The sequence below is a fragment of the Micromonospora sp. NPDC050495 genome, from assembly GCF_040655175.1.
GTDB lineage: Bacteria > Actinomycetota > Actinomycetes > Mycobacteriales > Micromonosporaceae > Micromonospora.
In genome coordinates this window covers 1-54512 of record NZ_JBFAJK010000041.1, presented here as the reverse complement: position 1 = coordinate 54512, position 54512 = coordinate 1, and the positions used below count along the sequence as shown (strand labels likewise).

The 54512-nt window shown below is 72.9% G+C and carries 42 protein-coding genes; 22 read left to right on the top strand and 20 right to left on the bottom strand.

Features of this window, described 5'->3' with window-relative positions; all coding sequences use genetic code 11:
• Positions 1–223: 223 nt before the first annotated feature.
• From AB0I11_RS27830 to AB0I11_RS27815, 4 genes are all read left to right on the top strand, one after another.
• Positions 224–1225 (top strand): NAD-dependent epimerase/dehydratase family protein, encoded by a 1002-nt coding sequence (locus tag AB0I11_RS27830; RefSeq protein ID WP_357326838.1) that lies wholly within the window; start codon positions 224–226, stop codon positions 1223–1225.
• A gap of 215 nt (positions 1226–1440) precedes the next feature.
• Entirely contained in the window at positions 1441–2214 is a 774-nt protein-coding gene (locus AB0I11_RS27825; RefSeq protein WP_357326835.1) for a DNRLRE domain-containing protein, read from the top strand.
• Positions 2215–2428: 214 nt separating this feature from the next.
• The gene (locus AB0I11_RS27820) at positions 2429–9376 is read left to right on the top strand and encodes a polymorphic toxin-type HINT domain-containing protein (RefSeq protein ID WP_357326790.1); all 6948 of its coding nucleotides are present in this window, start codon (positions 2429–2431) and stop codon (positions 9374–9376) included.
• 11 nt (positions 9377–9387) lie between these two features.
• On the top strand, positions 9388–9639 hold the full coding sequence (locus AB0I11_RS27815) for a hypothetical protein (protein ID WP_357326787.1): 252 nt from the start codon (positions 9388–9390) through the stop codon (positions 9637–9639).
• Between the two features lie 120 nt (positions 9640–9759).
• Here AB0I11_RS27815 and AB0I11_RS27810 read toward each other — a convergent pair whose 3' ends face one another.
• Positions 9760–10749 (bottom strand): nitroreductase, encoded by a 990-nt coding sequence (locus tag AB0I11_RS27810; RefSeq protein WP_357326784.1) that lies wholly within the window; start codon positions 10747–10749, stop codon positions 9760–9762.
• Positions 10750–10934: 185 nt separating this feature from the next.
• Here AB0I11_RS27810 and AB0I11_RS27805 point away from each other — a divergent pair, with 185 nt between their 5' ends.
• On the top strand, positions 10935–11573 hold the full coding sequence (locus AB0I11_RS27805) for a response regulator transcription factor (RefSeq protein WP_046565573.1): 639 nt from the start codon (positions 10935–10937) through the stop codon (positions 11571–11573).
• 13 nt (positions 11574–11586) lie between these two features.
• Here AB0I11_RS27805 and AB0I11_RS27800 read toward each other — a convergent pair whose 3' ends face one another.
• Together AB0I11_RS27800 and AB0I11_RS27795 are read right to left on the bottom strand one after the other, a co-directional pair.
• Entirely contained in the window at positions 11587–13257 is a 1671-nt protein-coding gene (locus AB0I11_RS27800; protein ID WP_357326842.1) for a GAF domain-containing sensor histidine kinase, read from the bottom strand.
• A 93-nt stretch (positions 13258–13350) separates the two neighbouring features.
• Positions 13351–14361 carry a nitroreductase gene (locus AB0I11_RS27795; RefSeq protein ID WP_357326781.1) on the bottom strand — a complete coding sequence of 337 codons (1011 nt, stop codon included), beginning with the start codon at positions 14359–14361 and terminating at the stop codon, positions 13351–13353.
• A gap of 187 nt (positions 14362–14548) precedes the next feature.
• On the opposite strand from AB0I11_RS27795, the gene AB0I11_RS27790 reads away from it, so the two are divergent.
• Positions 14549–16933, top strand: a complete 2385-nt coding sequence (locus AB0I11_RS27790) for a heavy metal translocating P-type ATPase (RefSeq protein WP_357326778.1) — start codon at positions 14549–14551, stop codon at positions 16931–16933.
• 26 nt (positions 16934–16959) lie between these two features.
• On the opposite strand, the gene AB0I11_RS27785 is transcribed toward AB0I11_RS27790, so the two are convergent.
• From AB0I11_RS27785 to AB0I11_RS27770, 4 genes are all read right to left on the bottom strand, one after another.
• A complete protein-coding gene (locus AB0I11_RS27785) occupies positions 16960–17826 on the bottom strand; it encodes a universal stress protein (RefSeq protein ID WP_357326776.1) in 867 nt (288 codons plus the stop codon).
• On the bottom strand, positions 17823–20225 hold the full coding sequence (locus AB0I11_RS27780) for a phosphoketolase family protein (RefSeq protein WP_357326773.1): 2403 nt from the start codon (positions 20223–20225) through the stop codon (positions 17823–17825). The genes AB0I11_RS27785 and AB0I11_RS27780 overlap by 4 nt, the downstream gene beginning before the upstream one ends.
• Before the next feature lie 126 nt (positions 20226–20351).
• Positions 20352–21182, bottom strand: a complete 831-nt coding sequence (locus AB0I11_RS27775; protein WP_357326770.1) for a universal stress protein — start codon at positions 21180–21182, stop codon at positions 20352–20354.
• A 153-nt stretch (positions 21183–21335) separates the two neighbouring features.
• On the bottom strand, positions 21336–22136 hold the full coding sequence (locus AB0I11_RS27770) for a PP2C family serine/threonine-protein phosphatase (protein ID WP_357326767.1): 801 nt from the start codon (positions 22134–22136) through the stop codon (positions 21336–21338).
• A 101-nt stretch (positions 22137–22237) separates the two neighbouring features.
• On the opposite strand from AB0I11_RS27770, the gene AB0I11_RS27765 reads away from it, so the two are divergent.
• From AB0I11_RS27765 to AB0I11_RS27740, 6 genes are all read left to right on the top strand, one after another.
• Positions 22238–22471 carry a helix-turn-helix domain-containing protein gene (locus AB0I11_RS27765; protein ID WP_357326764.1) on the top strand — a complete coding sequence of 78 codons (234 nt, stop codon included), beginning with the start codon at positions 22238–22240 and terminating at the stop codon, positions 22469–22471.
• The gene (locus AB0I11_RS27760) at positions 22468–23019 is read left to right on the top strand and encodes a Clp protease N-terminal domain-containing protein (protein WP_357326761.1); all 552 of its coding nucleotides are present in this window, start codon (positions 22468–22470) and stop codon (positions 23017–23019) included. The genes AB0I11_RS27765 and AB0I11_RS27760 overlap by 4 nt, the downstream gene beginning before the upstream one ends.
• Before the next feature lie 101 nt (positions 23020–23120).
• A complete protein-coding gene (locus AB0I11_RS27755) occupies positions 23121–24125 on the top strand; it encodes a diacylglycerol kinase family protein (protein ID WP_357326758.1) in 1005 nt (334 codons plus the stop codon).
• A complete protein-coding gene (locus tag AB0I11_RS27750) occupies positions 24118–25119 on the top strand; it encodes a YihY/virulence factor BrkB family protein (RefSeq protein ID WP_357326755.1) in 1002 nt (333 codons plus the stop codon). The genes AB0I11_RS27755 and AB0I11_RS27750 overlap by 8 nt, the downstream gene beginning before the upstream one ends.
• Positions 25120–25198: 79 nt before the next feature.
• Positions 25199–26689 (top strand): phosphatase PAP2 family protein, encoded by a 1491-nt coding sequence (locus tag AB0I11_RS27745; RefSeq protein WP_357326752.1) that lies wholly within the window; start codon positions 25199–25201, stop codon positions 26687–26689.
• Positions 26690–26699: 10 nt separating this feature from the next.
• Positions 26700–27503, top strand: coding sequence for an endonuclease/exonuclease/phosphatase family protein (locus AB0I11_RS27740; RefSeq protein ID WP_357326749.1), 804 nt, complete (start codon positions 26700–26702; stop codon positions 27501–27503).
• A gap of 9 nt (positions 27504–27512) precedes the next feature.
• Here the strand turns inward: AB0I11_RS27740 and AB0I11_RS27735 are convergent, their stop codons facing one another.
• The 3 genes from AB0I11_RS27735 to AB0I11_RS27725 all read right to left on the bottom strand — a co-directional run bounded on the left by AB0I11_RS27735 (position 27513) and on the right by AB0I11_RS27725 (position 29910).
• Entirely contained in the window at positions 27513–27917 is a 405-nt protein-coding gene (locus AB0I11_RS27735; RefSeq protein ID WP_357326746.1) for a hypothetical protein, read from the bottom strand.
• A 164-nt stretch (positions 27918–28081) separates the two neighbouring features.
• On the bottom strand, positions 28082–28951 hold the full coding sequence (locus AB0I11_RS27730; protein ID WP_357326743.1) for an alpha/beta fold hydrolase: 870 nt from the start codon (positions 28949–28951) through the stop codon (positions 28082–28084).
• Positions 28948–29910, bottom strand: a complete 963-nt coding sequence (locus AB0I11_RS27725) for a TIGR03557 family F420-dependent LLM class oxidoreductase (protein WP_357326739.1) — start codon at positions 29908–29910, stop codon at positions 28948–28950. The genes AB0I11_RS27730 and AB0I11_RS27725 overlap by 4 nt, the downstream gene beginning before the upstream one ends.
• A 230-nt stretch (positions 29911–30140) precedes the next feature.
• Here AB0I11_RS27725 and AB0I11_RS27720 point away from each other — a divergent pair, with 230 nt between their 5' ends.
• Positions 30141–32210 (top strand): NACHT domain-containing protein, encoded by a 2070-nt coding sequence (locus AB0I11_RS27720; protein WP_357326736.1) that lies wholly within the window; start codon positions 30141–30143, stop codon positions 32208–32210.
• A 313-nt stretch (positions 32211–32523) separates the two neighbouring features.
• Positions 32524–33927: a cellulase family glycosylhydrolase gene (locus AB0I11_RS27715; protein ID WP_357326733.1), complete on the top strand. Its 1404-nt coding sequence runs from the start codon at positions 32524–32526 to the stop codon at positions 33925–33927.
• 95 nt (positions 33928–34022) lie between these two features.
• Here AB0I11_RS27715 and AB0I11_RS27710 read toward each other — a convergent pair whose 3' ends face one another.
• Entirely contained in the window at positions 34023–35030 is a 1008-nt protein-coding gene (locus tag AB0I11_RS27710) for a polysaccharide deacetylase family protein (RefSeq protein ID WP_357326730.1), read from the bottom strand.
• 409 nt (positions 35031–35439) lie between these two features.
• Here AB0I11_RS27710 and AB0I11_RS27705 point away from each other — a divergent pair, with 409 nt between their 5' ends.
• Entirely contained in the window at positions 35440–36084 is a 645-nt protein-coding gene (locus AB0I11_RS27705; RefSeq protein ID WP_357326727.1) for an RNA polymerase sigma factor, read from the top strand.
• Positions 36081–37028: a CU044_5270 family protein gene (locus AB0I11_RS27700; RefSeq protein WP_357326724.1), complete on the top strand. Its 948-nt coding sequence runs from the start codon at positions 36081–36083 to the stop codon at positions 37026–37028. Before AB0I11_RS27705 ends, AB0I11_RS27700 begins: the two co-directional genes overlap by 4 nt.
• A gap of 66 nt (positions 37029–37094) precedes the next feature.
• Here the strand turns inward: AB0I11_RS27700 and AB0I11_RS27695 are convergent, their stop codons facing one another.
• From AB0I11_RS27695 to AB0I11_RS27680, 4 genes are read right to left on the bottom strand one after another with little or no spacing between them, the layout of a single operon-like run.
• Positions 37095–39335, bottom strand: a complete 2241-nt coding sequence (locus AB0I11_RS27695; RefSeq protein ID WP_357326721.1) for an alpha-galactosidase — start codon at positions 39333–39335, stop codon at positions 37095–37097.
• On the bottom strand, positions 39332–40240 hold the full coding sequence (locus tag AB0I11_RS27690) for a carbohydrate ABC transporter permease (RefSeq protein WP_357326718.1): 909 nt from the start codon (positions 40238–40240) through the stop codon (positions 39332–39334). Before AB0I11_RS27690 ends, AB0I11_RS27695 begins: the two co-directional genes overlap by 4 nt.
• Positions 40237–41193: a sugar ABC transporter permease gene (locus tag AB0I11_RS27685; RefSeq protein WP_357326715.1), complete on the bottom strand. Its 957-nt coding sequence runs from the start codon at positions 41191–41193 to the stop codon at positions 40237–40239. Before AB0I11_RS27685 ends, AB0I11_RS27690 begins: the two co-directional genes overlap by 4 nt.
• 24 nt (positions 41194–41217) lie before the next feature.
• Positions 41218–42549, bottom strand: coding sequence for an ABC transporter substrate-binding protein (locus AB0I11_RS27680; RefSeq protein ID WP_357326712.1), 1332 nt, complete (start codon positions 42547–42549; stop codon positions 41218–41220).
• A gap of 280 nt (positions 42550–42829) precedes the next feature.
• Here AB0I11_RS27680 and AB0I11_RS27675 point away from each other — a divergent pair, with 280 nt between their 5' ends.
• Complete coding sequence (locus AB0I11_RS27675) at positions 42830–44896, top strand: beta-galactosidase (RefSeq protein ID WP_357326709.1); 2067 nt, start codon at positions 42830–42832, stop codon at positions 44894–44896.
• A gap of 27 nt (positions 44897–44923) precedes the next feature.
• Positions 44924–45700 (top strand): DeoR/GlpR family DNA-binding transcription regulator, encoded by a 777-nt coding sequence (locus AB0I11_RS27670; RefSeq protein ID WP_357326705.1) that lies wholly within the window; start codon positions 44924–44926, stop codon positions 45698–45700.
• A gap of 31 nt (positions 45701–45731) precedes the next feature.
• On the opposite strand, the gene AB0I11_RS27665 is transcribed toward AB0I11_RS27670, so the two are convergent.
• Positions 45732–46082 (bottom strand): hypothetical protein, encoded by a 351-nt coding sequence (locus AB0I11_RS27665; RefSeq protein WP_357326702.1) that lies wholly within the window; start codon positions 46080–46082, stop codon positions 45732–45734.
• Complete coding sequence (locus tag AB0I11_RS27660) at positions 46079–46333, bottom strand: DivIVA domain-containing protein (protein WP_357326699.1); 255 nt, start codon at positions 46331–46333, stop codon at positions 46079–46081. Before AB0I11_RS27660 ends, AB0I11_RS27665 begins: the two co-directional genes overlap by 4 nt.
• A 273-nt stretch (positions 46334–46606) precedes the next feature.
• Here AB0I11_RS27660 and AB0I11_RS27655 point away from each other — a divergent pair, with 273 nt between their 5' ends.
• The 3 genes from AB0I11_RS27655 (at position 46607) to AB0I11_RS27645 (ending at position 49441) form a co-directional block, all read left to right on the top strand.
• Positions 46607–47824: a helix-turn-helix domain-containing protein gene (locus tag AB0I11_RS27655; protein ID WP_357326696.1), complete on the top strand. Its 1218-nt coding sequence runs from the start codon at positions 46607–46609 to the stop codon at positions 47822–47824.
• A gap of 9 nt (positions 47825–47833) precedes the next feature.
• On the top strand, positions 47834–48370 hold the full coding sequence (locus tag AB0I11_RS27650) for a GNAT family N-acetyltransferase (protein ID WP_357326693.1): 537 nt from the start codon (positions 47834–47836) through the stop codon (positions 48368–48370).
• Positions 48371–48487: 117 nt separating this feature from the next.
• Complete coding sequence (locus tag AB0I11_RS27645; RefSeq protein WP_357326690.1) at positions 48488–49441, top strand: sporulation protein; 954 nt, start codon at positions 48488–48490, stop codon at positions 49439–49441.
• Positions 49442–49504: 63 nt separating this feature from the next.
• Here AB0I11_RS27645 and AB0I11_RS27640 read toward each other — a convergent pair whose 3' ends face one another.
• Positions 49505–49882 (bottom strand): hypothetical protein, encoded by a 378-nt coding sequence (locus tag AB0I11_RS27640; RefSeq protein ID WP_046565523.1) that lies wholly within the window; start codon positions 49880–49882, stop codon positions 49505–49507.
• A 315-nt stretch (positions 49883–50197) separates the two neighbouring features.
• Between AB0I11_RS27640 and AB0I11_RS27635 the strand changes: the two genes are divergently transcribed.
• The gene (locus tag AB0I11_RS27635; RefSeq protein WP_357326686.1) at positions 50198–50620 is read left to right on the top strand and encodes a hypothetical protein; all 423 of its coding nucleotides are present in this window, start codon (positions 50198–50200) and stop codon (positions 50618–50620) included.
• A 106-nt stretch (positions 50621–50726) separates the two neighbouring features.
• Here AB0I11_RS27635 and AB0I11_RS27630 read toward each other — a convergent pair whose 3' ends face one another.
• Both AB0I11_RS27630 and AB0I11_RS27625 read right to left on the bottom strand, forming a co-directional pair.
• On the bottom strand, positions 50727–53033 hold the full coding sequence (locus AB0I11_RS27630; protein ID WP_357326684.1) for an AAA family ATPase: 2307 nt from the start codon (positions 53031–53033) through the stop codon (positions 50727–50729).
• Between the two features lie 194 nt (positions 53034–53227).
• A complete protein-coding gene (locus tag AB0I11_RS27625; protein WP_357326681.1) occupies positions 53228–54355 on the bottom strand; it encodes a sigma-E factor regulatory protein RseB domain-containing protein in 1128 nt (375 codons plus the stop codon).
• Positions 54356–54512 lie beyond the last annotated feature (157 nt).

Sequence of the window (54512 nt, the reverse complement as noted above, 5' to 3'; positions counted from 1 at the left end):
GGCCCCGGGGTGGGGCGATCTTCCTCGGCCGTTCACCCGTGTTCAACGACCCCCGGCCGCCAGCCATTCCGGCCGGGGGATGTCGCGGGTCACCGTCGGACCGGACAATCCGCCCAAGGTGGTCGCGGCCGGGTCAGGCCGGCCCGGACGTTCTGCCAGCGGCAGATCCGCTCACCGTGAACATCCCGCATCGGCCGGGCCGGGCGGGCGCAGGCTGGTACGCATGAGACTGCTGGTGCTGGGTGGGACGGGCTTCGTCGGCGGGGCCGTGGTACGCGAGGCGGTACGCCGCGGCTGGTCGGTGACGGTGTTCAACCGTGGGTTGCACGGGGACGTCCCGGCGGGCGTACACCGGTTGCGCGGTGACCGGACCGCGCCGGGCGGCCTCGCCGCGCTCGCCGGCGGCGCGTGGGACCTGGTGGTGGACACCTGGGACGGGGCGCCCCGGGCGGTGCGGGACGCCGCCCGGGCGCTGGCGGGGGCGGTTCCCCACTACGGCTACATCTCCAGCGGGTCCGTGTACGCGCCGCCGGTGCCCGCGGGCGTGGGGGAGGAGGCGCCCACGGTGCCGGCCGCCGCCGACGCGGACGACGGGGACTACGCACAGAACAAGGCGGGCGGGGAGCGGGCCGCGGTGGAGGTCTTCGGCGACCGGGCGTTGCTGGTGCGGGCCGGGCTGATCCTGGGCCCGGGGGAGGACATCGGTCGGCTGCCCTGGTGGTTGCGGCGGATCGCCCGAGGCGGGGAGGTGCTGGCCCCCGGCCCGCGGGACCTGCCGGTGCAGTACGTCGACGTGCGGGACCTGGCGGGCTGGGTGCTGGACCGGGGCGTCGCGGGCACCGGCGGGGCGTACAACGTGGTCAGCCGGACCGGGCACACCACGATGGGGGAACTGCTCGACGCGGCCGTGGCGGTCACCGGCGCGGACGCGGCGCTGCGCTGGACCGACCCAGAGGTGATCCTGGCCGCCGGGGTGGAGCCGTGGAACGACCTGCCGATCTGGATCCCGCCGGGCCACGAGTACCGCTGGTTGCAGGAGCGTGGCGTCGACCGGGCGTACGCGGCGGGGCTGGTCTGCCGGCCGGTGACCGAGACGGTCGCGGACACCTGGCGCTGGTTGGCCGCGGTGGGGCAGGTGCCGGCCCGGGCCGGACGCCCGCCGCGCGCCCCGGTCGGCCTGGCGCCGGAGCGGGAGGCGGCCCTGCTCGCCCGGGTCGGGAGCTGACCGGCGCACCCGCCGGTACTCTCCTATGTGGAGAATGGTCACGCCGCGTGTTTCGGTGATCCATTTGCGCGGCTGGTGTCCGTTTCCTCCTCACGGGTCGTGATGAATATAGACACACGTTCGCCGCAGGCCATACAGTTCGCGCGACTGGTGCACATCTTTCAATCACGGGGGTTGAGATGGTTCCTGGGCGCTCGATGCTGCCTGTCCTCTCGTTGAATCGTTTCCGGATCGCCGCCGCCGGTGCCGCGGCCGCGGTCCTGGGTGGCCTGTTGGGGGCGCCGTCGCCGGTCCTGGCGGCGGCGCCTGCCGCGTCTCCGGCCGCCGCGGCGGTCGCGCCGGACGCCGCCTCCGCCGCCGCCCAGGCGAAGCGGTCGGGCCACCGGGTCGAGGTGGCCTCGGCGCGTACCGAGTGGACCCAGGTGTTCGCGAACCCGACGGGCGGGTTCACCGCCGAGTCGATCGTCCGGTCCCGCTGGGCGTACGCGACGAACAACAACAGCACCAACAGCGACACCAGCGCGGCGCGGGTCGGCAAGGACCCGAGCACCGGCACGCTCTACCGGTCGTACTTCGAGTTTTCCCTGACCGGTCTGCAGGGCGCGCAGATCCAGTCGGCGTACGTGCAGCTGAAGCTGGACCACTCCTGGTCCTGCACCAACACCCCGACCTACCTGTACCAGTCCGGCCCCATCACGAGCACGCCGCGTACGCCGTGGGCGCCGGCCCTCACCAGCCTCCGCGCGACCGCCCAGTCGCACGCGAACGAGAGCGGCGGCTGTTCCGGCTCGCCGCAGCCGGACATGGTCGTCAACTTCGCCGGCACCGGGGTCACCGGTCTCGTCCAGAGCTACGCCGCCGCCGGCCTGGCCAACGTCACGGTCGGGCTCTGTGCGTGCAGCGCCGCCGACGGCACCGGGGAGTCCACCACGGACCGGTGGAAGAAGTGGTACCCGGACAGCGCCCGGCTGGTCGTCGAATACCTCTGATCCCGGCACACGTGCGGGTCGGGGCGGGGATGGTCCGGCCGGTCGGTTGACCGACCCGGCAGCGCCACCCCGGCCCGCTCACCGCAGGTCGCGCCACCTAGTACGCGCTCACCCACGATGCCACGCCGGCCCACCCGGGCCGGCGAGCGGTACGGCTGTGTCAGACCATCTCCTGCCCGAAAGGGCTCCCTTCGGTCACCCCTGTGGAGGCATGGTGCCACCCATTTCTCGCTCCCCCCACGGAACCGCACGAAAGCCGGCCAGCCGGACCCGGGCCCGTACGCTGATCTCCGCGATCGTCAGCGGCGCCCTGGTCGCGTCGGCGCTGACCGCGCCCGCTCAGGCGGCGGTGAAGCCCAAGCCGCACCTGGCGGCGCAGCAGGAGAAGGTCGACTCCGACGGCGCGCCGGCGAAGGGCCGGGCCTGGCCGACGAAGCAGGTGCGCAGCGCGCAGCTGGCGGCGCCGGTGTGGCCGAAGCCGGGCAAGGCGTCGGTGGCCCTGCCGGCCGCGGTGTCGGGTCAGCGGCGGGCCGCCGCGCCGGCGGTGAAGGCCGGCGACCTGCCGGTGTCGGTGGGCCGCGGCGCGGGCCCGGCGGGTGCCCGCACCCAGGCCGTGTCGGTCGAGGTCCTGGACCGGGCGGGCGCGCCGCAGCAGTGGCGGGACGGGCTGCTGCTGCGGGTCGCCGGGGACACGCCGGCCGGGGCCGCGAAGACGGCGGCGGGCCCGGGCGCGGCCACGCTCTCGGTGGACTACCGGAGCTTCAAGTACGCGTACGGCGGCAACTGGTCCTCCCGACTGAAGCTGTGGCAGGTGCCGGAGTGCGAGTTGAGCACGCCGGGCAGGTCCGGTTGTGCGGCCATGCCGCTGGAGTCCCGCAATGACGGCGGGGCGGTCACCGCCGAGGTGCCGCTGCCCGCGGCCGGCACCGCCGCCGCCTCGACGCTGGTCGCCCTCGCCGCCGGCTCGTCCGGCACGGAAGGTGACTTCGCCGCGACCCCGCTGTCGATCAGCTCCACCTGGTCGGCGGGCACCTCCACGGGTGGCTTCTCGTGGTCGTACCCGATGCGCGTGCCGCCGTCGATCGGTGGCCCGGCGCCGAGCCTGGGCCTGGCCTACTCCTCGGACGCCGTCGACGGCCAGTCGGACGCCTCGAACAGCCAGCCGTCGTGGATCGGCGAGGGCTTCGACTTCTGGCCGGGTTACATCGAGCGCAGCTACGTCGGCTGCTCGGACGACATGAAGGACGGCAACAACAGCACCAACCGCACGGGTGACCAGTGCTGGCGGTCCGACAACGCCACCATGTCCCTGAATGGCCGGGGCACCGAGCTGGTCTACCAGGACGGCAAGGGCTGGCACGGGCGCAGCGAGGACGGCTCCAAGATCGAGAAGCTGGCCGGCGCGACCAACGGTGACGACAACGGCGAGTACTGGAAGGTCACCACGACCGACGGCACCCAGTACTTCTTCGGGCTGCACAACCTGCCGGGCCAGAGCAGCGTCACCGACTCGGCGTGGACGGTGCCGGTGGCCGGCAACCAGTCCGGCGAGCCCTGCCACGCCACCAGCTTCGGTTCGTCCTTCTGCGACCAGGCGTGGCGCTGGAACCTGGACTACGTGGTGGACGTCCGGGGCAACACCATGTCGTACTGGTACACCCCGGAGACCAACTACTACGCCCGCAACGCCACCTCCACCAGCAAGGCCCGGTACGACCGGGGCGGCGTGCTGAAGCGGATCGACTACGGCACCTGGGACCGCAAGCGCGCCGACGGCAGCGTCGACCGGTCCGTCTCGCCGACCGCCCAGGTCGTCTTCACCACCGCGGACCGGTGCGCCGCGGACTGTTCCACTCACGACGCGGCGCACTGGAAGGACGTGCCGTGGGACCAGGAGTGCACCTCCACCGCGGCGAACTGCGGGGAGAACTACGCGCCGACGTTCTGGTCGACGAAGCGGCTGTCGAAGATCACCACGCAGGTGTGGGACACCACGAAGACCACCGCGGCGTGGCAGCCGGTGGAGTCGTGGACGTTGAACCACACCTGGCCGGCGGTCGGTGACGGCAGCGACCACGCCGGGATGTGGCTGACCTCGATCGTCCGCGCCGGCCTCGTCGGCGGCACCGACACCATGCCGCCCGTCACCTTCGAGCCCGTCTCCATGCCGAACCGGGTGTTGACCAAGAACAACACCACCAACAACCGCATGCGGATGGGCAACATCGTCACCGAGACCGGTGCCAAGATCCAGGTGACGTACAGCCGGCCCGACTGCACCGCCAGCAGCCTGCCGGCCACCACCTACGGCAACACCCGCCGCTGCTACCCGGTGATCAGCCCGGACCCGTACGACTACGACGGGCCGGAGATCACCGAGTGGTGGCACAAGTACGTGGTCACCCAGGTCTCCGAGTCCGACCTGATGGTCGTCGTCGGCGGCACCGACCACGGCCAGCCGGTCCAGAACACCTTCTACACCTACGTCGGCGCTGCGGCCTGGCACTACGCCGACGACAACGGGCTGATCAAGCCCCGGCGCAAGACCTGGAACCAGTTCCGCGGCTACGCCCAGGTCGAGATCCGCAAGGGCGACGCGCCGTCGCAGACGCTGACCCGGACCACGTTCCTGCGCGGCATGCACGGCGACAAGGCCTCCAACACCGCCGGGGACACCCGCAGCGTCACCGTGGCGGCGTCGCTGGGCAGCGAGACGGTGTACGACGAGGACCAGTTCGCGGGGATGGTGCGCGAGCAGGTCGTCTACAACGGCGACGACACCAAGCCGGTGTCGAAGACGGTGAACGTGCCGTGGCGGTCGCCGGCGTTGGCCAGCCGCACCGTCAACGGTGACACGGTGACCGCGCGGTGGACCAACACCCGGGTCAGCTACGCGGGCACGGCACTCGGGGTCGACGGGGCTTCGGGCTGGCGGGTGACCAGCACCGAGTCGACCTTCGACGACACCTACGGCACCACCGTCTCGGCGCAGGACAACGGCGACATCAGCAAGACCGGCGACGAGAAGTGCTACACGTACGCGTACAACCGCAACACCGGCAAGAACCTCACCCAGCTCGTCAAGCGGACCACGGCGGTCGCGCTGAAGTGCGGGGTGACGCCGAGCACCACCGACGACATCCTGACCGACGAGCAGAAGTTCTACGACGGGGCCACCAGCGTCGACACGGCACCCGGCTACGGCGCGGTGACCCGGGTCGACCAGCTCAAGGACTGGTCGGCGGCCGGCGGCACCGTCTGGCAGACCACCAGCAAGGCGACCTTCGACGCGTTCGGCCGCCCGGCCACCACCACGGACGCCCGCGGCAACACCGTCACCACCAGCTACCTCCCGGCCACCGGTCAGGTCACCCGGGTGACCACCAGCACGCCGGATCCGAACGGTGGCACCAACCCCTGGACCACCACCCTGAACCAGCTGCCGTACTGGGGTTCGCCGAGCCGGACCACCGACTACAACGGCAGGGTCGCGGACATGGAGTACGACCCCTCGGGCCGGCTCGCCCGCGCCTGGGAGGTCGGCTGGTCGAAGGACGATCACCCGACCAGCCCGTCGGTGCGGCACAGCTACGTGTTCGCCGCGAACCGGGACGCCTACCCGTACGTGAAGACCACCGCGCTGCACGCCGGTGGCGGCTACCGGGACACCTACCAGATCTACGACGCCTTCCTCCGCCCGCGCCAGACCCAGTCTCCCGCCGTCGGCGAGGGCCGGGTGATCACGGACACCCAGTACGACAAGGCCGGCCGGGCCGTCACCGCCTACCAGGCGCACCTCGAGCCGGGTACGCCGGCGGGCGGGCTCTGGTGGGAGCCGGAGTGGTCCGTACCGGCGCTGACCAGGACGGTCTACGACGACGCCTCGCGGGCCACCGACGAGATCTACTACGGCACCGACGGCGTCACCAACCTGGTGGAGAAGTGGCGCACCACCACCCGGTACCTGGGCGACTCGACCACGGTGACGCCCCCGGAGGGCGGCACGGTCACCACCACCCGGACCGACGCCCAGGGGCGCACCGTCGAGCTGCGCCAGCGGGTCGACCCCACCCAGGTCAAGCCCGACCTGAGCACCACGTACACCTACAACCGCAAGGGCCAGCTGGCGAAGGTCGTCGACACGCTCGGCAACGAGTGGGTCAACACCTACGACGTCAAGGGCCGCCAGATCACGGCCAAGGACCCGGACAAGGGCAAGACCACCACCGATTACAACGACTACGACGAGCCGACCAAATCCACCGACGCCAACGGCAAGGTGCTGGTCAACCAGTACGACTCGATCGGGCGCCGGACCGCCCTCTACGAGGGTTCCGTCTCCGACGCGAACAAGCGGGCGGAGTGGAAGTACGACAAGCTCTACACCGGCCAGACGGTGCGGGGGCAGCTCACCCAGAGCACCCGCTACGAGGCCACCGGCGGCACCAGGTACGGGTACACCTACCGGGTCACCGGCTTCAACACCCGATACCAGCCGACCGGCACGCAGTACGTCATCCCGACGGTGGAGGGCAGCAAGCTCGCCGGTACGTGGGACTACGGCTTCGGCTACTCGCCCTACACCGGTGATCCGAGCAGCGTCACCTACCCGGCCGGCGGCGGCCTCACCACCGAGACCGTCACCACCGAGTACGACGGCACCACCGGCCTGCCCACCGCACTCGGCACCAACCTGATCAACGTCGGGGCGTACGTCACCGGCCAGCGGTACACCGAGTACGGCGAGCCGACGATCACCACCCGGAAGACCAACGGTGGGATGTACGTCGAGGACTCCACGTACTACGACCTCACCACGCGCCGGGTCAAGCAGTACAAGGTGCGGCCGGAGACGGCGGCCGGCACGGTGCAGGACACCGCGTACGAGTACTTCGACATCGGCAACGTCAAGTGGATCAAGGACACGCCGCAGGTCGGCTCGGCCGACACCCAGTGCTTCGGCTACGACGACCTGCGCCGGTTGACCCGGGCGTGGACGCCGAAGGCGGGCGTGGACTGCGCCACCGCGCCGTCGGTGGCCAACTTGGGCGGCCCGGCACCCTACTGGCACGACTGGACCATCGACGACGTCGGCAACCGCAAGACCGAGACGGCGCACACCACCCTCGGCGACACGGTGCGCAGCTACGCGACGCCGACCAGCGGCCAGAACGTGGTGCGCCCGCACGCCGTCACCGCCGTCACCAGCCAGGCCCCGGGACAGTCGGCGGTCACCACCAAGTACGCCTACGACAACGCCGGCAACACGACCTGCCGGCCGACCGGCGCCGCCGCCAACGACTGCGGCACCGGCGCCAACTCGCAGACCCTCACCTGGAACAGCGAGGGCCGGCTGTCGACGGTGACGGCCGGCGGCCAGAACGTCGAGACCAACATCTACGACACCGGCGGCACCCGGCTGATCCGGCGGGACGCCACCGGAACCACCCTCTACCTGCCCGGCCAGGAGATCCGCGCCGACAAGAACTCGGTGGTCACCGGCACCCGCTACTACAGCTTCGCCGGCGAGACCGTCGCCACCCGGAACCCGAGCGCGCTGACCTGGCTCTACTCCGACCACCAGGGCACCCAGCAGATCGGGGTGGACGCGAACAGCCAGCAGGTGAGCGTCCGGCGGCAGACCCCGTACGGCGATCCCCGCGGCAGCCAGCCGCAGTGGAGCAACCAGAAGGGCTTCGTCGGCGGTGACAAGGACCCCACCGGCCTGACCCACATCGGGGCGCGTGAGTACGACTCCGGCCTGGGCCGGTTCATCTCGGTGGACCCGGTCCAGGACCTCGCCGATCCGCAGCAATGGAACGCCTACGCCTACAGCAACAACAGCCCGGTCACCTTCGCCGATCCCAGTGGCCTCCGGGCCTGCTCCGACGACGCCTGCGGGCCGGGGGCGGACTACGAGGACATGTACGGCAACTACGTCGAGGTCAAGGGCGACAACGACGGTTGTGGCGGCAAGTGCGGCGACGACGACTGGGCGCAGGCCCGGGCCGCCCACGAAGCGGGCGGCGGCAACGGCGGCGGCGGTGGCGGTGGCAAGGGCGGTGGCAAGGGCGGCAAGACCGGCCCGAGCGACGAGGACATCAAGCGCGCCCAGGAGGTCAAGAAGCAGAACGCCATCTCGATCATCATCAAGGCCGGCGGGCAGCTTCTCCTCGACCTCTTCGGCATCAACGACATCCTCGACTGCATCCACGGCGACCTGATGGCCTGCGCCTGGACCCTCGTCGGCATGTTGCCGTGGGGCAAGGCGCTCCAGATGGCCAAGAAGATCAAGCCGATCGCCAGCACGCTCGCCCGCACCGGACGCGCGCTGATGAAGTGGGCCGACGACGTCAAGTGGGCGGACGACGTGATCCGCCAGGCCAACAACTTCATCGGGGGCGCCGCGAAGAGCTGCCACAGCTTCGCGCCCGGCACCAGAGTGGTCATGGCCGACGGCAGCCAGAAGCCGATCGAGAAGGTGCGGGAAGGCGACGAGGTCGTCGCCACCGATCCCGAGACAGGCAAGACCGAGTCCCGACCGGTCACCGACACGCACACCAATGACGACTCGGACCTGACCGATCTGACCGTTGTCGCGGAGAACGGCAGCGAGACGGTTCTGAAGACCACCCAGCACCACCCGTTCTGGAACGACGACCGGAACCAGTGGGTGGATGCCGCCGACCTCCACAAGGGGGAGCGGCTGCGGACGCTGGACGGTTCGCGGGTGGTCGTCAAGGCCGTTCACTCGTACCTCGGCCTCAAGGTCATGCATGACCTGACCGTCGACGTCGTTCACGCGTACTACGTGCTGGCGGACACGTTCCCGCTGCTGGTACACAACGTCAACGCCGCCTGCCCGGTGCACGGCCCGACGGCGATTCCCGGTCAGCCGGGCGCCCGGTGCACCTGCGAGTTCCCCGGCACCGACGGAACCGCGGAGGAGGCGATCAACCGGCGGGTCGCGCACACCACCGAGGTGGACCACCAGCGCCAGGTACGCGATTCCGTCGCGAATGGCGTCAAGAACGTGGTCGACTCGTCGAAAACCGGCCAGGGTGACCCGGTGCTCGGGGCAGTCGTGGTGGTCGCGGGAGGAATGGCCAAGTGGAAGACTCGAAAGGCGGCACGTGACGCCGCGGAACGGCTGGCGGACTAGGAGGCGAAACGGTGAATGGCCTGATCTGGCTGTTGGCGGGCGTCGGCTCGGCCGTCCTGCTCGCGGTGGTTGCGCTGATCCTGGTCCGCAGGGCTGCCGCCCGGCGACGAGACGCGGCGGCCGAGGGCCGGCTGGCCATCAAGCAACTGGCCGGCGCGAAGGACAAGCGCGACCGGGGGACGATCCGTGGCACCGGCAGCGAGGGCGATCGCAACATGCCCTACCAGGCGGCGTACGGGTCCGACACCACCATGGGTGCGTGATCCCGTGACCAGCTGAGGTCGTCGCGGTGACAGCGGGCGGTGGGGCTCCGGCGGTGCCGGCAGCGCCACCGCCCGCCGTGCCCCGCCGCCGGTGCGCACCGATCTGGTCCGCTGCCCGCGTCACCGGCCCGCGGTCGAGGGCGTGGCCACCGGCAGGTCGACCACCTCGTCCACCGATCGGCGCGGGGTGGCCACCCCCGGCTGGCCGTACCCGATCCGCATGACCATCTGCGGCGTGCCGAACCGGCCCAGGGACAGCCGCAGCGCCTCCCGGGCGCCCGGCACCTCGATCGGCTGGGAGATCATCGACGCAGCCAGTCCCGCGTCGGTGGCGGTGAGCAGCACCCGCTGCAACGCCTGCCCCGCGACGACCTGGTCGGTGGCCGTGTTCCCGGCCGAGCCGAGCACCGCCACCAGCGGCTCCGGCTCGAAGTCGCGCCCGGGCGGCCGGTTCCGCCCGCCGTACCCGCGTTGCGGCAGCAGGTCCTGCGGTTCGCTCTGCGGGCCGCCGGCCGCCGCCGGCACCCCGTCGGGGGAGGGCTCGGAGCGGATCCAGGTGGACCGCTCGGTCACGTACGCCGGGTCGCGTTCCAGGACGCGGTGCGCGCTGCGGGCGATCTCGCCGAGCGCGTTGACCGCGGTGGTGCCGATCAGCAGCTCCAGCCAGCACTGCTCGGCCCGGGCCGCCTCGCCGAGCCGCCAGCGGGCGTCGGCGGGCACCGGGTCGGGCCAGAACGGGGCGCGGTTGCTGAACCGGCGGTCGATGGCCGCGTACAGGCTCTGCTCGGCCGGGGTGGGGCGGCGCGGGACGTCCGGGACGAGCCGGGCCACCACGTCGGGGTCGGCGGGGTACGGGCGCAGCCGGACGGTGGCCGGGGTGCCCGCGACGGCGAGCGACAGCCGCAGGTTGAACAGCGCCGCCCCGCAGGCGATCCGGGCGCCCCAGCCGCTGGGGTCGGTGGCGGGCAGCCGGCGCTGCGGGTCGACGCGGACCTCGATCCCGCCGTCGCGCAGCCGGAACCGCCACGGTTGGGTGTTGTGCAGGGACGGCGCACGTACCGCGTCGTGTACGGCCGCCGTCAGTTGCTCGGCGCTGTAACCGGTGGTCATGGTGGGCTCCTTCCGCGCGGACCGTGCTGTCCCCGGTCGGTCCACCCCAACGGTGCGTCAGCCGGGTGCGCCGCGCGCAGGGCCGGAGGTCCCTGGTCAGCGGGCCGGCGTGCCCGTCGCCGGGCGCGTCGCGATCGGGACCTTCGGCCCGTGCACGACCGCTGACCAGCGGGTAGAAAGGACGGATGATCCGGGTGTTCCTGCTCGACGACCATGAGGTCGTCCGTCGTGGCCTTGCCGACCTGCTCACCAGCAGCGGCGACATCGAGGTGGTCGGCGAGTCCGGCTCCGCCCAGGAGGCGGCCCGCCGGATTCCGGCGCTCCGGCCCGACGTGGCGATCCTGGACGCGCGGCTGCCCGACGGCAACGGCATCGACGTGTGCCGCGACATCCGCGCCGTGGATTCCTCGATCAAGGGTCTGATCCTCACCTCGTACGAGGACGACGAGGCGCTCTTCGCCGCGATCATGGCGGGCGCGGCCGGCTACGTGCTCAAGCAGATCCGCGGCACCGACCTGGTGGACGCGGTCCGCCGGGTGGCGGCCGGCCAGTCGCTGCTCGACCCGGCGATCACCACCCGGGTGCTGGAGCGCATCCGCAGCGGCGTCGAGCAGCCGCGCGAGCTGAAGAGCCTCACCGAGCAGGAGCGGCGGATCCTGGAGTACGTGGCGGAGGGCCTGACCAACCGGGAGATCGCCGGCAAGATGTTCCTGGCCGAGAAGACGGTGAAGAACTACGTCTCCAGCGTGCTGGCGAAGCTGGGCCTGGAGCGGCGGACCCAGGCGGCGGTGCTGGCCACCCGGCTGCTCGGCAAGAGCCACTGAGGCCCCGGCCGGGTCAGTCCCGCAGCGGCACGCTCCAGCGCACCTCGGTGCCGTGCGGTTCGACCCGGCCGAGCCGGAAGTCGCCGCCGAGCCGGTCGGCCCGCTCGCGCAGGTTCACCAGGCCGCTGCGGGCCGCCTCCGGGTCACAACCCACCCCGTCGTCGGTGACGGTCACCGTCACCCAGCCGGCGTCGACCTCCACCCGGACCGCGACCCGGCCGGCCTGGGCGTGGCGTACGGCGTTGGAGAGCGCCTCGCGGAGCACGGCGGTGAGGTCCGGGCGCAGCGCGTCCGGGACGGCGCTGTCGATCGGGCCGACGAGTTCCAGCTGGGGCCGGTAGCCCAGCAGCTCGGCGGCCGCCTCGATCGCCTCCCGGATCTCGGTACGCAGCGCGGCGCTCATCGGCGTGCGCAGCTCGAAGATGGTGCGCCGGATGTCGCGGATGGTGGCGTCCAGGTCGTCGACCGCCTGGTTGATCCGCTTGCTGATCTCCGGGCGCGCGTTCATCGCCCCGCTCTGCAGTTGCAGGCCGGTGGCGAAGAGCCGCTGGATCACCACGTCGTGCAGGTCGCGGGCGATCCGCTCGCGGTCCTCCAGGACCACCAGCAGCTCCCGTTCCTCCTGGCCGCGGGCCCGTTCCATGGCCAGCGCGGCCTGGCCGGCGAAGCTGTTCAGCAGCGCCATGTCGTCCTCGCCGGCCGGGTTCCGGTCGGGCTGGTGGGCGATCACCAGCACGCCGTGCAGGGTGTCCGCCGCGGCGAGCGGGGAGACCACGGCCGGGCCGGCGACCACCGGCGCGGGCCAGGGCGCGGCGGCGGCCAGGTTCTCCAGCAGCTCGAGGCGGCGCTCGGTGACCGAGCCGGCGAAGGTGGTCTCGCTGGCCGGCAGCACCGCCCCCACCAGGTGCCGGCTGGCCTCGTCGGCGCCGTCGACCACCTCGACGGTGAACTGGCCCTCGTCGTCGTCGTAGAGCAGCACCAGGGCGAGCTCGGCCTCGGCCACCTCCCGGGCCCGCCGGGCCACCAGGGTCAGCGCGTCGGTGCGGCGCACCTCGCCGAGCAGCACCGAGGTGATCTCGGCGGTGGCGGCCAGCCAACGCTCCCGCCGGTGCGCGAGGGCGTAGAGGCGGGCGTTCTCGATGGCCACGCCGGCCGCCGCCGCGAGGGCGACCACGATCTCCTCGTCGTCCTCGGTGAACTCGGCCGCGCCCTGCTTCTCGGCCAGGTAGAGGTTGCCGAAGACGTGCTCGCGGATGCGTACCGGCACGCCGAGGAAGCTGTGCATCGGCGGGTGGTTGGGCGGGAACCCGTACGACTTCGGATGCTGCGTGATGTCGGGCATGCGCAGCGGGTGCGGGTCGTCGATGAGCAGGCCGAGCACGCCCCGGCCGTGCGGCAGGTCGCCGATCTTGGCGTGCAACTCGTCGCTGATGCCGTGGATGATGAAGTCGTGCAGCAGCCGGTCGGGGCCGATCACCCCGAGCGCGCCGTACTTCGCGCCGACCAGCTCGCACGCCGACTGCACGATCCGCTGCAGGGTGCTGCGCAGGTCGAGGTCGGAGCCGATGCCCACCACGGCGTCGAGCAGGGCACGCAGCCGCTCACGGCTGGTGACCACCTCGCCCACCCGGTCGAGCATCTCCTGGAGCAACTCGTCGAGGCGTACCCGGGACAGCGGGGTCAGGCCCAGGGACGGGGTCGCGGGCTCGTGGCGGGGATTGGGTGTGGCGGACACCGGGCGATGGTATCGCCCGGTGTCCGCGCGGGACGAGTCCCGCTAGCCGAGCTGGCCGCGCACCGCCGAGGTGTCGACGGTCTGCGCCACGTCCAGCCGCGGGGTGTGCGCGGGGCCCGCGTGCGTCGGGTCGGCGAGGCCGAGCCGCATGGAGATGTACGGGAAGCCCAGCCCGGACAGCATCCGCCGGAGCGTCTGGCGGGTGCCGTCGACCTCCACCACGCCGCTGAGCGGGACCAGCGAGGCGCCGAGCCGGGTGGCGGCGAGCCAGGCCGCGGAGAGCCCTTCGCCGGCGCGCAGCCAGCTGTCCGGTTCGTCCTCGGTGCCCCAGAGGATCCCGTACACGGCGACCCGGTCGTGTCCGGGACCGACCGGCAGGCTGCCGGGGTGGCCGAAGTCGCGTGTCGGAACGGTGGTCTGCGGCGCCTCCGCCGGCAGCACCTCCGGGGGCAGGCCGGTGCCGGCGCCGCCCTGGTTGATCCAGTACGCCAGCTCCTCGCGCAGCTCAGGACTGTCGGCCTCGACCGCGGCCGCCTGCTGCGCGGCGCCGGCGAGCTCGATCTTCTGGCTGTCGTCGAGGATCTGGAGGTTCACTCCCTCCGCGGTGGCCGCCCGGTCGATCTCGTTCAGGGCGGCGTCGGAGATCGGCTCGTCGCTGACCGGCCGCCGGTCGGTGTGCCGCACCCGGATGCACTGCACCAGCCGCATGGCCTCCGGGTCGGCCCCGGTGTGCTTCAGGCCGGTCAGCCGGGCCAGCAGGTCCGGCTGGGCGGGGTCGGGCAGCCGCTCCACCACCGGCGTCCAGCCCTCGGCGGCCAGCGCCACCCGGGCGTGGTGCAGCGCGGCGCCGCAGCTCACGAAGAGCAGCCGACCCTCCGGGTCCAGGACGCTGAGGTGGCGCTCCCGGACCAGCCGCAGCTCCAGCGCGTCGGGCAGCACCGTCCAGTGCCACGGCTGGGTGTTGTGCACCGAGGGGGCGTGGCCGGCCATCCCGGCGGCTTCCGCGAGCGCGGTGGTCAGCGGGCGGTCCCCGGCCGGCTTCTCGTGGCTCATCGTCACGACCTTTCCTGTTTTCCCCATCGTGCCCCACGCCGGGGCCGACCGGGCGGCTTGCCGCTCCATCCTCGGGTATCGCCGGGCGGCTCGCACGCTCCGCCGCCCGTGCGTCCGGGCCCCTCGGTTCCCGGAATTACCCGGGTTCGACCTACCCGCCGCACGCCGCCGCTGAGACGATTCCCACGTGGGAGCGGAACCGCGGGAGTGCGTGCCCGAACACCCGGTGCGGCAGCGCCGGGTGCGGCGGCTGTTTCGGCGCGGCGGGTCCGACGGCCGGCCGGGTGCGCTCGAATGGCTGCCGCTGGTCCTGCTGACCCTCGCCGTGCTGGCGGGCGCCGCGCTCTGGTTCGCCGGGGCGCGCGGGGCGGCCCAGCTGGTCTGGGCGGCGGTGACCCTGGTCGCCCTGGTGCCGGCGGTCTGGACCACGCTGCGCCAGCTCTGGCGGCGCCAGTTCGGGGTGGACGTGATCGCCGTGCTGGCGCTGGTCGGCGCGCTCCTGGTCCGGGAGTACCTCGCCGGCGCGGTGATCGCGGTGATGGTGGCGACCGGGCAGGGGCTGGAGGGCTACGCGCAACGGCGGGCCACCCGGGACCTGCGGGCACTGCTGGAACGCGCCCCCAGGCAGGCCCGCCGGCGGACCCCCGACGGCCGGATCGAGGTGGTGCCGCTGGACCGGGTCGCGGTGGGCGACCGGCTGGTGGTCGGCCCGGGCGACGTGGTGCCGGTGGACGGGACCGTCGAGGCCGCCGCCACGCTGGACGAGTCCGTGGTGACCGGCGAGTCGCAGCTGGTCAGCCGGGCCGCCGGCGAGCAGGTGGCCAGCGGGGTGGTCAACGCGGGCGCCGGCTTCGGGCTGCGCGCCGGGAGGAGCGCCGCGGAGAGCACGTACGCCGGGATCGTCCGGCTGGCCGAGGAGGCCACCGCCCGCAAGGCCCCGATGGTCCGCCTCGCCGACCGGTACGCCGCCGCGTTCGTGCCGTTCACCCTGCTGCTGGCCGGGCTGGCCTGGCTGCTCTCCGGCGAGTTCGCCCGGGCGGTGGCGGTGCTCGTGGTGGCCACCCCGTGCCCGCTGCTGCTGGCCACCCCGATCGCCATCGTGTCCGGGCTGTCCCGGGTGGCCCGCCGGGGCGTGCTGGTCCGCGACGGCGGCTCGCTGGAGCTGCTCGGCCGCGCCCGGACCCTGCTGCTGGACAAGACCGGCACGCTCACCGCGGGCCGCCCGCGGGCCGCGGAGACGGTGGTCGCCCCGGGTGGCGACCGGGACGAGCTGCTGCGGCTGGCCGCCTCCGTCGAGCAGCTCTCCCCGCACGTGCTGGCCGCCGCGCTGGTCCGGCAGGCCCGCGAGCAGGGGCTGGCGCTGACCGAGCCGACCGAGGTGACCGAGGAACCGGGGCGCGGGGTCACCGGCCGGGTCGACGGGCGGCTGGTCCGGGTCGGCCAGCTGGCCGGCGAGCCGCCGGACTGGGCGCACCGGATTCGCGAGCGGGCCGAGCTGGCCGGCCGGTCCACGGTCTGGGTCAGCGACGGGCAGGGGCCGCTCGGCGCGATCCTGCTGGAGGACCCGGTCCGGCCGGACGCCCGGCGCACCGTGCGGCGGCTGCGCGAGGCCGGGCTCGACCGGCTGATCATGGTGACCGGTGACCGGCGGCGCACCGCCGAGCAGGTGGCCGGGATCGTCGGGGTGGACGACGTGATCGCCCAGTGCTCGCCAGAGGAGAAGGTCGCCCGGGTGCGGGCGGAGTCCGGCCGGGCGGTGACCGTGATGGTCGGTGACGGGGTCAACGACGCCCCGGCGCTGGCCGCCGCGCACGTCGGGGTGGCCATGGGCGCCACCGGCGCGACCGCCTCCGCTGACGTGGCCGACGCGGTGCTCACCGTGGACCGGCTGGACCGGCTCGCCGACGCCGTGGAGATCGCCCGGTACGCCCGCCGGATCGCCGTGCAGAGCGCCGCCGTCGGGATGGGGCTGGCCGTGGTGGCCATGCTGGTGGCCGCCGCCGGGAAGCTGCCCCCGGTCGCCGGCGCGTTCCTCCAGGAGGGCATCGACGTGCTGGTGATCCTCAACGCGCTGCGCGCCCTCGGCGGGGGCCTGCGCCGCCGGGACGTCCCGCCGCAGACCCGCGCTCTCCTCGACCGGTACGCGGGCGAGCACGGCGGGGTGCGGGACGTGCTGGACCGGTTGCGCGACACCGCCGACCTGGTGGCGACGAATCCGGAGGCGGCGGAGTGCGTGCCGGCGCTGCGGGACGTGCACCGTCGGCTGGTCGAGCAGGTGCTGCCGCACGAGGCGGCCGAGGACCGGCAGCTCTACCCGGCCCTGGCCGGCCCGCTGGGCAGCGCGGAGGCCACCTCGACGATGAGCCGGGCGCACGTGGAGATCAGCCGGCTGGTGGACCGGATCGGCGGCCACCTGGCCCAGCACCCGGACGACCGGCTGCGCCGCGACGAGGTCCCCGACCTGCTCGCCGCCCTGTACGGGCTGGACGCCGTGCTGCGCCTGCACCTGGCGCAGGAGGAGGAGGACTTCTTCTCGCTCAGCCCTGGGGACGGCCAGCCGGACACCCGCTGACCGCCCCCGCCGACCGGGCCGGCGGCTCAGCGTTCGCGGACGACCGCGACCGGGCACCGGGCGTGGTGGATGAGCTGCTGGCTGACCGAGCCGAGCAGCATGCCGCGCAGGCCGCCCCGGCCCCGGGTGCCGACCACCGCGAGTTGCGCCTCCCGGCTCGCCTCGACCAGCAGCGCGGCCGGGTTTCCCGGGGTCACCTGGATCTCCACCGCGAGGCCGGGGAAGGTCTCCCGCCACTGGGTCAGCTCCGTCTCCACGGCGGCCCGTTCGGTGGCGGTGACCTCCGCCGGGTCGAAGTCCGGCGGCACCCAGCGCTCGCCGGGCGGCTCCCAGACCCGCAGCACCCGCAGCGGCGCCTCCCGCTGCGCGGCCCGCTCGACGGCGAAGCCGAGCGCCTGCGTCGACGACGGGGAGCCGTCCACGCCCACCAGCACCGGCCCGGCGGCGGCCGGCGTGCCCTCCCGGACCACGATCACCGGGCAGTGCGCGTGGGCCGAGACGGCGACCGCGGTGGAGCCGACGACGAGACCGCCGAAGCCGCCGTGGCCGCGGCTGCCGAGGACCAGCATCCCGGCCTCGGCGGACCGCTCCTGCAACACCAGGGCGGGCGGGCCGTCGAACACCTCGCCGTGCACGGTGAGGCCGGGCCGCTTGGCGGCGGCGTCCGCCGCCGCCGTGCGGACCAGTTCCTCGACCGCGTGCCGCGCGTTCTCGTCCGGCCAGATCCCGGGTGCCACCCCGGGGCCGATCCACCCGGCCACGGTCAGCCACTCGAAGACGTACGCCAGGCGCACCGGCCGGCCCGACCGGCCCGCCTCGTCCAGCGCCCAGGTGAGGGCGACCGCGGCGTCGGCGGAGCCGTCGTAGCCGACCAGGATCTCGTCGCTGCTCACTGCCCGCTCCGCAGCGCGGGGTCGTTCTCGCGGATCCAGCGCCACTCGGCGACCTGCGGGTCGTCCTCGCCGTACCGGCGGGTGTAGTCGCGGGCGGACTGCCGGGCGTCGACCATCTCCTGGCGGAGGTGGGCGGCGCGGGAACGCAGCCCGGGCACCCGGTCGATGACGTCGATGACCAGGTGGAAGCGGTCCAGGTCGTTGAGCATCACCATGTCGAACGGGGTGGTGGTGGTGCCCTCCTCCTTGTAGCCGCGCACGTGCAGGTTGTCGTGGTTGGCGCGGCGGTAGGTGAGCCGGTGGATCAGCCACGGGTAGCCGTGGTAGGCGAAGATGACCGGCCGGTCGCGGGTGAAGATGGTGTCGAACTCGCTGTCCGGCAGCCCGTGCGGGTGCTCCGACGGCGGCTGCAGGCGCATCAGGTCGACCACGTTGACCAGCCGGACCTTCAGGTCGGGCAGGTGCTGGCGCAGCAGGTCGGCCGCGGCGAGGGTCTCCAGGGTCGGCACGTCCCCGGCGCAGGCGAGCACCACGTCCGGCTCGTCGCCGTCGTCGCTGCTGGCCCAGTCCCAGATGCCGAGGCCCCGGCGGGTGTGCTGGATGGCCTCCTCCATGGTGAGCCAGTTCGGCGCGGGCTGCTTACCGGCCACCACCACGTTGATGTAGTGCCGGCTGCGCAGGCAGTGATCCATGGTGGAGAGCAGCGTGTTGGCGTCCGGCGGCAGGTAGACCCGGACCACCTCGGCCTTCTTGTTCACCACGTGGTCGATGAAGCCGGGATCCTGGTGCGAGAAGCCGTTGTGGTCCTGCCGCCAGACGTGGCTGGAGAGCAGGTAGTTCAGCGAGGCCACCGGCTCCCGCCAGGGGATGTGCCGGGTGACCTTGAGCCACTTGGCGTGCTGGTTGACCATCGAGTCGACGATGTGGATGAACGCCTCGTAGCTGGTGAAGACGCCGTGCCGGCCGGTCAGCAGGTAGCCCTCCAGCCAGCCCTGGCACAGGTGCTCGGAGAGCACCTCCATCACCCGGCCGTCGGGGGAGAGGTGGTCGTCGCCCGGGACCTCGCTGCCGACGAACGCCCGGTCGGTCACCTCGAAGGCGGCGCCGAGCCGGTTCGAGGCGACCTCGTCCGGGCCGAAGAGGCGGAAGGTCTGCGGGTTGCGGACGATCACGTCGCGGATCCAGGGGCCGAGGGCACCGGTGGCGCCGGCCATCGGCTGGCCCGGCTCCTTCACGTCGACCGCGTAGTCGCGGAAGTCCGGCAGTTCCAGGTCGCGCAGCAGCCGCCCGCCGTTGGCCACCGGGTTGGCGCTCATCCGCCGGTCACCCCGCGGCGGCAGGGCGGTCAGCTCGGCGACCGGCGCGCCGGTGGCGTCGAACAGCTCCTCCGGCCGGTAGCTGCGCAACCAGCGCTCCAGCTCGGCCAGGTGCGCCGGGTTGTCGCGTACCGCGGCGATCGGCACCTGGTGGGCGCGGAAGGTCCCCTCGACCTGCGTGCCGTCGACCTCCTTCGGGCCGGTCCAGCCCTTCGGCGTCCGCAGGATGATCATCGGCCAGCGGGGACGGGTCACCTCGCCGCCGGAGCGGGCCCGGCGCTGGATCTCGGCGATCTCCTCGACCGCCCGGTCCAGGGTCGCGGCGAGCGTCTGGTGCACGGTGGCCGGGTCGTCGCCGGCCACCACGTACGGCTGGTAGCCGTAGCCGCGCATCAGCTCCAGCAGGTCGTCGGCGGGGATGCGGTCGAGCACCGTCGGGTTGGCGATCTTGTAGCCGTTGAGGTGCAGGATGGGCAGCACCGCACCGTCGCGGGCCGGGTTGAGGAAGACATTGGACAGCCAACTGCCCGCCAGCGGTCCGGTCTCCGCCTCGCCGTCGCCGATCACGCAGGCCACCAGGAGGTCCGGGTTGTCGAACGCGGCCCCGTACGCGTGGCTCAGCGCGTACCCCAGCTCGCCGCCCTCGTGGATCGAACCCGGCACCTCCGGGGCCACGTGGCTGGGGATGCCGCCGGGGAAGGAGAACTGGCGGAACAGCCGCTGCATGCCGGTCTCGTCCCGGGCGATGTGGTGGTACAGCTCGCTGTACGTGCCCTCCAGCCAGGTGTTGGCGACCAGGGCGGGGCCGCCGTGGCCCGGCCCGGTGACGAAGATGGCGGAGAGGTCCCGGTCGACGATGACCCGGTTGAGGTGCGCGTAGATCAGGTTGAGCCCGGGGCTGGTGCCCCAGTGCCCGAGCAGGCGGGGCTTGATGTGCTCGGGCTTGAGCGGCTCGCGGAGCAGCGGGTTGTCGAGCAGGTAGATCTGCCCGACGGTCAGGTAGTTCGCCGCCCGCCAGTAGGCGTCAAGCCGCCGCAGCTGCTCTTCGGTCAGGGGGCCGTGCAGGTCGAGAGCGGTGTCCATGCTGCATTAGCCTCTCGCGACTCGGGGTCATCTGCCACCCGGACGGTCGATTTTCACCCGGGCACCCTCAGCCTGGTCCCCGGGCGGTGGGTGGATCAGGGCCATTGGTCCCGGGACCGGCGGCTGTCATGCCCCCTCCGCGGGGGCCACGTCGAGTCCACGGACGACGATCAGCGGGGCCGGCGAGTGGTAGAGCAGGGACTGGCTCACCGCGCCCAGCATGCCGCGCAGCGGCTCGTCGCCCCGGGCGGCGACCACGACGACCTGGGCGGAGCGGGAGTGTTCGATCAGGACCGCGTCGGGATCGCCGCGGATGGTGTGGCACTCGACCGCCACGGTGGGGTACCGGGCGGTGTACCGGGCCACCGCCGCCTCGAGCAGTTCGTCGCCGCCGTCGTGCTGGCCCGGCTCGACGACCCGGATGGCGAGCAGCCGGGCGCCGCGGCTCCGCGCGCAGTCGAAGGCGTAGCCGAGGGTGGCCGGGGAGCTGTCCGAGCCGTCGAAGCCGACCAGCACCGGCCCCTGCGGTGGCGGTTCGGCCCGGGCGACCAGCACCGGGCAACCGGCCCGGGCGGCGACCTGCACGGCCAGCACGTCGCTGGGTACGCACCCCACGCAGTCGGCGATCCCGCCGTCGCCCAGGGCGACCAGTGACGCGGAGTCGGAGGCCCGGACCAGCGCCTCGAGCGGGGAGCCCTCGACGATCTCGCCGCTGACCGGCACCGCCGGCGCGACCTCGGCGACCACGTGCTCGGCCCGCTCCAGCAGCTCCTCCGCCGCGTCCCGGGGGCCGCTGACGGAGAACGTGTCCAGGGCCGCCGCCCAGTTGAAGGCGTGCAGCAGGTGCACGGCCCGGTCGTGCGCGGCCGCCTCCGTGGCGGCGGTCCGGACCACCTGGAGATCCTGGTCCGACCGGCCGACGCCGACCACCACCGCGCCGTGGGTGGGTGTGGCCATCCCGCCTCACCTCCCGACGGTGCCCCTCCTCACCCACGGTAATCGGACGGGTGGCCCGGCCGGAGCGGGTCAGCGGAACTGGGCCGGGCCTCGGGGCGGGCCGCCGCGCCGGCTGCGGTCTCCCGCCGGGCGGGCCGTACCGGCGGACGGCGGTCAGCGGGGGCCGGGCACGGCGGGGTGGACGCGCACCACCACGGCGGTGGCGTTGTCGTCGCCGCCCTCGTCGAGGGTGGCGCTGAGCAGGGCGGTGGTGGTGCGCGCCGGGTCGCGCCGGGCGGCCAGCAGGTCGCGCAGCCGGTGGTAGCCGAGCTGGTCGCTGACCCCGTCGGTGCAGAGCAGCCAGGTGTCGCCGGTACGCAGCGGCACGGCGAGCACGTCCGGTTCCGGCTTGTCGGGGTGGCCGACGTAGCGCAGCAGCTGGTAGCGGGCCCGGGCGGCCTCCGGGGAGGTGGCCGGCCACCAGCCGTGCACCACCCCCAGCCAGGCCATGGTGTGGTCCACCGTGATCAGCTCGAGCAGCCCGTCACGCAGCCGGTACGCCCGCGAGTCGCCGAGCTGGACGAGCCAGCCCTGACCGCCGTCGGGTTCGACGACCAGGGCGGTGAGCGTGCAGCCGGTCAGTCCGCTCAGGGCGGCGCCGGCCTGGCGTACCCGGAGCTGGGTCTGTGCCGTCGCGGCGTGCAGCTGCGCCGCCCCGACGTCCGGCCAGTCGGCGTGGATGCGCTCGACCAGGGTGGTGATCGCGGTCCGGCCGGCGACCCGGCTGCCCTCGCCGTCGCCCATCCCGTCGGCGACCGCGACCAGCGGCAGCTCGGGGTCGAGGTGCAGCACGTCGAAGTTCTCCGGGTAGCGGTTGCCGATGACGCTGCCGCCGGCGACTTCCAGGGTGAGCCGCCCGGCGCTCAGCCGATGCGCGGCTTCGACGGGTCGGTCCAGGTCACGGCGGCGGAACACCAGCGGACGGTAACACCGGTCAGCGGCCGGGTCGGCGCGTCGGCCCGCGTGTCGTGTCAACTGAGGTTGACGAAACGCGCTCGTCAACTTATATTGACAGTATGAGTGAGACGACGATCGCGGCCGCCGGCGGCACCGATCCCCGCGACGGCCTGCGCGCGGTGCGCGCCCTGCGCCAGCTGCTCGACCGGCTCGAGATGGTCCAGGTCGACAACGCCCGCTGCCAGGGCTGGTCGTGGCAGCAGATCGCCGAGGCCCTGGAGGTCAGCCGGCACTCCGTCCGCGGCCGGCACGCCGGTCGACCCGCGGTCCCCGGCACCTGGGAGGAACGATGATCGAACGATTCACCGACCGCGCCCGCGCGGCGGTCCGGCGGGCGGGGCAGGACGCCCGCGCCGCCAGCCGGGAACCCGCCGGCACCGCACACCTGCTGCTCGCGCTCCTCGCCGACCAGGACCCCGTCCTGGAGCTGCTGGAGGCGGCCGGCATCCGGCCCGACGAGCTGCGGGCCGCCGCGGCCCGGCACACCGCCCGCGGCGCCGCCGGCCTCACCGAGGCGGACGCGGCGGCGCTGCGCACCATCGGCATCGACCTCGCCGCCGTGCTCGCCCGGGTGGAGGAGTCCTTCGGTTCCGGCGCGCTGGGTGCGGCCCCACCCGCCCGGCGCGGCGGACCGGAGTTCTCACCCGCCGCGAAGCGGGCGCTCACCCTCGCCCGGCGCGAGGCCGCCCGGCTCGGTCACCGGCGGATCGACACCGGGCATCTCCTGCTCGGCCTGCTCCGCGAGGGCACCGGCCCGGCCGCGCTGGCCCTCACCGAGGCCGGCGCGGACCTCGCCGGGCTGCGCGGGCAGGTGGCGGCGACCCACCGGCCGGCGGCCTGAGCCCCTGCCCGGTCGCCGCGGTCGACAAACCTGTTTGCAATCCATGCGACGTCGGGGCCCGTCGGGTCGCCCCGGCACCGCGGTTGCTGCACACTTGCGCCGTGAACGGTGAGGAGAAACGCCCGGTGACCGCCGACAACCCCGCGCCGCGCTCGGCCGTGGTCGTCAACCCCACCAAGGTGACCGATCTGGACGAGTTCCGCCGGATCGTGGACGGCGCCCTCGACGCCGCCGGCTGGCCCGCCCCGACCTGGTACGAGACCACCGCCGAGGACCCCGGCCGGGGCCAGACCGAGGAGGCGGTCCGGGCCGGCGCCGAGGTGGTCTTCGCCTGCGGCGGGGACGGCACCGTGATGGCCTGCGTGACCGCGCTGGCCGGCACCGAGGTGGCGCTCGCCGTACTGCCCCAGGGCACCGGCAACCTGCTCGCCGCCAACCTCGGCCTCTCCAACGAGCTGGCCGCCGGGCTCGAGATCGCCGTCGAGCGCGGGATGCGGCGGCTGGACGTGGGCGCGGTCGACGACCGGTGCTTCGCCGTCATGGCCGGCATGGGCTTCGACGCCCAGATGCTCGACTCCACCTCCGAGACCACGAAACGGCGGTTCGGCTGGCCGGCGTACCTGGTGGGGGCGGCCAAACACCTGCGGGACCGGCCGATGCGGGTCTCCATCCGGATCGACGACGGGCCACCGCTGCGCCGCCGGGCCCGCTCGGTCCTGATCGCCAACGTCGGCCGCCTCCAGGGCGGCGTACGCCTGCTCACCGACGCCGAGCCCGACGACGGCTGGCTCGACGTGGCGGTGCTGACCCCCCGGCGGCTGCGGCACTGGGCGGCGATGGGCTGGGCGGTGCTGCGGCGGCGCGGCAGCGTGCCCCGGATGGAGGTGTTCCGGGGCCGGCGGGTGGCGATCACCAGCAACCGGGCCCAGCCCCGCCAGCTCGACGGCGACCTGATCGAGCCGGGCCGGTCGCTGACCGCCGAGATCCGGCCGGAGTCGCTCTGGCTCTGCGTACCGCGGCCCGAGCAGCATCCCGACCTGTCCGTGGACGCCGACGCCGCGGCCGAGCGGGGCGAGCGGCTGGTCGAGGAGGCCCGCCGTGAGTAGCACCAAGCTGGTCCCCGAGACCCGGCTGATGGCCCGGGAGGAGCTCTCCGCCGACGACGCCTGGCACACCCTGCGCCGCCACGGCGGCTGGTGCCTGCTCCGGGACGCCTTCATCCGGTTCCGCTACGGCGACGGGTTCAGCCACGCCCGCGCGTTCGCGCTCCAGCTCTGCCTGGCCGTGGTGCCCTTCCTCATCGCGCTCACCGGCCTGATCAGCGACCTCGGCGCGGACGAGGGCGGCAAGGTGGTCGCCGACACCGTGCTGGCGATCACCCCCGGCCAGAGCGAATCGGTGGTCCAGGAGCTGCTGGCCGACGGCGACCGCACCGAGCGGGCCGGCGAGCTGGCGCTGACCCTCGGCCTGCTCACCGGCCTGGTCGCGCTGACCACCACCATGGCCCAGATCGAGCGGGGCGCGAACCGGATCTACGGCGTCGAGCGGGACCGGCCGGCCCTGGCCAAGTACGTTCGCGCCGCCGCGCTCGCGCTGCTCGCCGGCGTGCCCGCGCTGACCGGCTTCCTGATCCTGGTCGGTGGCGGGGCGGTGGGGGATTCGGTGCAGCGGCACTACGAGTGGGGCCAGTTCGCCAACGCCGCCTGGGACGTGATCCGCTGGCCGCTCAGCCTCGGCCTGACCGTGCTGGCCGTGGCCCTGCTGTTCCGGCACGCGCCCCGGCGGCGGCAGCCCGGCCTGTCCTGGCTCTTCTTCGGCGCCGGGATCGCCACCGCGCTCTGGTGGCTGGCCAGCCTGCTGCTCGCCGCGTACGTGAAGACCAGCGGGGGCTTCGGGCAGACGTACGGCGCGCTGACCGGCATGATGGCGCTGCTGCTCTGGGCCAACCTGACCGGTATGGCGCTCTTCGGCGGGCTGGCCTTCGCCGCCCAGCTGGAGGCCATGCGTATCGGTGTGCAGGAGCCCGCCCAGCCCGACCTGTGGGAGCCGGAGGCCGAGCGGGCGGAGGCCCTCGACACGGGCGGCATGTCCGCACTCTGACGACCCGCCCCGCGGCGGCGTGTACGGGGCAGCCGGATCGGGTACTGCGCGCCTCGCAGGACCATGAGGGAGGTGCGGTGTGACCGCGGTCAAGGAGGCCATGCGCCGGCCGCTCGGCCATTTCGCCGAGCGCAGCGTCGCGGGGCTGGTCGCCGTCGCCGGCGCGGGGGTCGGGTTCGGCGTGCTGCTCATGCTGGTCCGGTTCCACTGGCAGCCGCTCTACCACGCCGATCACGAGGCGGCCGAGTGGTTCAACAACCTGGTGGCGCCACACCATCCCCTGGTCACCGTCCTGCAGGCGGTGACCGACCTGGGCGGGCGGCCGGTGCTGATCTGGCTGGTCACCATCGCCGTGGTCAGCCTGCTCATCCGCCGGCAGTCCCGGCTGGCGGTCTATCTGATCATCACCGGGGTCGGCGGGCTCATCCTCGACCCGTCGCTCAAGGCGCTGGTGGGGCGGTTGCGTCCGGTGGTCGACGTGCCGATCACCCACGCCCCCGGCAACAGCTTCCCGAGCGGGCACGCGCTCGGCTCGTTCGTCGCGTACGGGGCGCTGCTGCTGGTCTTCCTGCCGGCCATGGCGCCCCGCTGGCGCAAGCCGGCCATCGCGGGCGTCGGCGTGCTGGTGCTGCTGATCGGGCTGACCCGGATCGCGCTGGGCGTGCACTTCGTCTCCGACGTGCTCGCCGGCTGGCTGCTCGGCGCCCTGTGGCTCGGCATGACCGCGTACGCCTTCCGGCTCTGGCGGCGGGAACGCGGCCGGCCGGTGCCGCCGGTCACCGAGGGGCTGGAGCCCGAGGCGGGGCGGGAGATCGCGCCCGCGCCGGCCGAGGAGCACGTGCTGGAGCACCCCCGCTCGGCCGTCGCCGAGCTGGTGGTCGGCTGGGTGCTCGTCTTCGGTGCCCTCTACGCCTTCGGCATGTACGTCAGCTACCACGCCAAGGGCACCGTCTTCGACACCCTCGACACCGAGGTCTCGCAGTGGTTCGCCGCCCGGCGCAGCCCCGGCCTCGACGACCTGAGCTGGTGGTGGAGCAAGTTCGGCGACACCCACGCGATCCTGCTGGTGTCGCTGGTGTTCTGCCCCCTGGTGCTGGCGGTCTGGCGGCGCTGGCGGCCGGTGCTCTTCGTGGTGCTGGCCATGTTCGGCGAGCTGAGCCTCTTCCTCGCCGCGGCCCGGGTGGTCGAGCGGCCCCGCCCGCCGGTGGAGAACCTGGACGGGCAGATGCCGACCTCGTCGTTCCCCTCGGGGCACATCGCGGCCAGCATCTGCCTGTGGAGCGCGATCGCGATCATCGTGTTCGTGCGTACCGACCGGTGGTGGCGGTGGCTCTTCGTGGCGCTGGCGGTGCTCATGCCGGTCGGTGTGGCCACCTCCCGGATGTACCGGGGCATGCACCACCCGACCGACTTCATGGGCGCGATCGTGCTCGCCGCCCTCTGGCTCTCGCTGCTCTACTGGGTGGTCCGGCCCAACGCCGACGTCGAGGCGGGCAACCAGCCGGCGATCGAGTCCGAGCAGGTGCACGAGCTGGACGACGAGCTGGCCAAAGCCGGCCGCGAGGACTGACCGGGCGCCGATGCTGCGGGTGATGACCTGGAACGTCCGCACCGGCGGGCGGGACCCGGACGGGACCGACCGGTGGGACCGGATCCTGGCGGTGGTCACCGCGCAGCGCCCCGACGTGCTGGCCCTGCAGGAGTTGCGCGGTCTCGACCGCGGTGGCCGGTTGACCGAGCTGGCCGGCCGGGTGGGGATGGTGCCGCACCTGGCCCGGTCCTGTTTCGGCCAGCCCGTCGCGGTGCTGGTCCGCGCGCCGCTGCCGGTGCTCCGCTCGGGCCGGGTCCGCCGCCCGTTCCACCACGCCACCGCCCGGGTCGAGCTGGCCACCGGGGAGGGCCCGCTGACCGTGCTCAGCACCCACCTGAACCCCTTCTCCCCGGGCCGGCGCCGGCTGGAGGCGGACTGGCTGGCGGCCGCCGTCAGATCCAGCGGCGGGCGGCTGGCGCTGCTCGTCGGCGACCTGAACACCCTGGAGCCGGGCGTCGACCACACCGCCCGCCTGGCCGGGCTGTCGACCCTCTACCGGCGGCGTCACCTGCGCCGTGACGGCCGTACCGTGGACACCCGGGCGGTGGCCCGGTTGCGCGACGCCGGCCTGGTCGACCTCTGGCCCCACCTGGGTGGCGGCGAGCCCGCGGGGCTGACCGTGCCGACCCGCCACGGCGGCGCGGAGTTCGCCGGCATGCGCCTGGACTACCTGCTGGCCAGCCCGGCGCTGGCCGCCCTGGCCCGGGCGGTCCGGGTGGTGCGGGGCGGCGCCGCCGACACCGCCTCCGACCACTACCCGGTCGTCGCCGACCTGGCGCTGACGCCCGGCTGACCGGTCCGGCTAGGCCAGGTCCGCGACGACGATGACTACGAAGATCAGGATGACGAACTCGCTGACCACCCAGGAGTGCGCGTTGGCCCGGTCCCGCAGCTTCGGCAGCGCGGCCGCGCCCCGGTCGCCGAGCAGCACCAGCGTCAGCAGGGGCAGGGCCAGCAGCAGCCCCAGCACCAGCCAGTCGATCACGTGCCGGCTGCCGCGGCCGCCGGTCCCGCCGATGCCGTGCCGGAGCGCGCGGAACACGACGTACCAGACGGTCAGCGGGACCAGGATGCCCAGCGCCGTGCCGGCCAGGTAGGCCAGCGAGCTGCGCCGCGGCTGCCGGCTCGCGGCCAGGAAGAGCGCGCTGATCAGCTGGGGCCCGGCGACCATCACGACCGCCAACGGCAGGACGGTCAGCAGGTTCACGCCCTCATTCTGTTGCCGGGGGGTGGGCCGCGAGCCTGGTTCAGAGCAGCAGATTCAGCAGCACGGTGAGCACCACCGAGGCGACGATCGAGAAGAGGATCATCAGCAGGCAGCCGAGCCCGCCGCCGGCGGGCCGGATCTCGGTGTTACCGATACGCATGGACTCACCTTTCCAGGGCGGGTGCCAGCAGGTGCCGGATCGCGTCGGCGACCGGTCCCGGCGCGGTGGTGGCGACGTTGTGCGCGGCACCGGGCACGGCTACCGCCCGGGCGTTCGGGACCAGCCGGGCCGCCTGCTCCCGCCAGCCCGGCGGGACGACCGGGTCCCGCGCCCCGGTGATGACCAGGGTGGGCGCGGTGACCCGGGCCAGGTCGGTCTCGACCCGGTTGCGCACCGAGTGGGACAGGGTGGCGAACACCCGCCAGGGCCGGGCGTCCCAGACGTCCCGGGCCAGGAGCGGCGCCTGGAGCCCGGCCTCGCGCGCGGTGTCCACCAGCCACCGGCCGATCTGCGCCCGCCGGCTGCGGGCCGCCGGGTCGCTGGTCGGCGCGGCCAGCACCAGCGCGCCGACCAGGTCGGGCCGGCGCGCGGCGAGCGCGGCGACCACCTCCGCGCCGAACGAGTGCCCGAGCAGACAGACCGGCCCGAGCCGGTACGCGGCCAGCCAGGCGGCCAGGAAGGCGGCGTGCCGGGGCACGTCGTACGCCCCGGCGGGGCGCTCGGTCAGCCCGAAGCCGGGCAGGTCCGGCAGGTACACCGGGCCGGTGCCGGCCAGCTCGCGGGCGAGCGGGGTGAGGTAGCGGTGCGACACGGCGAGCCCGTGCACCAGCACCACGGCCGGACCGCCGCCCGGGTCGCCGCCGCGGCGGGTGTGCGTACGCAGCCCGTCGATGAGCCGGAACTCGCTGGTCAGGCCGGCGGCCGGCCGGGGCGCCGCGAGGGCGAGGCGCAGCTCGGCGGCGCCGAAGCGGGCCGGTGACGTCGGCCGGGGGACGCGGCCGGGCGCCGCCCCGCGCGTCGGTCGCAGCGTCACAGCTCGCGCAGCCCGGGCAGCAGCTGCTCCTGGGCCCAGTCCAGGAACATCGGCTGGCTGTCCCCGCCCACCTGCAGGAGCGCCACGTGGGTGAAGCCGGCGTCGACGAACTTCTTGACCGCCTCGACGTGCCGGTCCACGTCCGGCCCGCAGGGGATGCCCTCCGCCACGTCGTCCTCCCGGACGAACTGGGTGGCCGCGGCGAACGCCTCCGGGTCCGGCAGGTCGGTGTTGACCTTCCAGCCCAGGCCGAACCAGCGGAACTGCTCGTGCGCGATCTTGCGGCACTCGGCCTCGTCGGGGCCGTAGCAGATGGCCACCTGGCCGTACCGGGGCCGCCCGGCGCCGCCGGCCTCCTCGTACATCTCCACCAGGTGGGGCAGCGGGTCGGTGGCGATCAGCGCGTCGGCGTACTCGGCGGCCAGGGTGGCCGACTGCCGGCCCGAGGCGGCCACGGCCATCGGCACCGGCCGCTCCGGCCGGTCCCAGACATACGCGTCGGGCACCTCGTAGTGGTTGCCGGAGAAGGTCAGCGTCTCCCCGTTGAGCAGCGGCCGGATGATCTGGAGCGCCTCCTCGAACATCTCGTGCCGCTGCTGCACGTGCGGCCAGCCGCCGACCACGTGCTCGTTGAGGTTCTCCCCGGCGCCGAGGCCGAGGGTGAACCGCCCGTCGGAGAGCACCCCGATCGTGCTGGCCTTCTGCGCCACCACCGCCGGGTGGTAGCGGCGCAGCGGGCAGGTCACGAAGGACAGCAGCTCGGCCCGGCTGGTGGCGTGGGCGACCGCGCCGAGCACCGACCAGGCGTACGGGGAGTGGCCCTGGCTGTCCAGCCAGGGGCTGTAGTGGTCGGACGTGACGAGGTGGTCGAAGCCGGCTGCCTCGGCGCGGACGGCGTAGTCGACCAGCTGCTTCGGGCCGGACTGTTCGCACATGAGCGTGTAGCCGACGTGGACCATGGCTCGACTCCTTCCGGGCGGATCGTCACCGGATACCCCGCCGCGCGGCGGTCAACCCTGGTGTCCGCTTCGGCCACGTCGATCGGGCCGGCGGCGGGCCGCAACCCCCGGGCGGGCCGTCCGGGGCCACCGACCCGGACGGCCGGTGCCGGCGAACGGCGGTCGATGGTGGCCCGAGATCGGAGCGGGAGCGCGTTGTGTGCCCCTGGGGCAGTGGCGATGATGATTGCATGCGGAGATGGTGGCGGCGGCCACGCGTGTGGTTCGTCGTTGTCGTCGTGGCCGCGCTCACCGGCTATTCCGGGTGGACCAGGTTCCTGCGTGGCGAGGGCCGGGCGAAGGCCGACCAGTGGTCCAGCACGATCGGCTTCTACCTGGCCTCCCTGCTCGCGCTCGTGTCGTTGCTGGTGTGGCTCTGGCGTAAGGAGTCCACGGCGGCCGGCAGCGGGGTGACCGGCGCGGTCGACGCGGCCGTCGCGGCGCTGGCCCGGGCGCAGCAGGAGCAGTGGAGCGCGGAGGAGGCGGCCCGCAAGGTGAGCGATCCGTGGCCGCTGCCGGTGCGCTGGGCGGTGACCGCCCGGAGCCGGGCCGTCATGGTGAGCTGGCCGTCCATCCACGGCGCGCCCGGCACGGGGGCGGTGCCGCTGGACGGCACCTTTCCGGACGTCGCCGAGGTGTTCCTGCGCGACGGCTCGCCCCGCCGGCTCGCGGTGATCGGCGAACCGGGCACCGGCAAGAGCACCCTCGTGCTGCGGCTCACCCTCGACCTGCTGGCCCGGCGGGCGCCGGCCGACCCGGTGCCGGTGCTCCTGTCGATCTCCGGCTGGCATCCGGCGGCGGACGGGCTCGACGAGTGGATCGCCGATCGGTTGGCCACCGACAACCGCACCCTGGCCCGGCTGGTGCCCGGACCGGACGGCACGCACCGCACCCTCGCCGAGGAGCTGGTGGCGACCGGCCGGGTCCTGCCCATCCTGGACGGCTTCGACGAGATGGCCAGCGAGCACCGGTCGTCGGCGATCGCGGCGATCAACGACGTGCTGGGGCCCCGCCGGCAGCTGGTGCTGACCAGCCGCAGCACCGAGTACGAGGAGGCGGCCGGCTTCGGGCTGCTGGCCAAGACGCCCGTGGTGGAGATCCTGCCGCTGCCGGTCGGCGACGTGATCGCCTACCTGGTGGATGGCACCGAGCGGCCGGAGCGGTGGCGCGAGGTGACCGGCGCGCTGGAGCGCGGCGAGGGGGTGCTCGCCGAGACGCTCGCCACCCCGCTGATGGCCCAGCTGGCCCGGGTCGCGTACCAGCAGGCCGGCACCGACCCGAACGAGCTGCTGGCGGCCGACCGGTCGGCCGACCGGACCGCGCTCGAGCAGCACCTGTTCGCCCGGTTCGTGCCGGTGGTCTACGGCACCTCGGTCGGCGACCGGCCCCGGCGCGGCCCTGCCGAGGCGCAGGCGGCGCTCGCCTGGCTGGGCAGGCTGGCGCGCCGGATGGAGGCTCGCAAGACGCTGGACCTGGCCTGGTGGGAGCTGGGGCCGTGGCCGGTGCGCCCGTTCGTCGGCCTGCTCTGCGGTGCGGCGTTCGGGCTGGTCGCCCTGGCCGCCCTCGGGGCGGTCGGTGGCGCGGTCGGGGGCGGGGTGGCGGCGGCCTTCCTCGGCTTCCTGACCTCGCTGCCGACCCGGCCGCAGCGGCTCGACCTGGCCCAGGTCCGGGCCCGTACGCTGCTGATTCCCGGCAGTGCCGCACTGCTCGTCGGTGCCACCCTGGGCGCGAGCGTCACCATCCGTTCCGGCGCCGGCTACGGCGTGGTGGCCGGGCTGGTCGGCGCGGTCGCCGGCTTCGCGTTCTTCCTCACCGGGCGGCTGGAGGTCTACGTCGACGTGGGCCGCAGCGTCAGTCCCCGCCGGCTGCTGCGGGAGGACCGCGCGCTGGCGGTGGCCACCGGGGTGGGCTGGGGGGTCTTCTGGGGGGTGGCCCTCATCCTCTGGGGCATCACCGCACCGGCGGCGCTGATCGCGCTGGTGGTGGCGGTGGCGGTCGCGGTCGCGTTCTCCTGGTCGGAGTGGGGTCCGTTCTGTTTCGTCCGGCTCTACCTGGCCTGCACCGGGCAGACGCCGCTGCGGATCCTCGCCTTCCTCGACGAGGCGCATGACCGGGGGGTGCTGCGCCAGGCGGGCGGCGTGTACCAGTTCCGTCACTCCACGTTGCAGAGCCACCTGGCCGCGGCGGCGGGCGTTCCCACCGCCGCGGTCCGGGACGGGGTGACCGGCGGCGACCCGGTGACCGACCCGGTCGGCGGCTGAGACCGGACGCCCGGCTCCCTTGACGCCCGCGACGGCGCTGCCTACAGTCCGGCTTAACCGGTTCAGACCGGAGTGGCGCGACATCCTGTGGTGGGGATGACCGCACCGGTGGCGGTCCGTGGCGACATGGGCCGCCACCGGCAACCACCCCGTACCGTCGGTCAACTTAACCGGTTGCCTTCCGCGTTCCATCGCCCTACGCTGATGCCTGCGTCCGCCGGGAGCCGGCGGCGGCTGTCGGGCTCAGCCGTCGCGTCCAGTCAGCACATCGCACCCCCACCTGGGCACCGGGGGAGACCTCCTGAGGACAACCATGAAAAAGTTGCTCTCCGTCGCGGGCGTCGCCCTGCTGACGGTCCTCGCCGCCGTGTTCGCCTTCGGGCAGCCGGCGCACGCCGCCGCCGGGTTCTCGGTCGCCAACGGCCGGCTCTACGACGCCAACGGCACCGAGTTCGTGATGCGCGGGGTCAGCCACGCGCACACCTGGTACCCGCAGCAGACCAGTTCGTTCGCCAACATCAAGGCGCTCGGCGCGAACAGCGTCCGGGTGGTGCTGTCCAGTGGCGACCGCTGGACCAAGAACAGCGCCTCCGACGTGGCCAACGTCATCTCGCTCTGCAAGGCTAACAAGCTGATCTGCGTGCTGGAGGTGCACGACACCACCGGTTACGGCGAGCAGAGCGGCGCGATCACCCTGGACCGGGCGGTCGACTACTGGCTCAGCATCGCCAGCGTGCTCCAGGGCCAGGAGAAGTACGTCATCGTCAACATCGGCAACGAGCCCTACGGCAACCAGGGCTACGCCACCTGGGCCACCGACACCGGCAACGCGATCAAGCGGCTGCGCAGCGGCGGGCTGACCCACACGATCATGGTGGACGCCCCGAACTGGGGTCAGGACTGGTCGTTCACCATGCGGGACAACGCCGGCACGGTCTTCGCCGCCGACCCGCAGAAGAACACCGTCTTCTCGATCCACATGTACGGCGTCTTCGACACCGCCGCGGAGATCACCGACTACCTGGGCCGGTTCCGCACCGCGGGGCTGCCCATCGTGGTCGGTGAGTTCGGCTTCAACCACTCCGACGGCAATCCCGACGAGGACACCATCATGGCCTACAGCCAGGCCAACGGGATCGGCTACCTCGGCTGGTCGTGGAGCGGCAACGGTGGCGGCGTCGAGTACCTCGACATGGTCACCAACTTCGACCCGAGCCAGCTGACCAGCTGGGGCCAGCGGATCTTCAACGGCGCCAACGGCATCAAGGCCACCGGGAAGGAGGCCTCCGTCTACGCCGGCACCACCCCGCCCACGACGACTCCGCCGACCACCGCCCCGCCCACCACGGCCCCGCCCACGACGGCCCCGCCCACGACGGTTCCGCCCACGACGGTTCCGCCGACCACTCCGCCGCCGGGCGGCTGCACGGCCAGCTACACGATCGTCAACTCCTGGCAGGGCGGCTTCCAGGGCGAGGTCAAGGTGACCGCCGGGGCTGCCGCCATCAGCGGCTGGTCGGCGCGGTGGACGTTCGCCAACGGTCAGACCGTCACGCAGTCGTGGAACGCCGCGATCAGCGGCAGCGGCACCACGTACACCGCCCGCAACGTGGACTACAACGGCCGGCTCGGCGCCGGCGCCAGCACCAGCTTCGGCTTCATCGGCAGCTGGAACGGCAGCAACGCGATCCCGGCGGTGACCTGCACCGCGAGCTGAAACCGGAGCGGTGGCCGGGTCCGCGCGGACCCGGCCACCGCCGTCTGGGTACGTCTCGACCGGCCGGCCCGGTGGGCGGGCCGGCGGTCCCGGCGTCAGCCGGCCGCGCAGGAGACGGTCGGCCAGGTCCAGTTGCCGTTGTGCTGGATGGTGACCCCGAAGGTGTTGCCGCTGCCGTTCGGCTTGGCGACCATCGTCTGGGCGTTGGGCCAGCTGGCGTTGACGTTCCAGACGTTGATGATCTTCGCCGGGTACGGCACGTTCATGGTGACCGTCCAGGCGTTGGTGCCGGAGACCGAGACGTTGAGGTTGTAGCGGTCGCTCCACTGCTGGCCGGCGGAGAGCGTGGCGGTGCAACTGCTACCGCCGCCACCGCCCCCGCCGCCACCGGTGTCGCCACCGTCGGGTGCCACGGCGCGGCCGGTCTGCGGCGAGATCATGCCGGCACACAGGCCCTTGCTGGCCAGCACCTGGGCGATGCGCGGGATGGCCGCCAGGGTGTTGGCCGGCCACTCGTGCATGAGGATGATCTGGCCGTTGGTGAGCCGGGAGTTGGCCTGCACGATCGCGTCGACGCTCGCGCCGTTCCAGTCCTGCGAGTCGACGTCCCAGATGATCTGGGTCAGGCCGTACCTGGACAGCACCGATTGCAGGGTCGAGTTGGTCTCGCCGTACGGCGGGCGGAACAGCTTCGGCGTGCCGCCGCCGGCGTTGGCGATCGCCTGCTGGGTCCGGGAGACCTCGGAGTCGATCTGCGCCTGGCTCTGCTGGACCAGGTGCGGGTGGGTGTAGCTGTGGTTGCCGACCCACATGCCGGCAGTGACCTGCGCCCGGACCTGGGACGGGTAGGCGGCGGCGTACTGCCCCTCGTTGAACATGGTGGCCCGCAGCCCGTTCTGCCGCAGGGCGTTGAGCAGCGCCGGGGTGTGGTCGTTGGACGGCCCGTCGTCGAAGGTGAGCCCGACGTATCCGCTGCAGGCGGCGGCCCGGGCGGGGGCGGCGGTTGCGGTGAGCGTCGCGACGACGCCGGTCGCCGCGACCAGCGCCGCGACGGCGAGGCCGGCGACCAGGGATCGCTTCGGCGGATGTGGTGAGGTTCGCATGCGGGGTGGGTCCTCCTTCGGGGCGCTCCTCGCGAGGGCTGGCGGGGAGGGGGACGGCGGCGATGACCCGGCGGAGTGGTCGGTGGCGTGGTGGTCGACCGGCAAGCCAGGCCGCACGGCGACCTACATCGACATTCATCGAGGTGTGTCGCCGGCGACAGTATTGGCGCGGCTTGCTCCCGGTGTCAACAATTTCCGGAAGTCCTGGAGCCGTCCTGGGCCCCGTTTCTCCTGTCAACCGCCGTCAGCCTGGGGCGATGAGAGTCGTTGGCCCGGGCAGTCGGCCCCGAAAGTTCCAGGCCGCTATCGGGAGTGGCGCGCTGGTGGGTGACGGACCCGCGGCACCATCCGGTGTGCGCCTGGCACGCCGCCCTGGAACCCACCCGGGACGAGCGGACAGGTAGTGCGTGTGGAGAAGAATGTGCGGGCCCGAATACGGGCCGGGGACCCCGAGGCGTTCCGGGAGCTGTTCGACGACCATGCCCGTTCGGTCTACAACCACGGCTTCCGGCTGACCGGGGACTGGTCGGTGGCCGAGGACGTGGTGTCGTTGACGTTCCTCGAGGCGTGGCGGTTGCGGGGCCGGATCGACGTCGGTGCCGACGGGTCGTTGCGGCCCTGGCTGCTCGGCATCGCCACCAACGTCGCACGCAATGTCCGGCGCGCCGCCCGGCGGCACGCCGGGGCGCTGGCGCGGTTGCCCCGGGCGGAGGTGGTGCCCGACTTCGCCGAGGAGATCGCCGGACGGATCCGCGACCGGGAACGGATCGCCCTGGTGCGGCGCGCCCTCGCCGCGCTGCGCCAACCGGAACGTGAGGTGCTGGCGTTGTGCGTCTGGTCCGGGCTCGACTACGCCGAGGCGGCGGTCGCGCTCGGCGTACCGGTCGGGACGGTGCGGTCCCGGCTGTCCCGGGCTCGCGCCAAGCTGCACACGCTGGTCGCCGACCGAAGTCCCGCGGCGGCCGGGGAAGACCGGGAACCGGCCCGCAGCCGCGGACAGGTATCAGTCGACCGCACCATCGCGGTCCGGTTCGCTCAGGAGAACACCCGATGAACGCCAATCCGCGTCAGGCTCTCTCGGATGCCCGTGCCGATCTGGCCGGTCTCGTGCCGGCGCCGGCGGAGCGGGATCTGCCCAGCGACCGCCACCGGTCGATCCAGGAGTTCGTCATGGACCACATCCAGTCCGCGCCCGATCCGGCACCGCGTCGCGCACCACGGCGCCGGCTGATCCTCGCCTCGGCCCTGACCGTGGCGGTCGCGGCGACCGCAACGGTGGTGCTGGTCGGCGTCAATCAGCCCGAGGGCCGGCGCGGCGGGCCCGCCAGGGCCTCCGGCGACGCCTCCGGACGGGAGATCCTGCTCGCCGCCGCGACGACCGCGGAGCAGGCGCCCGAGACCGCCGGCACCTACTGGCACGTGCGGGCCGAGTCCGACTACTACTACCTGGACGAGAGGTGGATCCGGCGGGATGGCCGGACCTGGTTCCGGTTGTACGGCGGCAAGATCAAGGAACAAAAGTCGGGGTTCCTCCTGGGTGCCGGTGCGGTGAGCCTCCAGCAGATCCAGACGCTGCCGACCGATCCGGCCGCGTTGCGGGAATGGCTCACCGCCGAAAATCACAAACGTCCCCCGCTCACCGTGAAGAGGAGCGACGGGACATTGGAGAAGGTCTCCGGTTTCAGGGAGGAGTTTGTCCTCAGCGACCTGATCGCCCTGGTCACCCGGCTGCCCGCCCCACCCAAGGTCCGCGCCGCCGCTTTCCAGGCTCTCGCCACCTATCCCGGTGTCAAGAGCACCGGCGTGACCGGGCAGGGCCAGAGCCTGTCGATCGACCTGTCTCGAGGGCGGGTACACATGGTCGTCGACACGGACACCGGTCAGGTCCGGAAGACCACCTCCTTCCACACGTTCGACGGCCCTCGGGTTCCCGCCGAGCTCGCCAATGGCGTCGCTACCACCATCACTGCCGAATGGACTGACCGGCTGCCCGGGTAACGGTCACGGTGGGCCGGCTCCGCGCGCCGGACCCGGCCCGCCGTGCGGCCGAACGGCCTACGGCGCTCACTCGACCGCGGTGGCCTCCAGCAGCAGCGCCTGCTCGGGGTGGAGGGCGGGCAGCTGCACCCCGACCGAACCGAGCACCGACCCGTTGAGGATCACCCCGTCGGCCGCCGCCAGCCAGCCCGGCGGGGCCAGCTCCAGCAGCGCGGGCTCCGGCGCCCCGGCCGCCGGCCGTACCCGGTAGCGCCGCGCCGGGTCCAGCCCGGGCAGCCGGACCGCGCCCGGCACCTGGGCCACCGAGGTGGCCAGCCGGGACACCGCGTACACGGCGTGCGAACGGTCGTGGGCGACCACGCCGTGCGCCTGCACGGCCGGGTCCGGGTGGTCGATCCGGACCACCCGGCCGGCGTGCAGCAGCGGACGGAGCCGTTTGTGCAGCGCCACCCAGGCGGCCAGCTCGATCCGCTCGGCGGCGCTGATCCGGCTGATGTCCCACTCGATGCCGTGGTGACCGAAGAGCGCGGTGACCGCCCGGAAACCGAGGTCGTGCACCCGCTGGGTGGTGTGCGAGCGCTCAGGTCCGATGTGGGTGCCGATCAGCTCCGGCGCCAGCAGCAACCCGGTCCAGCGCTGGATCGACAGCCGTTCCAGGGCGTCGTTGCAGTCGCTGGCCCAGACCCGCTCGGTGCGGCGCAGGATCTCCAGGTCCACCCGCGCCCCGCCGGACGAGCAGCTCTCGATCTCCACGCTCGGGTGCCGGGCCCGCAACTCGTCCAGCAGCCGGTAGACGGCCACCGTCTGCGCGTGCACCCCGGGCCGGCCGCCGTGCCCGGCCTCGGTGAGGTCCCGGTTGTGGTCCCACTTGAGGTACGCGATCCCGTCGTGCTCCGACAGCACCGCGTCCAGCCGGCCGAGCAGGTGGGCGTACGCGGCCGGGTTGGCCAGGTCCAGCACCTGCTGGTGCCGCCACTCCGGGGGCAGCCGGCCGGGCGCCTGGAGCACCCAGTCCGGGTGGGCCCGGAACAGGTCGGAGTCGGGGTTGACCATCTCCGGCTCGACCCAGAGCCCGAACTGCATCCCGTGCTTGCCGACGTGGTCGATCAGCGGTTGCAGCCCGTCCGGCCAGACCTCGTCGTCGACCCACCAGTCGCCGAGCCCGGTCTGGTCGTGCCGGCGGCCCCGGAACCAGCCGTCGTCGAGCACGAACCGTTCCACGCCCACCTCGGCGGCCCGGTCCGCGAGCCCCTTGAGCCGGTCCAGGTCGTGGTCGAAGTAGACCGCCTCCCAGACGTTCAAGGTCACCGGCCGAGGGCTGCGCGGGTGCTGCGGGCGGGCCCGCAGGTGGGTGTGCAGCACGTCGCTGAGCCCGTCCAGCCCCACGGTGGAGTGCACCGCGTAGAGCAGGGGAGTGGCGTACTCCTCGCCGGGGCCGAGCAGGATCTCGCTCGGGGCGAGCAGCTCACCGCCGCCCAGGGTCGCCTCGCCGGTCGGGCGGCGCTCGGCGACGGTGACGTGGTCGCCGCTCCACGCGGTGTGCACCGCCCAGACCTCGCCGTGCCCGAAGCCGAAGCCCGGTGTCCCGGCGACCAGCAGCAGCGTGGCGTCGTGCCCGGTCCGGCCGTGCCGGCCCTCGCGCACCCAGGCGCCCATCGGCCAGGGGTGCCGCTGCGGCGCGCGTTCCCGGCACCACCGCCCGGTCAGGTCGAGCAGTTCGGTGGCGACCGCCGGCACCGGCAGCACCGGGGTCAGTTCCCGCACCTCGTAGCCGCCGTCGCCGTCGTTGCGCACCCGGTGCCGCAGGGTCAGCAACCCCGCCGGGTCCAGGGTGATCTCGACGGTCAGGGTCAACCCCGCGCCCGGGTCCGATGCCCGCACGGTCACCCGCGCGGCACCGGCCCCACCGTGGTCCCGCTCGGCATCGGGTACGCGCACCGCCTCCCCGCCCGCGGCCACGCGGCTCGGGTCGGGCCGGTGCGCGGGGTCCCCCGGCGGGGGCGTCTCGTCGCGGACGTCGACGTCGACCAGGCGGAAGGCGGTGGACCAGTCCCGGCCGGCGCGGTGGCCGGCGAGTCCGGGCCGGCCGCTCCACCCGGCGCTCGCCTCCGGCAGCAGCGACAGCACGGTGGGCGCGTCGAAGCTGCTCGGCACCACCGGCGGCACGGTGGCGGCGACGAGCGCGGCCAGGTCGTCGCCGGACAGCGGACCGAGGTCGGCGCCCCAGTGCACGACCCGGGGCAGGCCCGGGCCTCGGGCGTCGAGCACCAGGCTGGTCCGGGCGCGGCGCAGGTGGACGATGCTCATCCCTTGGAGGCTCCCAGCGTCAGGCCCCGGACGAACTGCTTCTGCAGCAGGAAGAAGATCACCAGGGTGGGAATGGCGACCAGCACCGAGCCGGCCGAGACCAGGTTGTTGTCGGTGAAGAACTCACCGCGCAGGTTGTTCAGCGAGCTGGTCACCGGGAACTTGTCGCCGGTACGCATCAGCACGGTGGCCCAGAAGAACTCGTTGTAGATCCAGGTCACCTCCAGCGTGGCGAGCGCGGCCAGGGCCGGCCGGCACAGCGGCATGGTGACCTGCCAGTACTGCCGCCAGACGCTCGCCCCGTCGACCATCGCCGCCTCGTACAGCTCGTGCGGCAGCGCCTTCATGTAGTTGCTGAGCACGAAGACGCAGAAGCCGCACTGGAACGCCACGTTGACCAGGATCAGTCCCCAGTAGCTGTCGTAGAGCAGCTCCGAGTCGCTCATCCAGGCCGGCAGCGGGATCTCGGTGAACATCCGGAACAGCGGGATCAGCAGGGCCTGCTGCGGCAGCAGGTTCGCCGCGGTGAAGAGGCCGAGCAGCACGATGTTGAGCTTCCAGCTGAACCGGGCGATCACGAACGCCACGCAGGAGGCGAGGAAGAGCGTCAGCAGCACCGCCGGGACGGTGATGTAGACCGAGTTGAGGAAGTGCTTGCCGAACTCGGCGGTCCGCCAGGCGGTCAGGTAGTTGTCGAAGGTCCAGCCGCCGAGCGAGACGTACCCGTTGCTGGCCGTGTACTCGTAGGACCGCAGCGAGGTCAGCACCGCCCAGAGGATCGGGAAGAGCCAGCCGACGGCCACCGTACCCAGGAAGAGGTGCAGGACCACCCGGGCGGGCCGCAGCGGCCGGCGGCGGCCGGTCGGGGCCTCCGGTGCCTCTCGGGTCAGGGTCGCGCTGCTCATCGCCGGTCCTCCCGCATCACGGTGAACAGGTAGAGGGTGATGAAGACCAGGGAGACGACCAGCATGATCGTCGCCAGGGCCGACCCGAAGCCGATCCGGCTGGCCTCGCCCACCACGTTCTGGGTGACCAGCGCGGAGAGTAGTTCCAGCCCGTTGCGGCCCTTGTTGACCACCCAGACCAGGTCGAACGCGCGCAACGACTCGATCACCGTCACCACCAGCACGATGATGTTGATCGGGCGCATCACCGGGAAGACCACCCGGAAGAAGGTGCTGGCCTCCGAGGAGCCGTCCACCGCGGCGGCCTCCCGCAGCGACGGGTCGACGCCCTTCAGGCCGGCCAGGTAGAGCAGCATGATGTAGCCGACGTGTCGCCAGCCGGCGGCGACGAGCACCGCCCAGATGTTGACGTGCGGGTCGCCGTACCAGTCGGTCTGGCCGCCCAGCACCGCGTTGAGCAGGCCCTGGTCGCGGCTGTAGATGAGCTGCCAGACGAAGCCGATCAGCGCGAGCGAGAGCACCACCGGCAGGTAGAGCGCGGTCTGGTAGAACCGGCTGCCACGCAGCTCCTTGTCGAGCAGCACGGCGAGGAACATGCCGAACGGGGTGGCCACCACGAAGAGCGCGGCCAGCCAGAGCAGGTTGTTCTGCACGGCCGGCACGAACGGCGGGTAGATGTTCACCACGTCGTCGTAGTTGCGCAGGCCGACCCAGTCGATCTCGCCGAGCGAGCCGATGCCGTCCCAGTCGGTGCCGGAGAGCAGCACGGTCGCCGCCGCGGGCAGCCAGACCAGGCCGACCACGAGCAGCAGGGGTACCAGCACCATCAGCGTGATCACCACGCGGTCGGTGCGGGACAGGAGCCGTAGCCGGCGGCCGCGACCACGCGTGGTGGTGGTCGCGGCCGGCGGCGGCACGGCGCGATCCGCTTGGATCAGGGGCAGGTCGGACATGGTGGTGTCCTCCCCCTTCCGCCGTCAGCTGGTGAAGATCGACTTCTTCTGGTTCTCGATGCTGGTGAGCAGCCCGCTGATGTCCTTCGGGTCCTTGATGAACTGCTGGATGGCCGGGATCATCACGGTCGAGGCGAAGTCCGGCCGGGTGTCCCGGTCGAGGAACTGGGCGATCTCGGTGGCCGAGCCGACCAGTTCGGCGGCCTTCTTCTGCAGCGCCGTGTAGCCGCTGGTGTCCGCGCTGGTGTTGGCGACCAGGGTGCTCGGGTCGTTCTTCACCGTGATGTTCGCGGCGTCCTTCGAGCCCAGGTATTCCAGCAACTTCTTGGCGTTGGCCTCGGACTTCGGCTTGCGGGCCATCATGTAGCCGTCGATCGGCGCGTCGAGGGCCTTGGCCCCGATCGTCGAGTCGACCTCGGGGAAGGTGAAGAAGTCCAGGTCGTCCTGCTCGTCGTTGTTGAACTGCTGGCCGACGAAGAGCCCGAGCAGGTACATGCCGCTCTTCTTCTGCTGCAACGACTGGGCGGCCTCCTGCCAGGTCCGGCCCAGGGCGTCCGGCTGGTGCAGGGGGAGCAGCCCGGCCCAGGTGTCGAAGACCTTCTTGACCTTGTCGGAGGTCCACGCCTCCTTGCCGGCCATCAGGTCGATGTGGAACTGGTAGCCGTTGATCCGCAGGTTGAGGATGTCGAAGGTGCCCATCGCCGGCCAGCCGTCCTTGTCGCCGAAGGCGATCGGGATCAGGCCGTCCTTCTTCATCTGGGTGCCGAGGGTGTTCAGGTCGTCCAGCGTCTTCGGCACCTGGTAGCCGTGCTGCTGCCAGACCGACTTGCGGTAGAAGACCGCCCACGGGTAGTACGACGCGGGCACGAAGTACTGCTTGCCGTCGTCGCCGGTCGACGCCTTCTTGAACGCGTCGGAGTAGCCGGAGAGCTTGCTCCAGACGTCGCTGACGTCACCGGCCAGACCCTTGCCGGCGAAGAACCGCATCCGGTAGCCGGCGAACCAGGTGAACACGTCGTCCGGCTTGCCCTGCAGGTAGTTGTTGATGTTCTCCTGGAACGTGTTGTGGTCGACGGTGTTGATGTTGACCGTGACGCCCGACGACGTCTTGAAGCCGTCCATCACCTTGGCGGTGACGTCCTTCGGCTTGGGGTCCGACTGGTTCGAGCCGACCGAGACGACCTTCGAGTCGGCGCCGGAGTCGGAGTCGGAGTCGCCGCAGCCGGCGAGCAGGCCCGTGCCGAGCAGCGCGCCCGCGCCGGCCGCGCCGGCGAGCAGCGAGCGGCGGTTCAGGCCGGCGACGGACGGGGGTACGAGCCGGGCGAGGTACTCGGCTTCGGTACGAGGACGGGACATTGTGCCTCCTGCGTGGAAGAGGTGCGCTGCGCCCAAGGGCCGTTGATGGGTGGCGGGGATCGGTGTTCGCGTCGGCAGCGGTAGATCCACCGTGAATCCACATGTCCGAACACAAACAGCCGGTGGCGCTTGAAGCTACCCCTTGGTTCCGCACTGTCAAGAGGCCGGATGGACAGCCATATCCCCGTGGTTACACGGCGCGGGATCGGTAAACGTTAGAATTCCTGTCGATGTTGGAAAGTGTTGACTCACGTGTCGTTCGGGGGCACCCTCTGCTGTCATGCGGAACTGGCAGGGCGAGCGCATCTGGTACGGCGCGGACTACAACCCGGAACAGTGGCCCGAGCAGACCTGGGCCGAGGACGTCGACCTGATGCGCCGCGCCGGGGTCAACCTGGTCTCGGTCGGGATCTTCTCCTGGGCCCTGCTCGAGCCGGCGCCCGGCCGCTACGAGTTCGGCTGGCTCGACCGGGTGATCGACCTGCTGCACGACGGCGGGATCGGCGTCGACCTGGCCACCGCCACCGCCAGCCCGCCGCCCTGGCTGGCCCACCGGCACCCGGAGACGCTGCCCCGCCGGGCCGACGGCACCGTCCTCTGGCCGGGCGGTCGGCAGGCGTACTGCCCCAGCTCGCCGGTGTTCCGCGAGCGCTCACTGGCCCTCGTGGAGGCCGTCGCCGGCCGGTACGCCCACCATCCGGCGGTGCTGATGTGGCACGTCTCCAACGAGCTGGGCTGCCACAACGTGCACTGCTACTGCGACGTCAGCGCGGCGGCGTTCCGCCGCTGGCTGCGCGAGCGCTACGGCGACCTGGACGCGCTCAACGCCGCCTGGGGGACCGCGTTCTGGAGCCAGCGCTACCACGACTGGGACGAGATCAACCCGCCGCGCGCCGCGCCGACCTTCGCCAACCCCACCCAGCAGCTGGACTTCCTGCGCTTCTCCTCCGACGAGCAGCGCGCCCAGCTGCGCGCCGAGCGGGAGCTGCTGACCCGGCTCGCCCCGCAGCCGGTCACCACGAACTTCATGATCGGCACCGGGATCAAGTACCTGGACTACCACTCCTGGGCGTCCGACGTGGACCTGGTCGCCAACGACCACTACCTCACCGCCGCCGACCCGCAACCCCAGGTCGACCTGGCGCTCGCCGCCGACCACACCCGCGGTGTCGCCGGCGGCGCGCCGTGGCTGCTCATGGAACACTCCACCAGCGCGGTCAACTGGCAGCCCCGCAACGTCGCCAAGGCGCCCGGTCAGCTGCGCCGCAACAGCCTGGCGCACGTGGCCCGCGGCGCCGACGGGGTGCTCTTCTTCCAGTGGCGGGCCTCCCGCGCCGGGGCGGAGAAGTTCCACTCCGCGCTGGTGCCGCACGCCGGCCCGGAGACCAAGGTGTTCCGGGAGGTCTGCCGGCTCGGCGCCGACCTCGCGGCCCTCGCCGAGGTACGCGGCAGCCGAGTCGACGCCGAGGTGGCCATCCTCTTCGACTACGAGGCGTGGTGGGGCGCCGAACTCGACTCCCACCCGAGCGTCGACGTCACGTACACCGACCGGCTCTCGGCCCTGCACGGCGCGCTCTGGCGGGCCGGGGTGACCGCCGACGTGGTGCACCCGTCCGCCGACCTGTCCCACTACCGGCTGGTCCTGGCGCCCACCCTCTACCTGGTACGCGACGCCGACGCCGACGCGCTGCGCCGGTACGTCGAGGCGGGCGGCACCGCCCTGGTCAGCTACTTCAGCGGCATCGTCGACGAGCACGACCACATCCGACTCGGCGGCTACCCCGGCGCGTTCCGCGACCTGCTCGGGGTGCGTACCGAGGAGTTCTTCCCGCTGCGCGCGGGCGAGTCGGTCCGTCTCGACGACGGCTCCACCGCCGACGTGTGGACCGAGTGGCTGCACGCCGAGGGCGCGGAGGTGCTCGCCTCGTACGCCGACGGGCCGCTGCCCGGGGTGCCCGCGCTGACCCGCCGACCGGTCGGCGCCGGTGCCGCCTGGTACCTGGCCACCCGGCTCGACGACGCGGCCACCGACCGGCTGGTCGCCCGGCTGCTCGCCGAGGCCGGCGTGCGCCCGGCGGCGGCCGCGCCCGCCGGGGTGGAGGTGGTGCGCCGTCGCTCGGCCGACCGGAGCTGGCTGTTCGTCATCAACCACACCGACGACGCGGCCCGGCTGCCGGTGACCGGCGCCGAGCTGCTGGCCGGTGGCTGGTGCGACGGTGAGCTGGTCGTGCCGGCGGGGGAGGTGGCCGTGGTGCGCGAGACGTTCGGCGCCGCCGGTGACCGGGCACAGCCGACCGGGCCGGACGCCGGCACCCCGGCGGCGGCCCGGACGACCGAGGCGGCCTGACCATCCGTGCCGCCGGAAGGAGGGTCCATGCTCGCCCAGCAACGGCAGAGCGCCATCCTGGAGCTGATCCGCCAGCGCGGTGGCGTCCGGGTCAGCCACCTGGTGAGCCGCTTCGGGGTGTCGGACATGACGATCCGGCGGGACCTGGAGGTACTCGCCGATCGCGGCCTGATCGACAAGGTCCACGGCGGGGCGACCCTGGCCGGGCCCGGCTCGGCCGACGAGCCGGGCTTCGCGGCCAAGTCGATCCGGCAGCAGGCTGAGAAGCGGGCCATCGCCGAGCGGGCGGCCGGCCTGGTCGAACCGGGCATGGCGATCGCGCTCTCGGCCGGCACCACCACGGCGACCCTGGCCGCCCGGCTCGCCGACGTCCGCGGCCTCACCGTGGTCACCAACTCGATCCCGGTGGCCGACGTGCTCTACCAGAACCCCCGCCCGGACCAGACCGTCGTGCTCACCGGCGGCATCCGTACGCCGTCGGACGCGCTGACCGGACCGGTGGCCGAGGCGGCCATCGCCGCGCTCAACGTCGACCTGCTCTTCCTCGGCGTGCACGGGATGAGCCCGCGTACCGGCTTCACCACCCCGAACCTGCTGGAGGCGGCGGTCAACCGGCGGCTGATCGGCGCGGCCCGGCGGCTCGTGGTGCTCGCCGACCACACCAAGTGGGAGACCATCGGCATCGCCACCATCGGCCCGCTGGCGGAGGCGGACGTGCTGATCACCGACGCCGGCCTGCCGGCCGACGCGCGCCGCCAGCTCGGTGAGCAGGTCGGCGAGCTGATCGTCGTCGACGTCGATTGAATGGCCGGGTGATCGTCGCTGGGGGCCGCACCTATGGCGGATCGTCGGGCGCGCACGGGCCGCTGTGGCCGGCCGCCAGGGGGCACCGGCGGCGGTCCGGCAGGATCCAGTCGCAGAACACCCAGTGCCGTACGTGTTGGGTGTCCTCCTCGGAGACGGTGGTGCCGGCGGCGTCGACCTCCGGCCTGGCGGCCAGCGACCGGGCGAGCGTGCGGGCCAGGCCGAGCGCCGAGTCGAGGCCGCCGGCCAGCACCGGCAGGTGGATCACGTAGCGCGGCGGGGTGGCGTCCGTCCTGGTGAAAGCGTCGACCGCGGCCCCGGGCAGGGGCGCGAAGACTGGCCCGCCGGGTGGCGGCTGTGCTCCTCCGGCGGGCGTGTTCACGACTGGCGCGCCTGGGCCTGAGCGCTCTGCCAGTCGCGCAAGGCCCGCTTGATCCGGATGTTCTCCTCGTTGAGGCGGGCCGCATCCTTTTGCAGGATGGCCAGTTCCAGGGCGACCCGGTGCAGGAAGTGCCGCACCTCCTGTGGGTCCAGGCCGCGCCGACCGAACCCCACGGTGGAGAACTGGCGGTCGCGGACGTTTCGTGGCTGCAGCCGGGGCGGTGGACTGCCGTAGACGGTGCCTCGGTTCATCGGGCGGCTCCCTTCCTCAGGTTGGAGGGGCGGTCCTGCCCGGAGGGGAATTCCGGGCAGGACCGCCCGCCCGGCGACCGCAGCCTCAATCGGCGGTACGGCCACCGGGCTGCCGGTGGTTGGTGCTGATGCCGGACAGGACGGGGTCGCGACGGGGCCTCTTCGCGCCAGCCATCACAAGCCGGTCAACGGGAGTAGCGTGCCCACTACGTTCGGTTTACGGCAGTCGTGAGCGTGTGGGCCCACACGGAAGCCGACACGCTGGGGAGCGTTATGGACGATTTCGGATCGACACTCAGGCAGCACCGCAAGGCCGCAGGCTGGTCGCTGCGCAAGTTCGCCGAGCAAATCGCCTACGACTTCGGCTACCTCGGGCAGATCGAGCGAGGCGAGCGCCCGTCGACCGCCGAGGTGGTCGCCGCGTACGACCGCAAGCTGGCGGCCGGTGGTGCACTGGAGACCGCGTACGCGAGTAGACAGGCAGGCGACGCCGACATGCGTAGACGTTCGGTCCTCCAAGCCCTGGGAATTCTCGCCGCTGTTCCGGCGGCGGACCGGTTGGTGGGGTGGGAGGCAGTGCGCCATGGGCTTGGGGCGGCCGTTGACGTCGAGTGGGATGAGTGGGCGGCGATCGTCGACGACTACGGGCGTGGCTATTACCTCCAGCCCCACGACCAATTGATGGTCCAACTCGGGCGGGATCTGACGGTGTTGCAACACCAACTCGCCGCTGAGAACGGCAACCGGCGACCGATCCTGCTGCGGGTAGCCGGGCGCCTGTCGGTCATCATCGCGCTCGGCCTTGTCGCCTCCGGACAGGCGGCGATTGCCCGTCGTTGGTGGCGGACGGCGCAGCGGGTGGCGGACGAGTCCGACGACGCCGAAACTCGGGTGCTCACCCGGGCATGGGATGTGGTGAACGGTTGCTATGACGGCCGTTCGCCAGTCGCCGTCGTGGCACTGTCCGATCAGGTGCTGCCGTTGCTCGACGGACCAGCGTCGGCTGCCGGGTGTGGGCTGCTGGCCGGCCGGGCGCAGGCTCTGTCGCTCGCTGGCAAGCACGGAGAAGCCGTGGACACGGTCCGCCACTTGGCCCGCCACGTGGAGACGTTGCCCGCCGAGGTGGTGGAGGACGTTGAATCTCTGTGGGGCTGGCCGGAACACCGGCTGCGGCATACGGAGTCGTGGGTATACACCCACGCCGGCCTGAGTGACGCCGCAAGCGTCGCACAGGAGCGGGCGCTGGCGCTGTATCCCGCCTCGCAGCAGCGACTGCGTACGCAGGTGCAGTTGCACCAGGCTGCGAGCCTCATTCGTGGTGGGCATATCCCCGACGGACTGCGCCTTGCGACGGACCTGCTCGACCGGCTACCTCGCGACCAGCACAACGAACTGGTGCGTAGCGTGGCCCGGCAGGTTCTCGCCGTTGTTCCCAACGGCGAGCGGGCCCGGCCGGTGTACGGCGAATTGGTCGAGCGGGTGCGAGTTTAGGCTCGCGGCATGGCCATCGAGTACATCACCAGCAAGAGCAACGAAGTGTCAGGCTTTTTTGTCCCGCTGGCTGACCTGTACAAGATCGTCTACGCTGAGCCGCCCTACAGGGAAGGTCCAGAGCAGGTGGCTCGCTTCCGTGAGGCCCTACCTGGCGAGGCGGAACGTTTGGGCTTCACCCTGGTCGCCGCCGCTGAACGCGGCTCCTTGATGGGCGCAGCCTATGGATGGACGATGCCGTCCGGCACCTGGTGGCAGCGCGCCGATGGCGAGCCGCCTGGCGAGTTGCGGGACGCCGAGAAGTTCGCAGTCATGGAGTGGATCGTCCACCCGCGCCGGCAGCGCCATGGCATCGGCGCTGAACTATTGCGCCGGCTGCTCGCCGACCGGAAGGAGCGGTACGCCACCCTCGCCTCCGACCCCCGCTCTCAGGCGCGAAAAATATACGCACGCAACGGATGGCGTCAGGTTGGCAAGTCGGTGTTGCCTTGGGGGCCGCCGATGGATCTGCTCGTCCTACCTCTGCACCACGACTCCACTACCTGAGCTCGGCGATCTCAGCCGCGCCTTTCAGGCACTTCACAGCCGTCCAGGTTAGGGTGCCCTGGGTGGCACGGCACGCTCCGTGCTGGAGCGTGCCGAACGGTGGAAGCGGGAGTGGCGATGGTCTTCAAGAAGATGCTGAGCGCGTTCGGCGTGGGCGGCCCGAGCGTGGACACGGTGCTGACCAACCCGAACACCCGGCCCGGCCTGACCCTCGACGGGCACGTCAACCTCGTCGGCGGCGACGCACCGGCCAGCATCGAGCAGGTGACCGTCAGCCTGGTCACCCGGGTGGAGATCGAGGGCGGCGACAGCGAGTACGCCGGCATCATGGAATTCCACCGGATGCCGGTCAGCGGGGCGTTCGAGCTTGCTCCGAAGCAGCAGCTCGCCATCCCGTTCCAGCTCCCGGTGCCGTGGGAGACCCCGGTGACCGACGTGTACGGCCAGCGGCTGCACGGCATGACGATGGGGCTGCGGACCGAGCTGGCGGTGGCCCGCGCGGTGGACAAGACCGACCTGGACCACGTGGCGGTGCACCCGTTGCCGATCCACGAGCGGATCCTCGACGCGTTCCAGGCGCTGGGATTCCGCTTCAAGCACGCCGACCTGGAGCGCGGCCGCATCCACGGGGTGCAGCAGACGCTGCCGTTCTACCAGGAGATCGAGTTCTTCGCGGCGCCGCAGTACGCCCAGACCGTCAGCGAGGTCGAGCTGACCTTCGTCACCGGCCAGCGGGGCGTCGAGGTGGTGCTGGAGTGCGACAAGCGGGGCGGCTTCCTCAGCGCCGGGCACGACGTCGTCGGCCGGTACGCCGTCGCGCACACCGACGCCGAGCGGACCGACTGGGTGCAGGTGGTGGACGGCTGGCTGCGGGAGACCACGGCCCGCTACGGCAGCCTGCGGGCGCCCGGCTACGGCACCCACCACGGGCACGGTCGGCGGGGCCCGGGGATGGGCGGCATGGTGGCCGGCGCCGCGCTGGGTGTGGCCGGCGGCCTGGTCGCCGGCGAGCTGATCGAGGACGCCTTCGAGGGCGACTTCGGCGACTTCGGTGACTTCGGCGGCGAGTGACGGCACATGACGGTGCCCCCGGGATGGCTCCCGGGGGCACCGTCGGGTCAAGCGTGACTCCGGTCAGTGCCGGGCCTTCCGCTCGTCACCGCTGCGGAAGTTGCTGCCGGCCTTGGCCAGACCCCGGCTACCCAGGTAACCGATGGTCAGCAGCGTGATGAAGAACCAGGCCTGCGGGGCGCGGAAGATGTCCACCCCGACCGAGTTCTTACCGACCAGGAAGGACGCCACCAGCACCCCCGCGACGGCCGCGAGGTAGATCCAGAACTCGGTCGTCGCGAACGACGGCTTGGTCTCCGTGCCGGGCGCCTGCATCGCCTGCTCCCGGTGCCCGTCGTACATCGGCATCGGGCGGGTCGGCGTCTCCTGCATCGCGGTCCGGTTGGACATGTCCTGCGTGGGCCGGTTCATCGACCTGGTGGATGCAGCCTGCGTGCTCATCTGGTCCTCCTCAGGATTTGATGAGTCGTTCTCTGCACACCGCCCGCCCCGCTGCCGCGTGTCGGCCACGGCGCGGTTCACGCTCTGTGGCGGGGGCACCCCCCGTCTACCCGGCCCCCCGCCGGGGTAACACCGACCCCGCCGGATAACCGACGCACGCCCGGATCCGACCGCCGACCGGTGCGGTGGCGGACCGCCGATCCGGACAGCCGGGCCGCGCAGGGACAGACCACGCGACGCGGCGGCCGGCCGGTTTCAGCCGGCGGCCGTCGGGCACGCAAGGCGGATCCCCGAGAGTTCTGCGAGGTGGTTGACGTGCGTGAGGACGACATGCGGCAGCAGGCCGCGCGGCGGGCCGAGGAGCGGATCGCCGGCGGCGTGTACGGCGAGGGCGCGCTCGACGAGGTCACGGTGCCGCAGACCGACGAGACCCGGGTGCTCCAGGAGAACGATTCGGACGACCCGGCGCACGCCCCGGTGGACCCCACCATGCTCCGCGACGGTGGGCCGACCGGCGGTCAGGGCGCGGTGACCACCACCACCGGGACGGCCGGACCGGCCAGCGTGCGCCGGGTGGCCCGCCAACCGGAACGGCATCCCGGCAAGGTGGCCCCGACCACCACCGGGGATGCCACCACCGGCGGCCTGAGCACCCCGGCCGGCGGCTCGACCAGCGACGCCTCGTCGGCCGGCGCCCAGGTCGGCAACTTCACCGACGAGGGCGCCAACCCCGGCTGAGCAGCCGGTACCGCGGCCGGCAGGGGGCGGAAGCCGTCCCCTGCCGGCCGTGTCGGCACTGCCGGCCCGGCCGCACGCCGACCGGCCGCGGGTCGTGGACCCTGGGTCAGGTGGTGCGCAGGATGCCCAGGCGCTGGGTGGCGCGGGTGAGCGCCACGTAGAGGTCGCTGTGCCCGCGCGGCGATTCGGCCACGATCCGCTCCGGATCCACCACCAGCACCGTGTCGAACTCCAGGCCCTTGGCCTGCTCGGTGGTGAGCAGCACCACCCGGTTCGCCAGCTCCGGCTGCTCACCGACGGCGACCTCGGGCAGCGCGGTGACCACCGCCACGCCCAACTCCTCGATCCGGCCGGTCGGGACGATCACCCCGAGCCGCCCGTCGGTCAGCGCGGCCACCTCCCGCGCCGTCGCCGCCACCAGCTCCGCCGCCAGCCGGCCCGCCTCGACGGTACGGTCCCAGGGCGGCACGCCGGCGGCGCGTACCGAGCGGGGTGGGCGCAACGCCGGGTCGATCGCGGTCAGCACGTCGGCGGCGACCGCCATGATCTCCGCCGGGGTGCGGTAGCTGACGGTCAGCTCCTCCAGCCGCCACCGGTCCGCCACGTACGGCCGCAGCGCCTCGGCCCAGGACGGCGTGCCGGAGAGCGCCCCGGTCTGCGCCACGTCCCCGACGATCGTCATCGACCGGCTCGGGCAGCGCCGCATCAGCAGCCGCCACGCCATCGGCGACATCTCCTGCGCCTCATCGATGATCACGTGCCCGAACGCCCAGCTCCGGTCGGCGGCGGCCCGCTGTGCGGTGGTCAGCCGCTCGGCGTCCTCCTGCCGCTCCGACAGCCGGTCGGCGTCGATCAGGTCGGTCACGCCGAGGATCTCGCCGCCGTCCGCCTCGTCCTCCACGTCGATCGAGCGGGAGCCGCGCCAGATCTCCAGCACGCCCTCGGCGTACTCGCGTTCCAGGGCGCGCAGCCGCTCCCGGCGGGCCACCGCGGCGCGTTCGTCCTCGCCGAGCAGCTCGGCCGCCTCGTCCAGCAACGGTACGTCGGCCGGGGTCCACCCGCCGGGCGTCCGGTGCAGCAGCCCGCGTTCCGCCTCGGTGAGCATGGGCGCGGCGGCGGCGATCCGCTCCGGGTCGGCGTACAGGTCGGCGAGCAGGCGCTGCGGGGTGAGCACCGGCCAGAGCTCGTCCAGGGTGGCCTGGACCTCGGGCTCCTCGCGCAGCTCCCGGCGGATCTCGGCGACGTCGGCCTCGGCGAGCAGGTTCTCCCCGCCCAGCGGGTCGGCGCCGATCCGCTCGGCAACCTGGGCGGCGAGCGCGTGCACGATCTCCACATCGAACAGCGCGCGGGCCAGGTTGTGCGGCCGCTGCGAGCGCCGGGCCTGCTCCCGGGCCTGCCGGACCACCGCCGGGTCGAGGGTGAGGATCTCCCGTTGCGGCAGCTCGATCTCCAGCGGCTCGTCGGGCACCCGCTGCCGGTCCAGGACGGCGTTGGCCAGCACCTCGACCATCACGGCCCGCCCCTTGAGCGCGGCGGTCCGGGCCGGTTCGGTGCGCCGCGCGCTGACCCCGGGGAACAGGTCGGCCTGGGTCCGCAGCAGCACACCGGTCTCGGCCAGGGCCGGCAGCACCTGGGAGATGTAGCGCAGGAAGGTGGCGTTCGGGCCGACCAGCAGCACGCCCCGGCTGGCGAGCTGCTCCCGGTGGGTGTAGAGCAGGTACGCGGCCCGGTGCAGCGCCACCGCGGTCTTGCCGGTGCCGGGACCGCCCTGCACCACCAGCACTCCCGGCAGGTCGGCCCGGATGATCCGGTCCTGTTCGGCCTGGATGGTCTCCACGATGTCGCGCATCCGGCCGGTACGCCCCGCGTTCAGCGCCGCGAGCAGGGACGCCTCGCCGGTCAGCTCCTCATGGGCGGTGGGGGAGGCGGCCGTGATGTCCAGCACCTCGTCGTTGAGGCCGGTGACCTTCCGGTCCCGGGTGCGCAGGTGCCGGCGCCGGCGTACGCCCTGCGGGCTGGCGGCGGTGGCCAGGTAGAACGCCCGCGCGGCCGGGGCCCGCCAGTCCATCAGCAGCGGGTCGTAGTCGCCGGAGGTGTCGAAGATCCCGATCCGGCCGATGTAGCGGCGGGAACCGTCGTCGCCGTCGAGGCGGCCGAAGCAGAGCCCGCTCTCCACGGCGGAGTAGCGGTCGACCTGCTCGGCGTACATCCCGACGGCGGAGTCCCGCTGGGAGCGGGCCTGCTGCGTGCCGCCGGTGTTGCGCAGCTCCTCGGTGAGCCGCCGGGCGGCCTGCTCGCGCATGCCGTCCAGCCGGCCGTAGAGCATCGAGACGTACTCCTGCTCGCGGCCGATCTCGTCGTCCTGGTCCAGCCCACCCGGTACGTCGGAGTGCGTTGACAAACCGGCTCCCATTCGCTATAGTCCAGCAGAGGAATGGCCTTTCGGGTCATTCCTTTTTGTGTTTGAACTGCACAAGATACCGCGCGGCCCACCGCCGGACCAAGCCTGCCCGACCCGCCGACCCGACGGCACACCGCCGCGCCGCGGACGCAGACGGGGGCCCGGCCGGCTCGCGCCGACCGGGCCCCCGACGGGCCCCGCTTCGCTCAGACCTTGGCCGCCGCGTAGAGCCGCTCCGGGCGGACCAGGCCGGCGAGCACCCGGCCGTCGTCGGTGAGCAGCACGCTGAACAGCTTCCCGGTGAGCAGCCGCCCGCTGCCCCAGTCCCCGCTGACCTTCGGCAGGCCGCCGAGCACCTTGCCCAGCATGTCCGCCCCGGCCGCGCCGGCCGGCGCCGTGCCGCCGGGGGTGTTGCCGGCCGCGTCGAGCTTCGCCACCAGCACCGTGGTCCAACCGGTGCCGACGGTACGCACCTCCGGCGCGTTCCCGCCCGGCCCGGTCTTGCCGAGGTCGCCGCCCGGCCGGTGCATGCCGGCCGGCCCGTGCCCGTCGCCCCGGTCCTCGGTGACGCGCACCCCCGGCGGCGGGTTGAACCGGAACTGGTCCGCGTCCGGAGTACGGAAGTCGACCTGGGTGAAGGCGACCTCGACGGCCGGCTCCTGCACGCCGTCGGCGAGCAGCTCGAAGCGCAGCGGCACGTGCTCCTTGGCGTCCAGCGCGATCCGCACCTGGTGTACCAGGGAGTCCTTGTCGCGCGGGGTGAGCACCAGTTCGTACACGCTGCGCCCGGCCACCGTCGACGAGCGGCCGACGGTGACCGCGGTGCTCGGGTCGATGGCCGCCAGGGCGCGGTCCGCGGCGTCGGCCGGGGTGGCCGGCGCGGACGGCCGCTCCGCCCCGTCGGCCGGCAGCGTCCGGTGCGACGCGGTGTTGGTCCGGCTGCTCCAGGTCCACAGGTCGCGGCCGTCGCGCAGCACGTCGCGTTCGCCGAGCGTGTCGAGCAGGGCCAGCCGCTGACGCTGCGGGCCGGCGTACCAGACCCGCAGGGTGTGGGTGCCGGTGAGCAGGCTGGTCAGTTCGTTTCCGCCGGCCGCCCCGGCCAGCTCGGCCAGCGGCGGCAGGCCCAGGTCGGCGCGCTGGACCACCGTGCCGGAGAGCCCATCGAGGCGGGACGTACGCAGGTCGTCCAGGAGCTGGGCGGCGGTCCGCGGCGGCAGGGCCGGGTCGGCCCCGGCGGCGAACGTGCCGACCAGGGCGCCGCCGCCGACCACGACGACCCCCGCGGTCACCGGGACCAGCCAGCGCAGCACAGCGCGGTTCTTCAGTACGGGCATGTTGTGCACCTCCTGACCGTAATGCTGCGCCCCGGTCGCTGTGAGGCCGCTGAGGAGAATCCCTAGGTGACTGGTGTTAAACGATGGCTGCCATCGGCGTGGCGGTCATCGTTCTGCATCTATTTATAGTAGTTTGCTGGGATGACGTTGGGCAGAG

What these genes read in the sequence shown, in the direction of transcription:
- AB0I11_RS27655 (WP_357326696.1), top strand. Translation starts at nt 46,607, where the DNA reads ATGGACGATTTCGGATCGACACTCAGGCAGCACCGCAAGGCCGCAGGC.
- AB0I11_RS27775 (WP_357326770.1), bottom strand. Translation starts at nt 21,182, where the DNA reads ATGGCCACACCCACCCACGGCGCGGTGGTGGTCGGCGTCGGCCGGTCG.
- AB0I11_RS27695 (WP_357326721.1), bottom strand. Translation starts at nt 39,335, where the DNA reads ATGAGCATCGTCCACCTGCGCCGCGCCCGGACCAGCCTGGTGCTCGAC.
- AB0I11_RS27680 (WP_357326712.1), bottom strand. Translation starts at nt 42,549, where the DNA reads ATGTCCCGTCCTCGTACCGAAGCCGAGTACCTCGCCCGGCTCGTACCC.
- AB0I11_RS27645 (WP_357326690.1), top strand. Translation starts at nt 48,488, where the DNA reads ATGGTCTTCAAGAAGATGCTGAGCGCGTTCGGCGTGGGCGGCCCGAGC.
- AB0I11_RS27740 (WP_357326749.1), top strand. Translation starts at nt 26,700, where the DNA reads ATGCTGCGGGTGATGACCTGGAACGTCCGCACCGGCGGGCGGGACCCG.
- AB0I11_RS27830 (WP_357326838.1), top strand. Translation starts at nt 224, where the DNA reads ATGAGACTGCTGGTGCTGGGTGGGACGGGCTTCGTCGGCGGGGCCGTG.
- AB0I11_RS27765 (WP_357326764.1), top strand. Translation starts at nt 22,238, where the DNA reads ATGAGTGAGACGACGATCGCGGCCGCCGGCGGCACCGATCCCCGCGAC.
- AB0I11_RS27685 (WP_357326715.1), bottom strand. Translation starts at nt 41,193, where the DNA reads ATGTCCGACCTGCCCCTGATCCAAGCGGATCGCGCCGTGCCGCCGCCG.
- AB0I11_RS27670 (WP_357326705.1), top strand. Translation starts at nt 44,924, where the DNA reads ATGCTCGCCCAGCAACGGCAGAGCGCCATCCTGGAGCTGATCCGCCAG.
- AB0I11_RS27810 (WP_357326784.1), bottom strand. Translation starts at nt 10,749, where the DNA reads ATGACCACCGGTTACAGCGCCGAGCAACTGACGGCGGCCGTACACGAC.
- AB0I11_RS27625 (WP_357326681.1), bottom strand. Translation starts at nt 54,355, where the DNA reads ATGCCCGTACTGAAGAACCGCGCTGTGCTGCGCTGGCTGGTCCCGGTG.
- AB0I11_RS27640 (WP_046565523.1), bottom strand. Translation starts at nt 49,882, where the DNA reads ATGAGCACGCAGGCTGCATCCACCAGGTCGATGAACCGGCCCACGCAG.
- AB0I11_RS27805 (WP_046565573.1), top strand. Translation starts at nt 10,935, where the DNA reads ATGATCCGGGTGTTCCTGCTCGACGACCATGAGGTCGTCCGTCGTGGC.
- AB0I11_RS27690 (WP_357326718.1), bottom strand. Translation starts at nt 40,240, where the DNA reads ATGAGCAGCGCGACCCTGACCCGAGAGGCACCGGAGGCCCCGACCGGC.
- AB0I11_RS27630 (WP_357326684.1), bottom strand. Translation starts at nt 53,033, where the DNA reads ATGGGAGCCGGTTTGTCAACGCACTCCGACGTACCGGGTGGGCTGGAC.
- AB0I11_RS27675 (WP_357326709.1), top strand. Translation starts at nt 42,830, where the DNA reads ATGCGGAACTGGCAGGGCGAGCGCATCTGGTACGGCGCGGACTACAAC.
- AB0I11_RS27650 (WP_357326693.1), top strand. Translation starts at nt 47,834, where the DNA reads ATGGCCATCGAGTACATCACCAGCAAGAGCAACGAAGTGTCAGGCTTT.
- AB0I11_RS27715 (WP_357326733.1), top strand. Translation starts at nt 32,524, where the DNA reads ATGAAAAAGTTGCTCTCCGTCGCGGGCGTCGCCCTGCTGACGGTCCTC.
- AB0I11_RS27725 (WP_357326739.1), bottom strand. Translation starts at nt 29,910, where the DNA reads ATGGTCCACGTCGGCTACACGCTCATGTGCGAACAGTCCGGCCCGAAG.
- AB0I11_RS27710 (WP_357326730.1), bottom strand. Translation starts at nt 35,030, where the DNA reads ATGCGAACCTCACCACATCCGCCGAAGCGATCCCTGGTCGCCGGCCTC.
- AB0I11_RS27720 (WP_357326736.1), top strand. Translation starts at nt 30,141, where the DNA reads ATGCGGAGATGGTGGCGGCGGCCACGCGTGTGGTTCGTCGTTGTCGTC.
- AB0I11_RS27795 (WP_357326781.1), bottom strand. Translation starts at nt 14,361, where the DNA reads ATGAGCCACGAGAAGCCGGCCGGGGACCGCCCGCTGACCACCGCGCTC.
- AB0I11_RS27700 (WP_357326724.1), top strand. Translation starts at nt 36,081, where the DNA reads ATGAACGCCAATCCGCGTCAGGCTCTCTCGGATGCCCGTGCCGATCTG.
- AB0I11_RS27760 (WP_357326761.1), top strand. Translation starts at nt 22,468, where the DNA reads ATGATCGAACGATTCACCGACCGCGCCCGCGCGGCGGTCCGGCGGGCG.
- AB0I11_RS27660 (WP_357326699.1), bottom strand. Translation starts at nt 46,333, where the DNA reads ATGAACCGAGGCACCGTCTACGGCAGTCCACCGCCCCGGCTGCAGCCA.
- AB0I11_RS27780 (WP_357326773.1), bottom strand. Translation starts at nt 20,225, where the DNA reads ATGGACACCGCTCTCGACCTGCACGGCCCCCTGACCGAAGAGCAGCTG.